This is a genomic window from Nonomuraea sp. NPDC051298, assembly GCF_055586305.1.
Genome location: NZ_JBVJIM010000028.1, coordinates 56,162 through 111,157, shown reverse-complemented (window position 1 = coordinate 111,157; position 54,996 = coordinate 56,162). Strand labels below are relative to the sequence as shown.

At 72.6% G+C, this 54,996-nt stretch carries 48 protein-coding genes; 26 read left to right on the top strand and 22 right to left on the bottom strand.

The window, feature by feature from the left end; genetic code table 11:
* Positions 1–43: 43 nt before the first annotated feature.
* From ACZ6S0_RS45135 to ACZ6S0_RS45125, 3 genes are all read left to right on the top strand, one after another.
* Entirely contained in the window at positions 44–571 is a 528-nt protein-coding gene (locus tag ACZ6S0_RS45135; RefSeq protein ID WP_465925795.1) for a type III PLP-dependent enzyme domain-containing protein, read from the top strand.
* Positions 572–635: 64 nt separating this feature from the next.
* Positions 636–1,085 (top strand): hypothetical protein, encoded by a 450-nt coding sequence (locus ACZ6S0_RS45130; RefSeq protein ID WP_465925793.1) that lies wholly within the window; start codon positions 636–638, stop codon positions 1,083–1,085.
* A gap of 93 nt (positions 1,086–1,178) precedes the next feature.
* Positions 1,179–1,640, top strand: a complete 462-nt coding sequence (locus ACZ6S0_RS45125) for a hypothetical protein (protein WP_465925791.1) — start codon at positions 1,179–1,181, stop codon at positions 1,638–1,640.
* Between the two features lie 12 nt (positions 1,641–1,652).
* Here ACZ6S0_RS45125 and ACZ6S0_RS45120 read toward each other — a convergent pair whose 3' ends face one another.
* The 7 genes from ACZ6S0_RS45120 to ACZ6S0_RS45090 all read right to left on the bottom strand — a co-directional run bounded on the left by ACZ6S0_RS45120 (position 1,653) and on the right by ACZ6S0_RS45090 (position 10,151).
* Positions 1,653–2,456 (bottom strand): carbohydrate ABC transporter permease, encoded by an 804-nt coding sequence (locus ACZ6S0_RS45120; RefSeq protein ID WP_465925789.1) that lies wholly within the window; start codon positions 2,454–2,456, stop codon positions 1,653–1,655.
* Entirely contained in the window at positions 2,453–3,418 is a 966-nt protein-coding gene (locus tag ACZ6S0_RS45115) for a carbohydrate ABC transporter permease (protein WP_465925787.1), read from the bottom strand. Before ACZ6S0_RS45115 ends, ACZ6S0_RS45120 begins: the two co-directional genes overlap by 4 nt.
* Positions 3,415–4,818, bottom strand: a complete 1,404-nt coding sequence (locus ACZ6S0_RS45110; RefSeq protein WP_465925785.1) for an ABC transporter substrate-binding protein — start codon at positions 4,816–4,818, stop codon at positions 3,415–3,417. The genes ACZ6S0_RS45115 and ACZ6S0_RS45110 overlap by 4 nt, the downstream gene beginning before the upstream one ends.
* Positions 4,819–4,839: 21 nt before the next feature.
* Positions 4,840–5,865: a glycoside hydrolase family 71/99 protein gene (locus ACZ6S0_RS45105; RefSeq protein ID WP_465925783.1), complete on the bottom strand. Its 1,026-nt coding sequence runs from the start codon at positions 5,863–5,865 to the stop codon at positions 4,840–4,842.
* Between the two features lie 252 nt (positions 5,866–6,117).
* A complete protein-coding gene (locus ACZ6S0_RS45100) occupies positions 6,118–7,896 on the bottom strand; it encodes a substrate-binding domain-containing protein (protein WP_465925781.1) in 1,779 nt (592 codons plus the stop codon).
* 48 nt (positions 7,897–7,944) lie between these two features.
* Entirely contained in the window at positions 7,945–9,303 is a 1,359-nt protein-coding gene (locus ACZ6S0_RS45095; RefSeq protein WP_465925779.1) for an enolase C-terminal domain-like protein, read from the bottom strand.
* Positions 9,300–10,151, bottom strand: a complete 852-nt coding sequence (locus tag ACZ6S0_RS45090; protein WP_465925777.1) for an NAD-dependent epimerase/dehydratase family protein — start codon at positions 10,149–10,151, stop codon at positions 9,300–9,302. The genes ACZ6S0_RS45095 and ACZ6S0_RS45090 overlap by 4 nt, the downstream gene beginning before the upstream one ends.
* A 532-nt stretch (positions 10,152–10,683) precedes the next feature.
* On the opposite strand from ACZ6S0_RS45090, the gene ACZ6S0_RS45085 reads away from it, so the two are divergent.
* Positions 10,684–13,464: a carbohydrate-binding protein gene (locus ACZ6S0_RS45085; RefSeq protein ID WP_465925775.1), complete on the top strand. Its 2,781-nt coding sequence runs from the start codon at positions 10,684–10,686 to the stop codon at positions 13,462–13,464.
* Positions 13,465–13,470: 6 nt separating this feature from the next.
* The gene (locus ACZ6S0_RS45080; RefSeq protein ID WP_465925772.1) at positions 13,471–16,068 is read left to right on the top strand and encodes a ThuA domain-containing protein; all 2,598 of its coding nucleotides are present in this window, start codon (positions 13,471–13,473) and stop codon (positions 16,066–16,068) included.
* Between the two features lie 127 nt (positions 16,069–16,195).
* On the opposite strand, the gene ACZ6S0_RS45075 is transcribed toward ACZ6S0_RS45080, so the two are convergent.
* Both ACZ6S0_RS45075 and ACZ6S0_RS45070 read right to left on the bottom strand, forming a co-directional pair.
* Entirely contained in the window at positions 16,196–17,635 is a 1,440-nt protein-coding gene (locus ACZ6S0_RS45075) for a M81 family metallopeptidase (RefSeq protein ID WP_465925770.1), read from the bottom strand.
* 40 nt (positions 17,636–17,675) lie between these two features.
* Positions 17,676–18,827 (bottom strand): ROK family protein, encoded by a 1,152-nt coding sequence (locus ACZ6S0_RS45070; protein WP_465925768.1) that lies wholly within the window; start codon positions 18,825–18,827, stop codon positions 17,676–17,678.
* A 229-nt stretch (positions 18,828–19,056) separates the two neighbouring features.
* Here ACZ6S0_RS45070 and ACZ6S0_RS45065 point away from each other — a divergent pair, with 229 nt between their 5' ends.
* The 4 genes from ACZ6S0_RS45065 to ACZ6S0_RS45050 are packed head-to-tail and all read left to right on the top strand — an operon-like array spanning position 19,057 to position 24,659.
* Positions 19,057–20,787 carry a peptide ABC transporter substrate-binding protein gene (locus ACZ6S0_RS45065; RefSeq protein WP_465925766.1) on the top strand — a complete coding sequence of 577 codons (1,731 nt, stop codon included), beginning with the start codon at positions 19,057–19,059 and terminating at the stop codon, positions 20,785–20,787.
* A 3-nt stretch (positions 20,788–20,790) separates the two neighbouring features.
* On the top strand, positions 20,791–21,750 hold the full coding sequence (locus ACZ6S0_RS45060) for an ABC transporter permease (protein ID WP_465925764.1): 960 nt from the start codon (positions 20,791–20,793) through the stop codon (positions 21,748–21,750).
* Positions 21,747–22,631 carry an ABC transporter permease gene (locus ACZ6S0_RS45055; RefSeq protein ID WP_465925762.1) on the top strand — a complete coding sequence of 295 codons (885 nt, stop codon included), beginning with the start codon at positions 21,747–21,749 and terminating at the stop codon, positions 22,629–22,631. Before ACZ6S0_RS45060 ends, ACZ6S0_RS45055 begins: the two co-directional genes overlap by 4 nt.
* 15 nt (positions 22,632–22,646) lie before the next feature.
* Entirely contained in the window at positions 22,647–24,659 is a 2,013-nt protein-coding gene (locus ACZ6S0_RS45050; RefSeq protein ID WP_465925760.1) for an ABC transporter ATP-binding protein, read from the top strand.
* Positions 24,660–24,701: 42 nt separating this feature from the next.
* On the opposite strand, the gene ACZ6S0_RS45045 is transcribed toward ACZ6S0_RS45050, so the two are convergent.
* Positions 24,702–26,465: a serine/threonine-protein kinase gene (locus ACZ6S0_RS45045; protein ID WP_465925758.1), complete on the bottom strand. Its 1,764-nt coding sequence runs from the start codon at positions 26,463–26,465 to the stop codon at positions 24,702–24,704.
* 149 nt (positions 26,466–26,614) lie between these two features.
* Here ACZ6S0_RS45045 and ACZ6S0_RS45040 point away from each other — a divergent pair, with 149 nt between their 5' ends.
* The 5 genes from ACZ6S0_RS45040 to ACZ6S0_RS45020 all read left to right on the top strand — a co-directional run bounded on the left by ACZ6S0_RS45040 (position 26,615) and on the right by ACZ6S0_RS45020 (position 30,146).
* Positions 26,615–27,433, top strand: a complete 819-nt coding sequence (locus ACZ6S0_RS45040; protein WP_465925756.1) for a Gfo/Idh/MocA family protein — start codon at positions 26,615–26,617, stop codon at positions 27,431–27,433.
* Positions 27,370–27,570: a hypothetical protein gene (locus ACZ6S0_RS45035; protein ID WP_465925754.1), complete on the top strand. Its 201-nt coding sequence runs from the start codon at positions 27,370–27,372 to the stop codon at positions 27,568–27,570. Before ACZ6S0_RS45040 ends, ACZ6S0_RS45035 begins: the two co-directional genes overlap by 64 nt.
* A gap of 267 nt (positions 27,571–27,837) precedes the next feature.
* Complete coding sequence (locus ACZ6S0_RS45030; protein WP_465925752.1) at positions 27,838–28,593, top strand: SDR family oxidoreductase; 756 nt, start codon at positions 27,838–27,840, stop codon at positions 28,591–28,593.
* A gap of 37 nt (positions 28,594–28,630) precedes the next feature.
* Positions 28,631–29,053 carry a cupin domain-containing protein gene (locus ACZ6S0_RS45025; protein ID WP_465925750.1) on the top strand — a complete coding sequence of 141 codons (423 nt, stop codon included), beginning with the start codon at positions 28,631–28,633 and terminating at the stop codon, positions 29,051–29,053.
* 52 nt (positions 29,054–29,105) lie between these two features.
* Complete coding sequence (locus tag ACZ6S0_RS45020; protein ID WP_465925748.1) at positions 29,106–30,146, top strand: hypothetical protein; 1,041 nt, start codon at positions 29,106–29,108, stop codon at positions 30,144–30,146.
* 9 nt (positions 30,147–30,155) lie between these two features.
* Here ACZ6S0_RS45020 and ACZ6S0_RS45015 read toward each other — a convergent pair whose 3' ends face one another.
* The gene (locus ACZ6S0_RS45015) at positions 30,156–31,646 is read right to left on the bottom strand and encodes an MFS transporter (RefSeq protein ID WP_465925746.1); all 1,491 of its coding nucleotides are present in this window, start codon (positions 31,644–31,646) and stop codon (positions 30,156–30,158) included.
* 59 nt (positions 31,647–31,705) lie between these two features.
* Here ACZ6S0_RS45015 and ACZ6S0_RS45010 point away from each other — a divergent pair, with 59 nt between their 5' ends.
* A complete protein-coding gene (locus ACZ6S0_RS45010) occupies positions 31,706–33,919 on the top strand; it encodes a BTAD domain-containing putative transcriptional regulator (RefSeq protein WP_465925744.1) in 2,214 nt (737 codons plus the stop codon).
* Here ACZ6S0_RS45010 and ACZ6S0_RS45005 read toward each other — a convergent pair.
* Positions 33,877–35,844 carry a CehA/McbA family metallohydrolase gene (locus ACZ6S0_RS45005; protein ID WP_465925742.1) on the bottom strand — a complete coding sequence of 656 codons (1,968 nt, stop codon included), beginning with the start codon at positions 35,842–35,844 and terminating at the stop codon, positions 33,877–33,879. The genes ACZ6S0_RS45010 and ACZ6S0_RS45005 overlap by 43 nt on opposite strands.
* Before the next feature lie 120 nt (positions 35,845–35,964).
* Here ACZ6S0_RS45005 and ACZ6S0_RS45000 point away from each other — a divergent pair, with 120 nt between their 5' ends.
* Positions 35,965–36,351, top strand: a complete 387-nt coding sequence (locus ACZ6S0_RS45000) for a hypothetical protein (RefSeq protein WP_465925740.1) — start codon at positions 35,965–35,967, stop codon at positions 36,349–36,351.
* A gap of 238 nt (positions 36,352–36,589) precedes the next feature.
* On the opposite strand, the gene ACZ6S0_RS44995 is transcribed toward ACZ6S0_RS45000, so the two are convergent.
* Positions 36,590–36,946, bottom strand: coding sequence for a YciI family protein (locus ACZ6S0_RS44995; protein ID WP_465925738.1), 357 nt, complete (start codon positions 36,944–36,946; stop codon positions 36,590–36,592).
* 271 nt (positions 36,947–37,217) lie between these two features.
* On the opposite strand from ACZ6S0_RS44995, the gene ACZ6S0_RS44990 reads away from it, so the two are divergent.
* Positions 37,218–37,733: an XdhC family protein gene (locus ACZ6S0_RS44990; protein ID WP_465925736.1), complete on the top strand. Its 516-nt coding sequence runs from the start codon at positions 37,218–37,220 to the stop codon at positions 37,731–37,733.
* A 32-nt stretch (positions 37,734–37,765) separates the two neighbouring features.
* Here the strand turns inward: ACZ6S0_RS44990 and ACZ6S0_RS44985 are convergent, their stop codons facing one another.
* Complete coding sequence (locus ACZ6S0_RS44985; protein ID WP_465925805.1) at positions 37,766–38,215, bottom strand: nitroreductase family deazaflavin-dependent oxidoreductase; 450 nt, start codon at positions 38,213–38,215, stop codon at positions 37,766–37,768.
* A gap of 356 nt (positions 38,216–38,571) precedes the next feature.
* Between ACZ6S0_RS44985 and ACZ6S0_RS44980 the strand changes: the two genes are divergently transcribed.
* On the top strand, positions 38,572–39,072 hold the full coding sequence (locus ACZ6S0_RS44980; protein WP_465925734.1) for a hypothetical protein: 501 nt from the start codon (positions 38,572–38,574) through the stop codon (positions 39,070–39,072).
* A gap of 266 nt (positions 39,073–39,338) precedes the next feature.
* Here ACZ6S0_RS44980 and ACZ6S0_RS44975 read toward each other — a convergent pair whose 3' ends face one another.
* The 7 genes from ACZ6S0_RS44975 to ACZ6S0_RS44945 all read right to left on the bottom strand — a co-directional run bounded on the left by ACZ6S0_RS44975 (position 39,339) and on the right by ACZ6S0_RS44945 (position 46,474).
* Positions 39,339–40,238, bottom strand: coding sequence for an aminoglycoside phosphotransferase family protein (locus ACZ6S0_RS44975; protein WP_465925803.1), 900 nt, complete (start codon positions 40,236–40,238; stop codon positions 39,339–39,341).
* Between the two features lie 99 nt (positions 40,239–40,337).
* Positions 40,338–41,912 (bottom strand): choice-of-anchor I family protein, encoded by a 1,575-nt coding sequence (locus ACZ6S0_RS44970; protein WP_465925732.1) that lies wholly within the window; start codon positions 41,910–41,912, stop codon positions 40,338–40,340.
* A 138-nt stretch (positions 41,913–42,050) separates the two neighbouring features.
* Positions 42,051–42,683: a hypothetical protein gene (locus ACZ6S0_RS44965; protein WP_465925730.1), complete on the bottom strand. Its 633-nt coding sequence runs from the start codon at positions 42,681–42,683 to the stop codon at positions 42,051–42,053.
* Between the two features lie 119 nt (positions 42,684–42,802).
* A complete protein-coding gene (locus ACZ6S0_RS44960; protein WP_465925728.1) occupies positions 42,803–44,236 on the bottom strand; it encodes a hypothetical protein in 1,434 nt (477 codons plus the stop codon).
* On the bottom strand, positions 44,233–45,081 hold the full coding sequence (locus ACZ6S0_RS44955) for an ABC transporter ATP-binding protein (RefSeq protein ID WP_465925727.1): 849 nt from the start codon (positions 45,079–45,081) through the stop codon (positions 44,233–44,235). Before ACZ6S0_RS44955 ends, ACZ6S0_RS44960 begins: the two co-directional genes overlap by 4 nt.
* Complete coding sequence (locus ACZ6S0_RS44950; protein WP_465925726.1) at positions 45,078–45,881, bottom strand: anti-sigma factor; 804 nt, start codon at positions 45,879–45,881, stop codon at positions 45,078–45,080. Before ACZ6S0_RS44950 ends, ACZ6S0_RS44955 begins: the two co-directional genes overlap by 4 nt.
* Entirely contained in the window at positions 45,878–46,474 is a 597-nt protein-coding gene (locus tag ACZ6S0_RS44945; RefSeq protein ID WP_465925801.1) for an RNA polymerase sigma factor, read from the bottom strand. The genes ACZ6S0_RS44950 and ACZ6S0_RS44945 overlap by 4 nt, the downstream gene beginning before the upstream one ends.
* Positions 46,475–46,725: 251 nt before the next feature.
* Here ACZ6S0_RS44945 and ACZ6S0_RS44940 point away from each other — a divergent pair, with 251 nt between their 5' ends.
* Positions 46,726–48,162, top strand: a complete 1,437-nt coding sequence (locus tag ACZ6S0_RS44940; RefSeq protein ID WP_465925725.1) for an alpha/beta hydrolase family protein — start codon at positions 46,726–46,728, stop codon at positions 48,160–48,162.
* A gap of 208 nt (positions 48,163–48,370) precedes the next feature.
* The gene (locus ACZ6S0_RS44935; protein WP_465925724.1) at positions 48,371–48,721 is read left to right on the top strand and encodes an STAS domain-containing protein; all 351 of its coding nucleotides are present in this window, start codon (positions 48,371–48,373) and stop codon (positions 48,719–48,721) included.
* On the opposite strand, the gene ACZ6S0_RS44930 is transcribed toward ACZ6S0_RS44935, so the two are convergent.
* Positions 48,676–49,752 (bottom strand): helix-turn-helix transcriptional regulator, encoded by a 1,077-nt coding sequence (locus tag ACZ6S0_RS44930; protein WP_465925723.1) that lies wholly within the window; start codon positions 49,750–49,752, stop codon positions 48,676–48,678. The genes ACZ6S0_RS44935 and ACZ6S0_RS44930 overlap by 46 nt on opposite strands.
* 101 nt (positions 49,753–49,853) lie before the next feature.
* On the opposite strand from ACZ6S0_RS44930, the gene ACZ6S0_RS44925 reads away from it, so the two are divergent.
* The 6 genes from ACZ6S0_RS44925 (at position 49,854) to ACZ6S0_RS44900 (ending at position 54,995) form a co-directional block, all read left to right on the top strand.
* Complete coding sequence (locus tag ACZ6S0_RS44925) at positions 49,854–50,306, top strand: VOC family protein (protein WP_465925722.1); 453 nt, start codon at positions 49,854–49,856, stop codon at positions 50,304–50,306.
* 278 nt (positions 50,307–50,584) lie between these two features.
* Positions 50,585–51,688, top strand: coding sequence for a winged helix DNA-binding domain-containing protein (locus tag ACZ6S0_RS44920; protein ID WP_465925721.1), 1,104 nt, complete (start codon positions 50,585–50,587; stop codon positions 51,686–51,688).
* Positions 51,689–51,872: 184 nt separating this feature from the next.
* The gene (gene lexA, locus ACZ6S0_RS44915) at positions 51,873–52,538 is read left to right on the top strand and encodes a transcriptional repressor LexA (RefSeq protein ID WP_465925720.1); all 666 of its coding nucleotides are present in this window, start codon (positions 51,873–51,875) and stop codon (positions 52,536–52,538) included.
* A gap of 63 nt (positions 52,539–52,601) precedes the next feature.
* Positions 52,602–53,117 carry a DinB family protein gene (locus ACZ6S0_RS44910; RefSeq protein WP_465925719.1) on the top strand — a complete coding sequence of 172 codons (516 nt, stop codon included), beginning with the start codon at positions 52,602–52,604 and terminating at the stop codon, positions 53,115–53,117.
* Between the two features lie 630 nt (positions 53,118–53,747).
* A complete protein-coding gene (locus tag ACZ6S0_RS44905; protein ID WP_465925718.1) occupies positions 53,748–54,173 on the top strand; it encodes a nuclear transport factor 2 family protein in 426 nt (141 codons plus the stop codon).
* 186 nt (positions 54,174–54,359) lie between these two features.
* A complete protein-coding gene (locus tag ACZ6S0_RS44900; RefSeq protein ID WP_465925717.1) occupies positions 54,360–54,995 on the top strand; it encodes a hypothetical protein in 636 nt (211 codons plus the stop codon).
* The last annotated feature ends 1 nt before the right edge of the window (position 54,996 follow it).

Genomic DNA, 54,996 nt, shown 5'->3' with positions numbered 1-54,996 from the left:
GTGCAGTTGCGAGGGTGTCTAACTCTTTCGTCACACATCGAGCATGGGCACCCTCGCCCTATCTCCGCAGCTATGCCTTGGCATCAATCATCTAGGTGTCACCGAGATCAATCTCGGTGGTGGCATGGCCGTTTCCTACGCCAACCCCGATCAGCGGTTCGACTGGAAGACCTACGGTGAAGGCTTGCGCGAACTCCGACTCCCGGGCGAGACCTTGCGCGTTGAACCCGGCAGATCGATCACCGTCTACTGCGGTGAATACGTCGCGCAGGTCATCGACGTCAAGCGGGTACACGGCGAACTGTTCGCCATCGTCACCGGCGGTACCCACCACATCCGCACACCTGCGACCAAGGGACACGATCAGCCCGTCGTCATTACCGAGCCCGGCGAGCCGATCACCATCGTCGGGCAGCTCTGTACGCCCAAAGACACGCTCGCGCGCGGCGTGCCGGTCCGGCTCGCGCGCGGTGACGTCGTACGGTTCGCCATGGCGGGGGCCTACGCCTGGAACATCTCCCACCACGACTTTCTGATGCATCCGCCGCCGGAGTTCCACTACGTCGGCTGAACCGGACAGGAGCCGGTTGGTCGGGCTTGGGAACCAACCTGCGAAGCCGATCATCACACCACGTATGAGGCCATTTCAGCGGGCAAGCGCGTGGCTGGCCGTGTTCGTCGCCGGACTGCCTGCGCTGGGCTTGGTCGCGGTGATCGTCGCGTTGCGGGGGCGGTCGTGGGGGCATTTCGCGGTGCCGTACCTGGTGCTGTTCGTGCTCGCCTTTCTCGTGGGCCTGGTCCTGCTCGCCCTGCTGCGCTTCCGGCCGGACTGGCTGCGCGCGCTGGTGGCGGCCGTGGCCGTGTACGCGATCGCGTTCGTCACGCCGGGGATAGGCACGATGACGCGTTATCCGTACCACGTGGTCAGGTGCGGCGCTCTGCCCGTCGTCGCCACCGGTCTGGCCGCCGCCATGAGCTACGACGTCCCCGGGGACGAGGGCTACGCGGTGACGCCGTTGCACGGGCCGTTCTTCTGCACGGAGAAGGAGGCCAGGGCCGCCGACTTCCACCATTTCGACTTCTGACCCGGATCCCGGCCCGCCGGGCGTCACACCTGAGGGCCGGATCTCGTCATAGAGGACATACGGGACACGTTCTCGAACCGGCGAGGTGAAAGCATGGCGATCTCCTTCTACACCGACCCCCGCTCGTGGCGGATCGCGCTGGACGCCACCGAGGTGACCCTGTCCGTGGACACCCGCGGGGGCACGCGCGTCCTGTACGCGCCGCGACTCAGCAGCGGCGGCTTCTTCCTGCGCCCGAACGGCTCGCTGGCGGGATTCTCGCTGTTGCTGCCGCTGTCTTCGCGCGGTGCCGGGACGCCGGTGCCCATGTTGCGGTGGGAGTCGGCGAACCTGGAGACCGGCGCGACCGCGTCGCTGCGACTCGGGCGGCAGGAGGTGCAGACCGCCGTGTCCGTCCTGTGCGCCGAGATCCCCGGCGATCCCGCGTACGTGAAGGTCGTCCTCGAGGGGACGTTCTGCTCCTGGGGCCTGCGCCTGCCCGCGCTGGCCTGGCGCCGGCCGCGCAGGGTGACGCTCCGGCTGTTCACCGAGATCCGCGCGGCGCACGCCGCCTGAGACCGGCCGTGCTCAGCCCTTGATCGCCCCCACCAGCCCGTTGACGAAGTACCGCTGCAGGAGCAGGAAGAGCGCGATCACCGGGAGCACGATGATCAGCGAGGCGGCCATCACCTCGTTGTAGTGTGGCACCTCGCTGGCGATGAGCGACTCCAGGCCCAGCGGCAACGTGAACCGCGACCGGTCGGAGAGCGACACCCGCGTCAGCACGTACTCGTTCCACGTCGGCACCGCCGTCAGCACGGCGACGGTGACGTGCGCCGGTTTGGTGAGCGGCAGGTACACCGACCAGAAGATCCGCGCCTCGCCCGCGCCGTCCGACCTGGCGGCCTCCCGCAGCTCGCGCGGGATGGCGGCGTAGCTGCTGGTCAGCAGCAGCACCGTCAGCGGCGCGGTGCCGTTGACGAACGGCAGCACCAGGCCGAGATGGGTGCCCAGCAGCCCGAGGTTCTTCTCCAGGATCACCACCGGCAGCAGCATCGTGATGCCCGGCACGAACAGCAGCGCGACGAAGAACCAGTACAGGAACCTGCGGCCGGGGAAGTCCAGCATGGCGAAGGCGTAGGAGGCCAGGCTGTAGACCACCAGCACCCCGGCCACGGTCAGCGCCGTGACCTGGAGGCTGTTGAGGAAGTAGTCGAGGAAGTGCAGCCGGTTCCAGGTCGCGACGAGCGTGTCGAGGGTGGGCTCGCGCGGCAGCAGGTTGCCTTCGAGGATCTCGGCGGGGGTCTTGAACGCCCCCGACACCATCCAGAGGAACGGGTACACGCTGATCAGCGCATAGGCGATCAGCCCCGCGTACGCGAAACGCCTCACTGGACCCTCCGGAGCAGGCGGGCGTTGGCCAGGGTCAGCAGGACGGCTCCGGCGAACAGCAGCCAGCCCAGCGCGCTCGCGTGCCCGAGCGACGGCGCCAGCCCCTTCATGAACGCCAGCCGGTACGCCATCAGCCCGAACACGTCGGTGTGCCCCCCGGGACCCCCGTTGGTGGCCACGAGGAAGATCTGGAACCCGTGCAGCGTGTCGCGGATCCCCAGCAGCACGATGGCCACTGTGATCGGCCGCAGCAGCGGCCAGATGATGTGCCGCAGCACGTGCCACGACCCGGCCCCGTCGATCCGCGCGGCCTCGATGAGACTGCCGTTGATGGCCTGGAGCCCGCTGAGGTAGAGCAGCGTGGCGACCGGCACGCTCGACCACACCAGGACGACGATCAACGTCGGCAGCGCGGTGTCCGGATTGCCGAGGAACCCCTGGGGCTGCCGCAGGCTGCCCAGCCCCAGCGAGCCCAGCATCAGGTTGATCGCCCCGTCGGGCTCCAGCACGTAACGCCAGGCGTAGTAGACGGCGATGCCGGTGGTCACGTACGGCAGGAAGTACACCGAGCGCAGGACGGCGCGCAGCCGCGTGACGGAGTTCAGCATCATCGCCAGCGGCAGCGACACCACCACGGTCAGCACCGGTACGGCGACCATGACCTGCACCGTGTTCCCCGCGGCCCGGCGCAGGTCGGCGGCGAGCGACGGGTCCGCGTAGAGCAGGTCGGCGTAGTTCCCGAGGCCGACCCAGCGCCAGTCGGGGGTGAAGCCGTTCCACCTGGCGAAGCTCAGCAGAAACCCGCTGGCGATCGTGTACCCGCCCATCAGCAGGAACAGCGCGACCGCGGGCGCGACGAACGCCCATCCGATCCCCCAGCGCCGCCAGCGCTCCCCCCGCGCCCCCGCGGGCGGCCGGTTCCGCAGCCGCTCCGCGGGGCGTTCGACGGAGGTGGTGCTCACTGGGTGGCCTTCCACATCGAGGCCACCACCTTGTCCAGTTCCGTGCCCGCCTGCTGCGGGCTCAGCTCGGCCAGCGGCGTCAGGCGTACGCTCACGTCACCGGGCTTGACCTGGTCCCAGTCGGAGGGGAGGAAGGTGTCGTCGGCCGCCACGTACGCGCTCTCCTGCGGCCCGGTGAAGTACTTCTGCAGCGCGGCCAGGTCCTTGCCGAGCAGCGACTCGGCCTGCGCGCCGAGGTCGGTGGAGGGCAGGTCGAGCGACTCCTTGGCCACCAGGCCCGCGCCCTCGGCCGAGGTCACCCAGTCGATCCACTTGAGCGCGGCCTCGCGGTTCTTCGTCGTGGCCGTCACGCCGAGCCCGGTCAGCGCGAGCGGCGCCAGCGAGATCTGCTTGTGCGTGCCCTGCGCCGACGGCGGGACGGGGAAGGCGAGCACCTTGTCGGGGCTCAGCCCGTTCTGGGCGAGGAAGGCCAGCGTGAACGTGCCGCCCACGGCGAAGGCCGACTTGCCCTGCGCGAAGGCGATGTCGGCCTCGTCGATGCCGAGCGTCGTGGCGCCGGGCATCCAGTACGGCGTCAGCCCCGCGTACGCCTCCAGCGTCCTGACCCCGTCCGGCGACGCGAACCCCTGCGCGGTGCCCTTGCCGAACAGCGCGTGGTAGCGCTCCGCGCCGAGATGGGCGAAGGCGAGCGGCAGGTAGACCCAGTTGAAGCCGGTCTGGGAGACCTTCAGCCCCAGCGACAGCCCGCCCTGGTTCTTGGCGGTCGTGGTCTCCAGCGCCTTCAGGAACTCCTCCCACGACGCGGGCGGGGTGTCGGGATCGAGCCCGGCGGCCCGGAGCTTGTCCTTGTTGGCGTAGACGATGCCGAAGGCGCCCGCCGTGAACGGCACGCTGTAGCGCTGCCCGGCCTTGCCGTTCTTGATCGGCGAGTCGATCGCCACCGAGTCGATCTTCCGCTGGGTCAGGACGCCGCTCTCCCGCGTGGTGGGCAGCAGGCGTTGCTTCCAGGGGTCGGTGACGTCCGCGGCGAGGTCCTGCAGCAGGCCGGACGTGCCCATCTCGAAGTCCTCGCCGGACGAGTGCACCTCCAGCACGTCCGGCAGCCCGCCGGTCTGCGCCGCGCTCTGCACCTTGCTGACGAACACGTCGTCGGGGGTGATCGCCTCGACCGTGACGGCGATGCCCGTCTTGGCGGTGAACTGCGCCGCCGCCTTGTTCAGCGCGTCGGCGTGCGACTTCTTGAACGTCCACATGCGTAACGACTGCCCGGACTGCTCCTGGCCGCCTCCGCTACCCCCGCCGCCACCTCCGCCGCCACCGCCGCCCGCGCCCGAGCAGGCGGCCAGTCCCAGCACCAGCGCCGCGGCCAGGCCGAGCGCGCGCTTGCGCGTCGTTGTCATCGGACCTTCCCTTCCGTACGCCTAGCGCACGCTCTCGAACTTCTGGACCCAGTGCCGCGTCCGGTCCAGGTAGGCCGTCTCGGCGGCCTTGCCCCGCTTGCCGTAGGCGCCCTGGAAGGTCTGGTAGCCGTGGCCCGCGGGCGGGGTGCCGTCGGCGGGCTCGATGACCGAGCCCTCGTGCCACTCGTTGAACGAGGTCACGGAGACCCAGGTCGGCGAGCCGCCGATGGCCGGGTCGAGGGCGTTGTTCCACTGCCGGTCGTAGGCGGCGCCGTCGTCGCGGGTGACCGTCGGGGTGGTGTTCCCCGGTACGGCGCGGTCGTCGATGTAGCCGGGGGCGACCGACGGCGCCCAGATCAGGCCGTTCGCCTTGGCGTACTCGCCGGCCTGCCGCCAGCCGGGAGCGGTGGCCCCGGCGATGCCGTCGTAGGTGTACATGCCGCCGAAGTGGGCGATCTTCGTGGTGTCGGTGGTCTGGGCGAGGATGACGTTGTCCTGGTTGACCGCGTCGAGCGCGGACCAGTCGGCGATCTGCAGGCTCCAGAACACGTAGAAGATGTTGGCGAAGGCCGGGTGGGAGCCGTACTCGCGGTGCAGGTAGCGGATGTCGTCGACGGTGGAGGCGGCGGTGCGGCCCGCGTACGGCTCCAGGTGCCAGGCCACCTTGACGCCCTTCGCGGCGGCGGCGTCCATGACCCGCCTGGCCAGGCCGTCCTCGAAACCGCCCTGGCCCCACCAGCTATAGACGATCACTCCCGCGCCGGTGCGCGCGACCCACTTCATGTGCTGGGCCAGGACCCGGGCGTCGCCGGAGTCGTACGCGCCGAGGGCGGGGTGGAGGTCGGCGCCGAGGTCGTCGGGCGGGGTGTGGCCGCCCTGCTGCCAATGGCGCCACTCGCCGGTGCCGGCGGGCGTGCCGTACCAGGGGTAGTAGAACAGGTGCACGTTGCCGGACAGCTTCGCGGCGGCGGCCGGGGTCGCCTGCGGCAGCCAGGCCAGGGCCACCAGGACGAGGACGAGGGCGAGGTTCCGACGTTTTGCGATCATGGCGTCCTTCCGGGGCTCCATGGGGGGACGGCCCCACGCCCTCCGCGGCTGGTCGGGGCCGATGCGCAAATCGTTAAGATGATTCCGAAATCTACACGCAACGTAAGCCGTGTCAAGGGTCCCGCCTCAGGCGGGCTCGCGCCGCAGGAAGCGCCTCAGACGGGTGTGCGGCGGACGGAGCGCCTCAGACGGCGACCGGCGGATGAGCCGTCCCAGGCGGGCGTGCGGCGTATTGCGGTGTATCGCGGCGTCTCAGGCGGACTCGCGGCGTACCAGGCGCGCGGGGACGATCAGCTCGGTCGACGGCTCGTCGATGGCGCCGCGCAGCCGTTCGAGCAGCCGCATGGCCGTGGCCTGGCCGATCTCGCGGGCCGGGTTGGCCATCGTGGTCAGGCCGGGGGAGACCAGACCGGCCGCGTCGATGTCGTCGAAGCCCATCACGGCCAGGTCCTCCGGGACGCGCAGGCCCAGCCGCGCCGCCACGTCGAGGGCGCCGATCGCCATGACGTCGTTGGCGCACAGCACCGCGTCGGGCGGCCGCGCGAGCTCCATCAGCCGGGCCACGCCCTCCGCGCCGCCCGTGCGGCTGAAGCCGGTGTGCGCCACGAGCGCCTCGCTGCCGGGCACGCCCGCGTCCGCGAGGGCCGCGCGGTAACCGGTGACGCGCTCGGCCGCGGGACCCTCGGCCGCCGGGCCGCACACGAACGCGATCCTGCGGTAGCCGCAGCCGAGCAGATAGCGGGTGGCCTCGGCCGCGCCGCCCTCGTCGTCGCTGTGGACCAGGTCGACGCCCTGCTGGACCAGCCTGCCGCCGAGCCGCACCACCGGGATGCCGGCCTCGATGACCGGCCGCAGGTCCTCGGCGTGGGTGTGGAACACGGCGAAGGCCAGCCCGTCGACCTGTCGGGCGATCATCTGCTCGATCGCGGTCTGCTCGATGCCGCGCACGCCGTCGGTGTTGCTGATGATCTGGTCGTAGCCGGCGGGGGCGAGCACGTCCTGCAGGCCGCGGGCGAGCGCCGGGTAGAACGGGTTGGTGATGTCGGGGATGATCAGCCCGACGGTCTGGCTGCGGCTGGTGCGCAGGCCGCGGGCGAGCACGTTGGGACGGTAGCCCAGCTCCTCGATGGCTCGCAGCACCCGCCGCCGCGTCTGCTCGGCCACGGGGCGGCGGCCGTTGAGCGTGTGGGAGACGGTCGTCGCGCTCACCCCGGCCAGGTCGGCGACCCGCCTGATGCTCGGCCGCTCGCCCCTGGCCGCGCGCGGCGGCTCGTCGAAGATCGGCACCCCGCCGGGCCCGGCCGGGGCCCGGCGCCCCTGGAGGAAGCCCTCGAACGCGCCGCTCAGCACGGCGTACGCCTCCTCCAGCGTGCGCACCCCCCGCGCGACGGCCTCGGCGGGCGGCACCCGCTCGGCCGACTCCAGCAGGATCGACTCCCACACCTGCCGCAGCGGCCCGAGCGCCGCCGCGGCCAGGATGCGCGGACGCAGGCCGTCGGCCTCCTCCGCCTCCTCCGCCAGCGTCTCGGCCAGCGCGCGCTCGCGCGCCGCGAACAGCTCGCGGCCGTGGGCGCGCAGGGTCTGGCTGCCGCGGTAGACCCGGCCGAAGAGCGCCAGGTCCCCGGCGGGCTCGGCGCGCAGCAGGCGGCCCAGGGCGAGCGCCACCTGCCCGCCCGGCCTGCCCCGCACCGCCTCGGCGGGGTCGCCCGCCAGCAGCGGCTCGTGCTCGTAGAAGAGCTGCTCCTTGGCGGGGAAGTGGTTGAACACGGTCTTGGCCGACACGTCGGCCGCCTCGGCGACCTCGTTCACCGTCACCGCGTCGAAGCCGCGCAGCGCGAACAGGCGCAGCGCGGCGTCCGCGATGGCCCGCCGGGTCTCGGCCTTCTTCCGCTCGCGCCTGGCCGGTGGTTGCTCCTGCTGGGCCGACTGCTGGCCCGACTGCTGGGCGGGCTGCTGGGCGGGCTGCTGGGCGGGCTGGCGGGCCGACGGCCGGCTTGGCGGCTGGGCGGCCGGTGGCTGCGGGGTCGGCATGCCGAGATATTACATCGGCATAATCCTTTCAGTCGCTGAACTTTGATCTCAGGGCGCCTCCAGCCCTCCGTCCGGCCTGCGGACCCGGGCGGCCCACCGTTCGTGCAGGTGGGTGGCCGGTGGGTGCTTGGCCGCCGCCCTCTCGTCCAGGTCGACGCCCCAGCCGGGCGCGTCGTGGGGGTAGAGGTAGCCCTGCCTGGGATTGATCGTCCCGGGGAACGTCTCCAGCACCGCGTCCGGGTAGACGTGCCCCTCCTGGATCTGGAACGCCGGCGTCGTTACGTCGAGCGCGAGGTTGGCCGCCGCGCCGACGGGGGAGACGTCCGCGGGCGCGTGCCAGGCCGTGCCGACCCCCGTCAGCTCGCACAACGCCACCAGTTTGCGCGCCGGGGTGAGGCCGCCGATCGAGGAGACGTGCAGCCGCAGCAGGTCGACCCCGCCCCGCAGCACCACGCGGGCCGCCTCGGCGACGGAGCCGATCTGCTCACCGGCCGCGATCGGCATCGGCGCGGCCTGCCGCACCTCGGGGAGCCGGTCGTAGAACTCGGGCGCGATCGGGTCCTCCAGGAAGAACAGCCGGTACGGCTCCAGCGCCCGCGCCAGCCCGATCGCCTGCTTGACCGTGAGCCTGGAGTGCACGTCGTGCAGGAGACCGGGCTCGTCCCCCAGCTCCTCGCGGGCCCGCTCGAACAGCCGGGGGGTCTCGCGCAGGTAGCGCTGGACGTCCCAGCCGTCGGGATAGGGGTGGCCGGGGTAGCCGTTCGGGGTGCCGGGGGCGCCGTAGTGCCCGAGGCCGGGCGCCCCGGTCTGCAGCCTGACGTGGCGGTGACCCGCGGCCAGGATCGCGCGGGCCTGCTCGATGGTGTCCTCCACCGTGGCGCCGCCCGCGTGCAGGTAGGTGTCGGCCGCGGCGCGTACCCGGCCGCCGAGCAGCTCGTAAACCGGCATGTTCGCGCGTTTGCCCGCGAGGTCCCAGAGGGCCATGTCCACGCCGGACAGCGCGTTGTTCAGCACCGGCCCGTCACGCCAGTACGACGACAGGTGGATCATCCGGATGATGTCCTCGATGTCGGCGGGGTGGCGGCCGACCAGCATGGGCGCCACGTGCCGCTCGACGGCGGCGGCCACGGCGTGGAAGCGCTGCGTGAACGTGGCGCAGCCCAGGCCGTACAGGCCCGGCTCGCTGGTCTCGATCTTCACCACGACCAGGGGCGGGCCCTCGGGCGCGGTGACGATGGGCCGGACGCGGGTGATGCGCAGGCCGTCGCGGGCGGGCCAGGGCGCCTGCGTCTCCGCCATCGGGCCGGTCGGGGGAGTGGCCGCCCGCCGGCCGGTCAGGGGGCCGTCCGTCTTGGGGTCGTCCGTCTTGGGATCGGTCGCGGGGGCGTCGGTGTCGTGGCTCGTCATGGCAGCACGTATTCGGCGGTGAAGCCCAGCACCCGCTCGGCGGCGCGCAGGTCGACGGGCACGGCGCGGTCGGGCAGTGGGGCTCGCCGCTCGCTGTCGGGATGGAACACGGCCAGCAACTCCTCGGTCGGTTCGGACACCAGTGTGTTGGGGGCGGTGACGGTCACCACGTGGTGACCCTCGATCGGGCGCGTGACGGCCAGCCACGCCGCCCGCGCGGCGTCGCGTACGTCGAGGTAGCACCACAGCTCCCTGGCCCCCGTGCCCGGGTCGACGGCCCACGCCTCCGCCGTCTGCTGGAGCTTGTCCTCCGTGCCGCCCAGCCGGGGGTAGCGCAGCGCGACGGTCGTCATGCCGTGCCTGCGGCTCATCATCGCCGCGGTCAGCTCGTCGGCCTGCTTGGACAGCGCGTACGGGTCCTCGACCTGCAGCGGGATCTCCTCGTCGATGGGCACGTAGGCGGGGTGCAGCACCCTGTCCGCCCAGGCCAGCCCGAGGGCCGACATGCTGCTGGCGAGGGCGGCGCGCCGCACGCCCGCCCGCGCGGCCTCCTCCAGCACCACGAACGTGGCCCGCGTGTTGCCGCAGAACACCTCCTCGGGCGTCCCCAGCGAGGGGGCGGGGATCGCGGCGAGGTGGATCACGGCCGTCACGCCCTCCATCGCCCGGCGCACGGCCTCCGGATCGCCCGCGCTGCCCACCACCATGCGGTCGAGCGGCAGGCCGCCGGGGTCGCGCAGGTCGAGCCCGGTCGCCGCCACCTGATGGCGCGCGAGGAGGTCGAGGGTGGCCCGGCCGAGGCCGCCGGCCGCCCCCGTCACCAGCACCCGCCGCGGATAGTCGGTCATGTACTCCCCAACGATGACGCAAATCGATTTGTAACGGCAGCATGCCGGGTGAGAGGCGAAGGTGTCAAGCTGAGTACAGCGACTGTAAGTTCGGCGCGAAAGGCCACGTGCGGTGGGGAGGCGCGGTGGGGTTCCGCCCGCCTGGCCGATGGGACGGCACCCACTGCGGCGGCTCCGTTGTCGGCGGCAGAGACCGCCGCGTCTCTCCGTCGGTGCCAGGCGGGCGTGAGTCTGGATTAAATGCCGGGAGCCCCGCCCGCGCAAGGGCTTGGAGCGATCCAACCAGAGAATTACATAGAACGATCGAGATTTTGCGGATCTTCGTCGTTTCCTGACTCTTCACCCGCTGAAGACACGTGTCTTGACAGCCACATTACAGCGCGGTAAGCATCTCCTTGAGCGCGGTTACATCTCCGAAACTTCCTCCCAAATCGTCAAGCGCAACCTGGAGCAAGCACCCTCCAGCCCTCCACAGCAAAGCGCGGTCGGCGCGCGCCTTGCCTGACGTCCCCCCGGTCAGGAAAGGAAGCCCATGTCTGTGTGGTCGAGGCTGCTCGTCGCGGCGTCGCTGGTGTTCACCGGTGCCGCGGCGATGGACATCCCACCCGGTGACTATCAGCAGGTCCAGCTCGCCCTCGGGCCGTCCGAGCTGGGCGAGCCCATGTCGCTCGCGGTCCTGCCGGACAGGTCGGTGCTGCACACCGCCCGCGACGGCACCGTCCGCCACACCGACGCCTCCGGCGCGACAAAGGTGGCGGGCAAGCTCGACGTCTACACCCACGACGAGGAGGGGCTGCAGGGCATCGCCGCGGATCCCGGCTTCGCCGCCAACCGCTTCGTCTACCTGTACTACTCGCCCAAGCTGAGCACCCCGGCCGGAGACGCCCCCGCGACCGGCACCGAGGCCGACTTCGCGCCCTGGAAGGGTCACCTCAACCTGTCGCGCTTCACGCTCAAGGCCGACAACACCCTAGACCTGGCCAGCGAGAAGGTCGTGCTGGAGGTGCCCAACGACCGGGGCCAGTGCTGCCACGTGGGCGGTGACATCGACTTCGACGCCGCCGGCAACCTGTACCTGACCACCGGCGACGACACCAACCCGTTCGAGTCCAGCGGCTTCACCCCGATCGACGAGCGCACCAACCGCAACCCGCAGTTCGACGCCCAGCGCTCCTCGGGCAACACCAACGACCTGCGCGGCAAGCTGCTGCGCATCAAGCCGCAGGCCGACGGGACCTACACCGTCCCGGCGGGCAACCTCTTCCCGCCCGGCACGGCCGGGACCCGGCCCGAGATCTACGCCATGGGCTTCCGCAACCCCTTCCGCCTGGCGGTCGACAAGCCGACGGGCACGGTCTACCTGGGCGACTACGGCCCCGACGCGGGCGGCGCCGACGCCGGCCGGGGCCCCGGCGGCCAGGTGGAGTTCGACCGCATCACCGCCCCTGGCAACTACGGCTGGCCGTACTGCACCGGCACGAACACCGTCGCCGAGACGTACGTCGAGTACACCTTCCCCAGCGGCCCCTCCGGCGCGAAGTACGACTGCGCGGGCGGCCCGACGAACAACTCCTTCCGCAACACGGGCCTCGCCAAGCTGCCCGCCGCCAAGCCGAGCTGGATCAAGTACGGCGACGCCGGCTCGCCCCCGGAGTTCGGCGGCGGCTCGGAGTCGCCCATGGGCGGCGACGTCTACCGCTACGACGCGAACTCGTCCTCGACGGTCAAGTTCCCGCAGTCGCTCGACGGCCGCTACTTCGCCATGGAGTTCGGCCGCCGGTGGATCAAAGCGATCGAGGTCAAGAGCGACGGCACGCCCGGCGTGATCGAGAGCTTCCCGTGGACCGGCACGCAGGTCATCGACGGGGAGTTCGGCCCCGACGGCGCCCTGTACGTGCTGGACTACGGCACGGGCGGCGGCAACCAGGCGCTGTACCGGATCGAGTACCTCGGCGGCGCCAACCGCAACCCCGTCGCCAAGGCCACCGCCGACAAGACCTCCGGGCAGGCGCCGCTGACCGTGGCCTTCTCCGCCGCGGGCAGCTCCGACCCCGAGGGCGGCGCGCTCACCTACGCGTGGAACTTCGGCGACGGCGGCACCTCCACGCAGGCCAACCCAACCCACACCTACACCGCGAACGGCACCTTCCGGCCGACCCTGACCGTACGCGACCCGCAGGGCCTGACCGGCACCGCCAGCCTGGTCGTCACCGTCGGCAACACCGCGCCCACCGTGACGCTCACCGCGCCGACCGACGGCCGGCTCTTCTCCTACGGGCAGGCCGTGCCCTTCACCGTCACGGTCACCGACCCCGAGGACGGGACCGTCGACTGCGCCCGCGTCAAGGTGACGTACCTGGTGGGCCACGACAGCCACACCCACGCGATCACCTCGCAGAACGGCTGCTCGGGCTCGATCACCATCCCGACCGACGGCGAGCACGACGCGGCGGCCAACCTCTACGGCGTGTACGACGCCGAGTACACCGACAACGGCGGGCTGACCGGCCACAGCCTCCGCGTCCTGCAGCCGGCGCACCGCCAGGCCGAGCACTTCGGCGCGCAGCAGGGCATCCAGGTCGCCAACCACGGCGGGGCGGAGGGCGGCGCGACCGTCGGCTTCACCGACAACGGCGACTGGATCTCCTTCGAGCCCTACGCGCTGGCCGGAGCCACCCGGCTGACCGCGCGGGTCTCGTCCGGCGGCCCCGGCGGGACGATCGAGGCGCGGGCCGGGTCGGCGACCGGGACGCTGCTGGGCACGCTCACGGTGGCCAACACCGGAGGCTGGGACACCTTCACCGACGTCTCCGCCGCCCTGAGCAACGTCCCCGCCGGGACGACCAAGCTGTTCCTGGTCTTCAAGGGCGTGTCGGGACAGGGCAACCTGCTCGACGTGGACGCCTTCACCTTCACCACCGGGACCCCGCAGGGCACGACCACCGAGGGCGAGTCGTACACCTCGAACTCCGGGGTGCAGATCGCCACGCACGCGCCCGCCAGCGGGGGCCGGACGCTCGGCTACGTCGACAACGGCGACTGGGCGGGCTACGCGCACGTCGACACGGCGGGCGCGAAGACGTTCGCCGCCCGCATCTCCTCGGGCGGGGCGGGCGGCACGATCCAGGTGCGTTCCGGGTCGGCCACCGGCACCCTGCTCGGCTCGGTCACCGTGCCGGTCACGGGCGGCTGGGAGAACTTCCAGGACGTCTCCACCGCACTGACCGGCTCCGGCACCGGACCGCTCTTCCTCGTCTTCACCGGCGGCGCGGGCACCCTCTTCGACATCGACACCTTCACGATCACCAGGTAGGCGGCGATGCTACACAAACTCCTGAGCCTCGTGCTCGTGGCGGCCGGACTGACCGCCCCATCCGTGAACCTGGCCTACGAGGTCCTGGTGTTCTCCAAGACCGCCGGGTTCCGCCACGACTCGATCCCGGCGGGCCTCCAGGCCATCCGCGATCTGGGCGCGGCCAACGCCTTCACCGTGACCGCGACCGAGGACGCCGGCGCCTTCACCGCCGCGAACCTGTCCGGCTACGAGGCCGTCGTCTTCCTCAACACCACCGGCGACGTGCTCAACGACGCCCAGCAGACGGCCTTCCAGGCGTACGTGGACGGGGGCGGCGGGTACGTGGGCGTGCACGCCGCCGCCGACACCGAGTACGGCTGGCCGTACTACGAGAAACTGGCCGGGGCGTACTTCAAGAGCCACCCGGCCATCCAGCAGGCCACCGTGCGCACCGAGGACCGCGCCCACCCGGCGACCGCCCACCTCGGGTCGTCGTGGACGCGTACCGACGAGTGGTACAACTACCGCACCAACCCCCGCCCGTCGGTGCGCGTGCTGCAGAGTCTCGACGAGGGCAGCTACAGCGGCGGCGACATGGGCGACCACCCCATCACCTGGTGCCACCCCCAGGTCCAGGGGCGGGCCTTCTACACCGGGCTCGGCCACACCGCCGAGTCGTACGCCGACCCCGCCTTCCGCAACCTGCTGCTCGGCGGCATCAGGTACGCCGCGGGCACGGCCAAGGCCGACTGCCGGCCGGAGACCGGCTACACCGCGCTGTTCAACGGCTCCACCAGCGGGTGGTCACAGGCCGGGCCGGGCAGCTTCGCCAACGCCGACGCCACGCTGACCTCGCAGGGCGGGATGGGCCTGCTGTGGTACTCCGCGCGGGAGCTGGGGGCGTACTCGCTGAAGCTGGACTTCAGGGTGACCGGTGACAGCAACTCCGGCGTCTTCGTCGGCTTCCCCGCCTCCTCCGACCCGCAGTCGGCCGTGGACAACGGCTACGAGGTGCAGATCGACGCCACCGACGCCCCCGACCGGACGACCGGCTCGATCTACGGCTTCAAGGCCGCCGACCAGGCCGCCCGCGACGCCGCGCTCAACCCGCCCGGCGCCTGGAACACCTACGAGCTGCTGGTCGAGGGCGAACGGCTGCAGGTCCTGCTGAACGGCGTGAAGGTCAACGACTTCACCAACACCGACCCGAGGCGCTCGCTGCGCCAGGGCCACGTCGGCATCCAGAACCACGGGGCCTCCGACCAGGTCGCCTTCCGCAACATCCGGCTCAAGCAGTTGGGCGCGGGCAGCGTCACCGTCGAGGGCGAGTCGTACACCTCGAACTCCGGGGTGCAGATCGCCACGCACGCGCCCGCCAGCGGGGGCCGGACGCTCGGCTACGTCGACAACGGCGACTGGGCGGGCTACTCCCAGGTCAGCACGGCGGGCGCGACGCGCTTCGGCGCCCGCGTCTCGTCCGGGGGAGCGGGCGGCACGATCCAGGTGCGTTCCGGGTCGGCCACCGGCACCCTGCTCGGCTCGGTCACCGTGCCGGTCACGGGCGGCTGGGAGAACTTCCAGGACGTCTCCACCACGCTGACCGGCTCCGCCACCGGACCGCTCTTCCTCGTCTTCACCGGCGGCGCCGGCAACCTCTTCGACGTCGACACCATCACCCTGGAGAGCGGGACGACCGGCGGCCCGCCGCTGTCGGACAAGGTGCACGTCTTCTACTACCCCTGGTACGGCGCGCCGCAGGTCAACGGGGCCTGGCGGCACTGGCAGCAGGGCGGGCGCACCCCTCCCGACGACATCGGCGCCGACCTCTACCCGGTGCTCGGCGCGTACGACTCCGGCGACTTCGCCGGCGCCGTGACCCAGCACATGAAGTGGATCAGGCAGTCGGGCGCCGGGGTGCTGGTGCTGAGCTGGTGGGGCCGCGGCAGCTACGAGGACGGCCTGGCCCGCGGCGTGCTGGACGCGGCGGCGAAGGAGGGGCTCAAGGTCGCCTGGCACCTGGAGCCCTACTCCGGCCGCAGCGCCGCCTCCACCGTGGAGGACGTCCGCTACATCAACCAGACGTACGGGACGCACGCCGCCTTCAGCGACGCCTTCTACGTCTTCGAGAGCCTGCGCATCACCGACTGGTCGGCGCTGAGCCAGGTGAACCAGGACAACGTCATCCTGGCCCAGACCACCGACACCACGAAGATCGCGAACTTCAACGGCATGTACACCTACGACGCGATCGCCGGTGCCACCGCGCCGGGCTGGCAGCAGGCCGCGGACTACGCGCGCCAGCACGGGCTGGTGTGGGCCCCGTCCGTGGGGCCCGGCTACATCGACGACCGGGCGGTGCCCGGCAACACCACGCCCACCCTCGCCAGGGACAACGGCGCCACCTACGACAGGGAGTGGTCCAACGCCCTGCAGACGCGGCCGACGTGGGTGTCGATCACGTCGTTCAACGAGTGGCACGAGGGCAGCGTGATCGAGCCGGCGGTCGCGCGGACGGGCTACCAGAGTTACGAAGGCGCGTACGGGCGTACCGGCGCCTCGGCCCAGACCGCGTATCTGGACCGGACGGCGTACTGGGTGGGCCAGTTCGCGGCGGCCGGCTGACGCCGAGCGAGGCGGCCATCGGCCGGCCGGGCCGATCCCGGCGTCGGATCACGACGCCGGGATCGGCGCTTCCCGCGGGTCAGCGGGTCTGTGGGGAGGCGGGTGGCGGGGACTGCGGGGGAGCGGGTCAGGAGGAGCCGAGTTCGAGCGCGGCGTCGGGGTCCAGCGGGAAGATGGGCCGCTTCAGGTTCCGGTAGGGCAGCCGGTGCAGGTCCTGGTCGACGCCTCCGGGCGTGAGCGCCAGCATCCAGCCCGCGGCGGCCTCGAACAGCTCGGGCTCCAGGTAACCGATCTTGACCGTGACCACGTCGGCCCCGGCCGCGTTCACCCCCAGCCGCCGGTACGACTCCAGCAGCCGGTACTGCATCCGGCGCGAGGTCAGGAAGACACTCAGCCCGCCGACGCGCACACTGGCCACGCGCCCGCCGTCGGGGTCGTCCGCCAGGGCCTCCAAGGTGCCCTCCAGCAGCAGCGGCCCGGGTGCGCGGGAGTCGACGCGGCCACCGGCGCGCACGCTGACCGGCGAGCCGATCGGCAGGTGCCCGATGCGCGCCACCGCCTCGGGGTCGAACAGGGAGGCGTAGACGGCGCGGACCGAGCCGTCGCGGATCCCTGGCCTGGCCAGCAGCCGCTCCAGCGCGTAGGTGACGTCGTCGGCGCCGCCCGCGCCCGGGTTGTCGCCGGAGTCGCTGATGAAGTACGGCCGGGCCGAGCCCGGCTCCAGCGCCGCGTCCAGGCACTCGTCCATGGAGCCCGTGGGCGCGACGAAGGCGAACTCGTCGCGCGCGTCCCAGAACGCCTGCCCCAGCTCGCGCGCCGCCTCCTCGGTGGCCGCGGCGTCGGTGCCGACGGCGACGACCGCGCCGGTGCAGCGCGGCTCGTCGGCCCAGGCGAAGCCGATCCAGATCGCCGCGTCGATCACGCCCGGCCTGGCCTCGACGGCGGGGATGCGGGCGTAGAGGCTCTTGGCGGGTTCGAGGCGGGTGCTGGTCATCTCGCCGGGCAGCAGGATCGGCACGTGGACCAGCGCCTTGTGCGGCCGGCCGCCGCGGCGCAGCGCCTCGACCAGGTTGCGGGCGGCGCGCTCGCGGGTCTCCCAGACGTCCACGTGGGGCGCGGTGCGGTAGCAGGTCAGCAGGTCGCAGCCGTCGAACAGGGTGGGGGAGACGTTGCCGTGCAGGTCCATCGCGGTCGACACCAGCGGCTCGGGGCCGATCACGGAGCGGATGGCGGTGATGAGGTCGCCTTCGGCGTCCTGACGGCCGACGACGCTCATCGCGCCGTGGATGTCCAGCAGCACGCCGTCGAACCGGCCGTCGCCCAGGCCCCGGACGATCTCCTCCCGCCAGGCGTCGTACGCGGCGGGCTCGACCGCTCCGCCCGGCAGCGCGCGGGCGTGCACGAGCGGCACCCATTCCACCTCGGCCGCCCACGGGTCGCCGAGCCAGTCGTACCTGTCGAGCAGGGCCTGGCCGCGGGTGACCGCGAAGTCGGCGGTGCCGCTCAGGTGCGGTGAGAACGTGCTGGACTCGATGTGGATGCCGCAGACGGCGATGCGCAGGGACACGACGGTGCTTTCCAGGAGGGCTTACAGGAAGGAGGCGTTTCTAGGTGGGACGGATGTCGGCCGTCTCACGGAGGAGATGGCCGAGGCCGATGAGCGCCGCGTCGGGGCCGGCGATGCTCGGCTCGATGGACAGCGACTGGGTCAGGGGCGGCAGGCAGCGCTCGTAGAGCATGCCTTTGACGGCGGCCACGTAGACGTCCAGGCTCGACAGCGCGCCGCCGATGACGACGCTGTCGGGGTTGAGGAAGTTGACCAGGCCCGACAGGGCGATGCCGAGCTGCCGGCCGGCCTGGCGCACCAGGGTCACCACGGCCGGGTCGGCGTTGATGACGGCGGCGACGACGTCGCGCGTGTCGGTCACGGGCAGGCCGCGCCCGGCCAGTTCGCGGGCGAGCGCCGCGCCGCTGGCGACGGTCTCCAGGCAGCCGCGGCTGCCGCAGGAGCATTCGCGCTCGCCGCTGTCGGCCACGCGTACGTGGGTGACGTCACCGCTCAGGCCGCGCCCGCCGCGGTAGACCTGGGCGCCCGAGATCTGGGCCCCGGTGACCAGGCAGCCGCCGATGCCGGTGCCCGCCTTGACGTAGATCATGTCGCCGGCCTCGGGGCGGGTGAGGTGTTCGCCGACCGCGGCGGCCTTGGCGTCGTTGTCGGCGAGCGCGGTCACCCCGAACCGGTCGCGCAGGTCGCTCTGGACGTCGTAGCCGCTCCAGCCCGGCATGCGGGCCGGGCCGATGACCCGTCCGTGCGGGAACTCCACCGGCCCCGGCAGCGCCACGCCGACGGCCAGCAGCGGCCGGCCGGGCGCGTGGGCCGTCCTCACTCCGGTGAAGGCCGCGGTCAGCTCGTCGAAGATCGCCTTGGGGCCGGCTCCTATGTCGACGGCGAACTCCTGGGCCGCCAGCAGGGCTCCCGACGGTGCGCACAGGCCGACGCGGGCGTGCTGCCCGCCCAGCTCCGCCACGGCGAAGACGCCGCCCGCCTCACGCAGCCGCAGGATCCTGGGACGCCGCCCTCCGGTGGAGGCGCCGACGCCCTCCTCGAGGATCTCGCCCTCCTCCAGCAGCCTGCGCACCACGCTGGAGACCGTCGAGGGCGCCACCTGCAGCGTCTCCACCAGATCCGCGCGGGAGGTGGCCTTGCCGCTGGCCAGCAGGTTCAGTGCCTGCTCACGCAGATTGGCGGGCTCCGACATGCCTCTCCTCCCTGGACGGACACTCCTTGACGCACACGGCGGACGCCCGGCTCCGCGAACGGGGGCGAGCACGGGGTCGATCACCGAAAGGCGCGTCGCCGGGACTCTATACCGAAATAAGTGTGGTGAACAAAGTAGATTTTTCGCATTGACTTCCTACTTGTACCGCAATACATTCTCCGGACTGAACGGCCCCTGGAGGGCAGCCCACGTCCTGACGAGGAGAATCATGGGGACGAGAACCCGCATCGTGTGCGGCGTGGTGGCCATCGGGCTCGGCCTGACCGCCTGCAGCGCGGGCGCCGGCAGCAGCCCGCAGCAGGGTGGCGCCCAGGGCAAGGACACCGCGACCGTGGCCTTGCGCACGCCCAACTGGATCCTGCCGATCTCCGCCCCCGGCTTCACCCAGGGCGAGAACGACATCTTCTCCACCGCCCTGTACCGCAAGCTCTACAGCTACCAGCTCGACGGCTCCACCCCCGACAACATCAACCCGCAGCGCTCGCTGGCCGAACCGCCCGTCGTCAGCGACGAGGGCAAGACGCTGACCATCACGCTCAAGGACAACACCTGGTCCGACGGCAAGCCGATCACCACCAAGGACGTCCAGTTCTGGTGGGACCTCGTCACCACCAACAAGGACAAGTGGGCTTCGTACAAGCCCGGTGGCTTCCCGGACAACATCTCCGCCTTCACGGTCAAGGACGACAAGACCTTCTCCGTGACCACCACGAAGGCGTACAACGCGGCCTGGTTCGTCGGCAACCAGCTCAACCGGATCGTCCCGCTGCCCCAGCACGCCTGGGACAAGAGCGGCGACCCCAAGCAGACCTTCGAGGAGCTGACCGCCGCCTCCAAGGACCCCAAGTCGTACGCGACCAACCCCCTGTGGAAGACCAACAGCGGCCCGTGGAAGCTGGAGAGCTACGTGCCCAGCGGCGAGGTCGTCCTGGCCAAGCAGGACACCTACTCGGGCCCCGACAAGCCGAAGCTGAACAAGGTCGTGCTGCGGCCGTTCACCGGCGACGACGCCGAGTTCAACGTGCTGCGCGCCGGGCAGATCGACTACGGCTACATCCCGCCGGCCAACCTGTCGCAGAAGTCGTACCTGGAGTCGAAGGGCTACACGATCTCCCCCTGGTACGGGTGGTCGATCACCTACCTGCAGCTCAACTTCAACAACCCCAAGACCGGGACGCTGTTCAAGCAGCCGTACCTGCGCCAGGCGCTGCAGATGCTCATCGACCAGCCGACCATCAGCAAGGTCATCTGGTCCGACATGGCCGCGCCCACCTGCGGCCCGGTGCCCGCCAAGCCGGGCACGCCCGGCGGCCAGGGCTGCGCCTACCCGTTCGACCCGGCCAAGGCCCAGCAACTCCTGGAGAGCCACGGCTGGAAGGTGACGCCCGACGGGCAGACCACCTGCGCCGACCCCGCCCTGTGCGGCGAGGGCATCGCCAAGGACACCCCGCTGAGCTTCACCGTCACCAGCCAGTCCGGCTTCTCGGCCACCACCAAGATGTTCGCCGAGATCAAGTCGGCCATGGCCAAGGTCGGCGTGCAGCTCACCATCAAGGAGGTGCCCGACTCCGTCGCGGTCACCCCGGCCTGCAAGCCGGAGGACGCGAAGTGCGACTGGGACATGTCCTTCTTCGGCTCGCAGGGTAGCTGGTACTACCCGGCCTTCGCCTCCGGCGAGCGCCTGTTCCAGACCGACGCCCCCGTCAACCTCGGCAGCTACAGCAACCCCGAGGCCGACCAGCTCATCGAGAAGGCGCAGTTCTCCGACGACGCCGGCGCACTGCAGGAGTACAACGACTTCCTGGCCAAGGACCTGCCGGTGCTCTGGATGCCCAACCCCGTCTACCAGGTCTCGGCGTACAAGTCGGGGCTGCAGGGCGTCGACCCGCAGGACCCGATGAACCTGATGTACTTCCAAGACTGGTCCTGGAAGAGCTGACCGTTGACCCGGTACCTCCTCACGCGCCTGGGACAGGCCCTGGTCATCGTGATCCTGGTGACGCTGATCACGTTCGTGATCCTGCATCTGCTGCCGGGAGGAGCGGCGCGGGCCATCCTGGGCAAGGAGGCGACGCTGGAGCAGATCGCTTCCTTCAACCACGAAATGGGGTACGACCGGCCGCTGTGGGAACAGTACGCGCTGTACCTGCAGCGGCTCGTCCGCGGCGACCTCGGCTACTCCTTCCAGCTCAACCAGTCGGTGGCCGAGGCCATCGGCCAGCGGCTGCCCAAGACCGCGCTGCTGTCGCTGGCCTCGACGGTCATCGCGGTCGTGGTGGCCGTCCCGCTGGGCGTGGTGCAGGCCGTACGGCGTAACCGCTGGCCCGACTACACGATCAACGGGCTGTCGCTGCTGGCGTACGCCACGCCGATCTTCTTCATGGGTCTCATGATGATCATTCTGTTCTCCCAGGTGTGGCCGGTCCTGCCGCCCGAGGCTCCGCAGGGCTTCACCATGGCGGAGGTGCTGGCCGAGCCCGCCGGGCTGGTGCTGCCCACGCTCACGCTGGCGATCCTCACCGTCGCGGTCTACTCCCGCTACATCCGCTCGTCCATGGTCGACAACCTGAACGAGAACTACGTCCGCACGGCCCGCAGCAAGGGCCTGTCGGAGCGCCGCGTGATCGTCGGGCACACGCTGCGCAACGGCCTGTTCCCCGTCATCACCCTGCTCGGCATGTACCTGCCCGCGCTGTTCAGCGGTGCCCTCGTGGTCGAGCGGCTGTTCAACTACCCGGGCATGGGCCTGCTGTTCTGGCAGGCGGCGCTCAAGCGGGACTACCCGATCCTGCTCGGCGTCACGCTGCTCATCTCGGTGGCCACCGTGCTCGGCGCGCTGGTCGCCGACGTGCTCTACGCCGCGGTCGACCCGCGCGTGCGACTGAAGGCAGGCCGGTCATGACCGCCGTCCCGCACGAGGAGGAGGCGCCCGTCCGCGGGATGTGGCGCCAGGGCGTCGAGGTCTTCTGCGAGAACCGGCTCGCCCTGCTCGGGGTGGCCCTCTTCGCCCTGCTGACGCTCTTCTCCTTCCTCGGGCCGCTCTTCTACCAGACCGACCAGGTGCACACCGACCTGACCAAGGTCTACCTGGCCCCCGGCACGGAGGGGCACCCGCTCGGCACCGACGGCGTCGGCTACGACCAGCTCGGCCGCCTGATGCTCGGCGGGCAGACCTCCATCGTGGTCGGCCTGGCCGCCGGCCTGCTGGCCACGGTCGTCGGCACCGTGTGGGGCGCCGTGGCCGGGTTCGCCGGCAGTTGGGTCGACGCGGTCATGATGCGGGTGGTGGACGCGATGATGTCGATCCCCGCGCTCTTCCTGTTCATGCTCATGGCCTCGATCGTCACGCCCACCGTGCCGATGCTCATCCTCATCATCGGCGCCTTCGCCTGGCTCGGCCCCGCCCGGCTGGTACGCGGCGAGGCGCTCTCCCTGCGCACCCGCGAGTACGTCCTGGCGATGCGCGGCATGGGCGGCGGCGGCGGGCGCGCGGTGCGCCGGCACATCATCCCCAACGCCATCGGCACCGTGATCGTCAACGCCACCTTCCAGGTCGCCGACGCGATCCTGTACGTGGCCTACCTCTCCTTCCTCGGCCTGGGCGTGCCGCCGCCCGCGGCCAACTGGGGCGGCATGCTGTCCGACGGCCTGTCGGACACCTTCAGCGGTCACTGGTGGCTGCTCTACCCCCCGGGAATCGCCATCATCCTCATCGTCCTCGCCTTCAACTTCATCGGCGACGGGCTGAGGGACGTCTTCGAGGTCCGCCTCCGGCGGCGGTAGCAGGAGGTTACGTACATGGAGGCACTCGACCGGCCGCTGCTGCGGCTGCGCGACCTCAGCACCGACATCCCGTTGCGGCGTGGCGTCGTGCACGCGCTCGACCACGTCAACCTCGAGGTCAGGCAGGGCGAGACGCTCGGCATCGTGGGCGAGTCGGGCAGCGGCAAGACCATGACCGTCCTGTCGATCATGGGGCTGCTGCCCTCGGGCGGCCAGGTCGTCGGCGGGGAGATCCTCTTCGACGACCGCGACCTGCGCGGGCTGGAGGCCCAGGAGCTGCGCCGGGTGCGCGGCGTCGAGATGGGCATGGTCTTCCAGGACCCGCTCACCTCGCTCAACCCCACCATGCGCATCGGCGCCCAGGTCGCCGAGCCCCTGCGCGTCCACCTGGGCGTCGGCAAGGCCGAGGCGCGCGAACGGGCCATCGAGATCCTGCGCCGGGTCGGCATGCCGCGCCCCGACAAGATCGTCGACGACTATCCGCACCAGCTCTCGGGCGGCATGCGCCAGCGCGTGGTCATCGCCATGGCGCTCGTCCGCTCCCCGCGCCTGCTCATCGCCGACGAGCCCACCACGGCACTCGACGTCACCACCCAGCGCCAGATCCTTGAACTCATCGACGACCTGCGCGAGGAGTTCAGGATGGCGGTCATCCTGGTCACCCACGACCTCGGGGTGATCGCCGGCCGCGCCGACAGGGTCGCCGTCATGTACGCCGGGCGGGTGGTGGAGACCGGCACGACCGCCGACCTGTTCCGCTCACCGCGGCACCGCTACACCGAGGCGCTCATGCGCGCCCTGCCCGAGTCGGCCGCCGACGGCCGCCTCTACAGCATCCCCGGCCTGCCGCCCGACCTGTCGCTGCCGCTGACCGGCTGCCGGTTCGCGCCGCGCTGCCGGTTCGCCACCGACGAGTGCCGCGCCGGCGACGTCCTCCTCACCCCGGACGTCGCCGGCAACGGGCACGAGTTCGCCTGCCTGCACCCGGTCACCGAGCCCGTCACGATCGCGGCGTCGTCCGCCCCGGTCGACACCGTGTCCGGCGACTCCGCGCCGCTCCTGACCGTGCGCGACCTGGTCAAGGAGTACGACGCGGGCGGCGCGGGGATGCGCAGGGTCTCCGGGCGGGTCAGCGCCGTGGCCGGGGTGTCGTTCGACGTCAAGCCCGGCGAGACGCTCGGCATCGTGGGCGAGTCGGGGTGCGGCAAGTCCACCGTCGGCCGTCTCGTCGCCGGGCTCGAAGCGCCCACCGGCGGCCGGATCGCCGTCGACGGCACCGACCTCGCCACCCTCGACCGGCGCGCCCGCCACCGCATGCACCGGCAGGTGCAACTGATGTTCCAGGACAGCTACGCGGCCATGAACCCGCGCATGCGCGTCGACTCCATCCTCACGGAGCCGCTGGAGATCCAGCAGGTCGGCGACGCCGCCTCCCGGCGCGCCCGGGTGAGCGAGCTGCTCGACCAGGTCGGACTGCCGCGGCGGGCGCTGGAGCGCTACCCGCACGAGTTCTCCGGCGGGCAACTGCAGCGCATCGGGCTGGCCAGGTCGCTGGCGCTGAGCCCACGGCTGATCGTGGCCGACGAGCCGGTCAGCGCGCTGGACGTGTCGGTCCAGGCGCAGGTGCTCAACCTCATGCGCGACCTGCAGGGGCAGCTCGGACTGTCGTACGTGTTCATCAGCCACGACCTGTCCGTGGTCGACTACATGGCCGACCGGATCGGCGTGATGTACCTGGGCAAGCTGGTGGAGGTGGGCCCCGCTCACCAGGTGGTGCGCAGCCCGCGGCACCCGTACACGCAGGCGCTGCTCGACGCCGTACCCTCGCCCCACCCCGGCCACGCGCCCAGCCCGGACACGACCATCAGGGGCGAGCTGCCGAGCGCGCTCAACCCGCCGACGGGCTGCCGCTTCCGCACCCGCTGCCCCCTGGCGACGGACGCCTGCGCCGTCGAGCCGGTCCTGCAGGGCGGTACGCACCAGGTCGCCTGCCACTTCCCGATCCGCCAGGAGGCGACGGCGGCCTGACGGCGGCGCGGGCGGCGGGAGCGGGGGCTGGTGTCCGGACGGCTACCAGCGGACCCAGGGGCTTTCCGCCCCGCCGCCGAAGGCCGTGGCGCCCGCCTTCCGCCAGCGCTGGCGTACGTTGATCTTGGCGCCGGTGCGCGGGATCGACATCTTGAACGGGCCGCAGGTCGCGACCGCCCCCGCCGTCGCCGAGGGGGTGACGCCGGTGCAGACGAAGGGCTGGGAGACGTTCCGGTCGGCGTCGGTGTCGTACAACTGGACGTGGATGTCGGAGCTGACCGAGCCGCGGAGCTGCCCCCGCAGGTAGAAGACGTCGCCCACCATGGCCATGCAGGGGGCCATCTGCGTGCCGCTGGCCGCGTCGGTGACGATCCACGCGCGGCAGCGCCAGGACGGTGTCTGGTCCGGGACGTCGAGTTGGTCCGTGGGCTTGTCGGTGGGCCGGCCTGTGGGGGCGTCCTCCGCCGGAACGCTCTCCTTGGGCGTCGATCGCCTGGGCTTGGGGGTCTGGGCGGTGGGCGTGCGCGGTTCGGCCGACTTCGGCGGGGTCGGCGGGGCGGAGACGCGGTCGTCCTGCGCCTTGGGGGAGCTGAGCGCGCGCCCGGCGTCCTTCGGCGGGGTGGAGAACGAGGTCACGGACGTCTCCACCGGTTTGTGCGTCCCGGGCGCGGTGGCGGCGGCGTTGACGGGGGTCACGCCCGTGTCCCGGTCCCGCCACGGAGCCACCACGCCCACCGCCACGGCGGTGACGACCAGCGCCATCGCGGCGGTGGCGCCGATGACCAGCCGCTGCCGGGAACGTCCGCGCCTGGACGACGCCATGGTCCACTCGGACGCCGGGACTCCCGCGTCGGCGCCGCCTGGAGAGACGCCGCCGGTCCCGGCGGGCGGGGCGTCCTGGCCCGCCGGGACGGGACGCGCCAGCGGCTCGGAGGTCGCGGCCGCAGCCTCGCCCCTGGGCACCGGCGGCAGGGCGGGCCACCCGGCCAGCGACGCCGCCGCCTCGTCCAGCGCCACCGCCACGGCACGGGCGCCGGGCCGGGCGGCCGGATCCTTGCCCACACAGGCCCACACGACCGACCACAGCGCGTCGGGCATCCCGGGAAGGCGGCGGGGCACGGCCGTCGCGTGCTGCCTGAGCAGGGCCATCGGGTGCTCGCCCGCGAAGGGCGGGCGCCCGGCGAGCAGCTCGTACGCGATCAGGCCCAGGGCGTACACGTCGACCGCCGCGGTGGGGGTGTCGCCGTCGGCCACCTCGGGCGCCAGGTAGGCGGGGGTGCCGAGCACGGAGCTGGTCTGGGTGAGCCCCGGGCCGTGGACGATGCGGGCGACGCCGAAGTCGGTGAGCCGTACCTGTCCCGTGGCCCCCTCGATCAGCACGTTGCCGGGCTTGACGTCGCGGTGCACGATGCCCACGGCGTGCGCGGCGGCCAGCGCGTCGGCGATCCTGGCGGTCAGCCCGGCCGCCTCGGCGGGCGGCAGCGTGCCGCGCTGCCGGAGCAGGGTCCGCAGGTCCGCCCCCTCGATGAGGTCCATCACCAGGGCGAGCCGGTCCCCCTCGATGACGAAGTCGCGCACCGTGACGATGTTGGGATGGCGCAGGGCGCGCATCACATTGCGTTCCTGGACGAACCGCAGGACGAGGTCGGGGTCGCCGGCCAGGCCGTCGCGCAGCAGCTTCACCGCCACGGTCTCCCCGGTGTCGCGCTGCCGTGCCCGCCAGACCGTGCCCATCGCGCCGGCGCCGATCTCGTCCAGCAGCACGTACCGGCTCCCCAGAGACGCCTCGGAACCGCCCTGAGCCATGAGCTGTGTCTCCCCCTTCGACGGAGATCAACAATAGTCAGGTTGGCCACGAAAAGGGGAAGAACACCTCTTGTCCGAGCAGAAACGGCAGCGGCGCCGCGGGCACCGTGGGCGTCCGTCAACGGTCTCAGCGGGGGAGCCGTCAAGTGATGTCCGACAGCACCGACACCCACGCCAACCTGCTCGGGCACCTCGGCGTGCCGTTGCACCGGCCGCTCACCCTCGCCGTCGTCGGCGCGGGCGCCCGCGGAGCCGCCTACGCCGAACTGGCCGCGCGCAGGCCCGGCCGGGCCCGGATCGCGGACGCGGTGATCGTCGCCACCCTCGACGCCGACCACCTGGCGCCCACCACCGCGTTCGCCGAGCAGGGCTACGACCTCCTGCTGGCGAAGCCCATCGCGCCCACCGAGGCCGAGTCGCCGGCCGTCGGCGAGGTCGCGGCGCGTACCGGCGCGACCGTCGCGATCTGCCACGTCATGCGCTACACCCCCTACACCCGGCGGGTGAAGGAGTCGCTGCCCGAGCTGGGGGAGATCGTCAGCGTCGAGCACCTGGAGCCGATCGGGTCCTACCACTTCGCCCACTCCTACGTCCGCGGCAACTGGCGGCGCGGCGACGAGGCGGCGTTCGCGCTCCTGGCCAAGTCGTGCCACGACATCGACTGGCTGGCCCACATCGTGGGCAGGCCCGTCCTGCGCACGTCGTCCTTCGGCGGGCTCCACCACTTCCGCCCGGCCAACCGGCCCGCCGAGGCGGCAGACCGCTGCCTCGACTGCCCGCTCCAGGACACCTGCGCCTACTCGGCGACCACGCTCTACCGGGACGGGCTGCGCGACGGCGGCGCCAAGCGGCACTTCACCCGCGTGATGGCCGACGGGGTGCTCACCGAGGAGGCGGTCACCCGGTGGACGCCTCGCCCGGCGGCTCCTGCGCCGCCGAGGGGCACGCGGGCGGTGACGAGGGCCTGATCAGGTCGTTCGTGGACGCCCTGCACCAGGGCCGCCCCGAGCTGATCCGCTCCGGCATCCAGGAGAGCGTGGCCGGCCACCGCGTCGTCTTCGCCGCCGAACGAGCCCGCCTGTCCGGCACGGTCGTCACCCTCTGACGCGCACACCCCGGCTCCGCCGCGACGCATGATGGGGGTGCGGCGGCGGTCTCGGCTCATGCGCGAGGTGTCGACGGCAGGCAAGCTCGTGGAGTGACCGGCCGCTGCGAGCGATCTTCTCCGGGTCCGCATCATCGCAGGTCAGTGGGTAGATCTGGACGTGGCGCCGGAAAAGTTTCCGGGCGCCTGTCACAGGCCAGGGGGCTGCCCTGTCTTAGCTGGCGACCGGAGGCCGTACGAGGCCCCGGAAGACGGAGAGGACTTGCCATGAAGATCGTCGTGGTCGGTGGGACCGGTCTGATCGGTTCGAAGGTGGTGGCCGAGCTGGCCGGGCAGGGCCACGAGGCGGTGGCGGCGGCGCCGAGCACCGGGGTCGACACGCTGACCGGTGAAGGGCTGGCGGAGGCGCTGGCGGGCGCGCGGGTGGTGGTGGACGTGTCGAACTCGCCGTCGTTCGAGCGGGCGGCGGTGCTGGAGTTCTTCGAGACCTCCACGGGCAACCTGCTGGCCGCGGAGGCGGCGGCGGGTGTCGGGCACCACGTCGCGCTGTCGGTGGTGGGCACGGAGCGGATGGCGGACAACGGCTATTTCGCGGCGAAGATCGCTCAGGAGCGGCTGATCGAGAAATCGGGGATCCCGTTCTCGCTGGTGCACGCGACGCAGTTCTTCGAGTTCGTCCGTGGCATCGCCGACGACGCCACCGACGGCGACACCGTACGGATCGCGCCGGTGCTCTTCCAGCCCATCGCGGGCGAGGAGGTCGCGCAGGCCGTCGCCCGGGTCGCGGCCGGGCGGCCGCTGAACGGCCGGACCGAGGTGGCCGGGCCGGAGCGGACGCGGATGGACGCGTTCTTCCGCGACGCCCTGGCCGCCTGGGGCGACCCCCGTACGGTGGTCGCCGACCCGCAGGCGACCTACTTCGGCACCGTGCCCGGCGAGCGGACGCTGGTGCCCGGCGAGGACGCGGCCCTCGGCCGGATCCGCTACCTCGACTGGCTCGACCAGAGCGACACGGGCCGGTAAGACCGCCCATGACCCTGACGTACGGGAGGTCATTCCGATGTCCGAGCACAACCCCGCGACGAGATCGACCGCGTGGCAGACGGCGCTGACCGTGCTGCAGGAGGCCCGGCCGCCGTTCGTCCCGCAGGGCGCGCACGCGATGACCGTGGTGATCGAGTACCCGCCCGGCGACCCCGGCACGCCGCCGCACCGCCACTCCGGGCCCGCGTTCGGGGTCGTGCTGGAAGGGGAGATGCTGCTGGAGGTGGAGGGCGAGCCGGAGCGCGTCGTACGCGCGGGGGAGGCGTTCTGGGAGCCGGGCGGCGACGTCATCCACTACCAGGACGGCAACCACCGCGACGACGTCCCGCTGCGGTTCACGGTCACGATGCTGTGCGCGCCGGGCACGCCCATGCTCACCCTCGTCGACGAGGAGGAGCTGGCCCGGCGCCGGGACCGGCGCGCCCCGCGCCCGTCCTGATCGCCCGCCCCGGGAGGGAACGCCGGACGCGCCCGGTCGCGTCGGAACTCACATGGAATCCGTCCCGCGAAGGATCAGGACCGCGATCGTCCTGATCCTTTCCCCCGCCGCGACCGGAACCGCGGCCATATTGATCACGCTGTTCGCCTACGCGCAGAGCGAACTCGTCCTGCCGTCCTACGAGGACGCCCGGGAGATCTCGGCGGAGATGTGGCGTTCCGCGGCGAGCCAGGCCGGCGAGGAGTTCCGTGGCCACCTCCGCTGGCTGGGCGCGTTCTTCGCGGCGGCCACCGTCGCGTTCGGCGTGACCGCGTGGAAGACGCGGTTCGGCACCCGCAGGCCCGCGCTCCTGCTCACGGTGGCCACCGGGCTGACCGCCGTCTTCGTGGCCATGCTCTGGCCGCTGTTCCACGGTGGGCCGAGCACCATCCTGATCGTGCCGGCAGGCGCGGCGGATACGCACATCATCGTTCTGGACCGGCCCGGTTGGTACGCCCCCGCCCTCGGCGTCCTGCTCGTGGCCGGGGCCGCCGCTCTCGTGCGCGGCCTCGTCCTGCTGACCGGCGGCGACGGGGTGTCATGGCTGGCCCGTGACCGGCATCCACCCTTCGAGCCGGACTCCCCGCCCCTGTGGGTGAGCCCGTCCCGGCAGGCGGGTGTGCTGATGTCGCTGACCCCGGCCCTGCTCCTGCTCTACGCCGCCGTGAACTACGCCGGCAGCCTGGCCGGTGATCTCAGCGAGCGCCGCGAACCGGTGCTCCTTTCCCCGTCCCTCCTTTCCGACATGCAGGTCCACCTCCAGTATCTCGCGATCCCGGCCGTTCCGGTCGTCGTGGGCGGCCTGATCCTGCTGCTCGGCAAGGGACGCGGACGGCGGATGGCCGGCGCATTGGCCGGGATCCTCGGATTGCCGTACGCGGCGGCCCTGCTTCAGTCAGCCCTGCACTTCAGCGACACCAGTCTGTTCCACAACTACGTGGCCACCGAGGGCACGACAGCCTGGTGGACCGCCCCCGCCGTGGCGGCCACCGGCCTCGTCATCTTCCTCCTGCACGCGGCCGCCCTGGCCCTGCTCTTCCGCCGCGACCCATGACCGATCGGGCTAGCGGCTCTCCTCGCCGATCGGGCGCAGGTGCCGCAGCAGCGTCAGGGCGACCACGGCCAGGCCGAGTACGAGCACCGTGCCGGTGGCCATGACCGCCAGCAGCCCCTGGGTGAACGCGGCCCGCGCCTCCGCCACGAGCGCCTCGGCCGGGCCGGGCGGCAGCGCGGCGGCGGCGTCGAGCGCCTCCCCCAGTGAGCCGCCCGCCTGGGGTGAGCCGACCGCGCCGCCGTACACGGCGGCGCCGAGGCTGCCGAGCAGCGCGATGCCGAGCGCGATCCCCAACTCGCCGCCGCTCTCGGCCAGCGCGGACGCCGACCCGGCCCGCTCGGGCGGCGCCGCCCCGACGATGAGGCCGAGGCCCAGCGCGCCCACCGGCGCCATGCCGAGGAACGCCACCGTCACCCCCGCCATGAGCATGCCCAGCCCGTCGCCGACCAGCACCATGGCGAACCCGGCCGCCGACACCACCAGCCCCAGCCCGACGACCAGCCCGGGACGCAGCGCCCCGGCGAGCACCGGCGACGCGAGCGACCCCGCCACCAGTCCCACCGCGGGGACCGCCATCCACAGCCCGGCGACCAGCGGCGTGAGCCCTTCGACGAGTTGCAGGTGCTGGCTCACGAACAGGTACATGCCGCCCTGCACGAGCATGGCGACCGCCAGGATCAGCAGCGCCACCGGGAACGAGCGTCCCCGGAACAGCCCCAGGTCGAGGAACGGCTCGGCCAGCCGCCTCTGCCGCCGTACGAACGCCGCGCAGAACGCCAGGCCGACGGCGAGCGCCACGTACGCGGCGGCCTGCCCGGGGTCGTCGGCCAGCTCCTTCAGCCCGTACACGATCGGCAGCACGGCCGCCAGCGACATCGCCACGCTGGCCGGGTCGAGCCGTCCCGAACCCGTGCCCGTCTCGGTCTCGGGCAGCAGGAACAGGCCGCCGGCCACGACCAGGGCCATGATCGGCACCCCCATCAGGAACACCGACCCCCACCAGAAGCTCTCCAGCAGCATCCCGCCGATCACCGGCCCGGCCGCCGCCCCGCCCATGAAGCAGGCCGTGAACACGCCGATGGCCATCGCGCGCCGCCGCGCGTCCGGGAACAGCCCGGCCACCAGCGCGAGCGCGGACGGCCCCAGCGCCGCCCCGGAGACGCCCAGCAGGGCGCGCGCCGCGATCAGCATCGTGGTCGTGGTCGAGTACGCGGCCACCACCGAGGCCGCGGCGAAGGCCACCGCGCCGATCAGCAGCAGCCTGCGCCGGCCGATCCGGTCGCCGAGCGAGCCCATGGTGATCATGAATCCGGCGATCATGAAGCCGTACACGTCGGTGATCCACAGCAGTTCGGTGCCGCTGGGGTGCAGGGCGGCGGACAGGTGCGGGAGCGCCAGCATCAGCACCGTGTTGTCCACCGAGAGCAGGAGCGTGGCCAGGCACAGCACGGACAGCCCCAGCCAGCCGCGCACCCCGGCCCCGGTTGCGAAAGTCGTCATGTGATCAGGCTGCGGGCCGGGCGTTCGGGTCTGGTTCGGAACTGCTTAGGGTGAGGTTCATGCGCTTCGCCGTACTGGGCCCGCTGGAGGTGACCACGGACGACGGCCGGGCCGTACGCGTGCCCGAGCTGAAGGTCCGTGCGCTCCTGGCCTGCCTGCTCGCCCATCCCGGCCAGGTCGTGGCGGACGAACGCCTGATCAGGGCCCTGTGGGGGCCGCACCCGCCGGGCAACCCGCTGGGCGCGCTGCGGGCCAGGGTGTCGCAACTGCGCCGGGCGCTCGACGAGGCGGAGCCGGGGGCCAGGGAGCTGGTCGTCACCCGGCCGCCCGGCTACCTCGTCGCCGCCGGCACCGACGCGCACCGCTTCCAGGAGGCGCTCGAACGTTCGCGGGCCGCGGCCGAGCCGGGCGAGCGGGCCGCGCTGCTGGCCGAGGCCCTGTCGTGGTGGCGCGGGCCGGCGTTCGCCGACTTCGCCGACCTCGCGGCCGGGACGCTGACGCGGGGCGTGGCGCTCCGGCTGGAGGAGCAGCGGCTGACCGCCCTGGAGGACTACGCCGACGTACGGCTCGACCTCGGCCAGGACGCCTCCCAGCTCGGCGAGCTGGCCGAACTGGCAGCGCGGCACCCCGCGAGGGAACGCTTCCACGCGCTGCTCATGCGCGCGCTCTACCGGTCAGGACGCCAGGCGGAGGCGCTGGAGGTCTACCACGCCCTGCGCGAACGCCTGCGTGACGAGCTGGGCCTCGACCCCGGCCCCGAGATCGTCGCGCTGCACCGGGAGATCCTGGAGCAGAGCCCCCGCCTGCGCCGCCCGCCGGGCGTCGCGCCGCCGCCGCCCGCCCGGCTGCCTGAGCCGCTCACCCAGCTCGTCGGCCGGGACGACCTACTGGCCGAGCTGGTCGCCCTGCCCGGCACGGCCCGGCTCGTGACGCTCACCGGCACCGGCGGCGTGGGCAAGAGCCGGCTCGCGCTGGAGGCCGCCCGGCTGCTGGCCGGTTCGTTCCCGGGCGGTGCGCACCTGGTGGAGCTGGCGGCCGTGCCCTCGGGGCCGCCGCCGGGCGGGCCCGGCGGTGTGACCGGCAGCGTGACCGGCAGTGCGACGGGCGGTGTGACGGGCGGTGTGGCCGATGCTGTCGCGGCGGCGCTCGGCCTGCGTGCCGACGGCGGGGCGGCCGACCCGGCGGAGCGGATCGCCGCGGCCCTCGGCGCCCGCCGCACGCTGCTGGTGCTCGACAACTGCGAGCACGTCGTCGAGCCGGTGGCCAAGCTCACCGAACTGCTGCTGCGCGCCGGTCCGCGGACCCGGGTCATCGCCACCAGCAGGGAACCGCTGGGCGTCACCGGCGAGGTCGTACGTCAGGTCCCGGCACTCGGCGCCGACGCCGCGATGCGGCTGTTCGCCGTGCGCGCCGCCGAGGCCGCGCCGGGCTTCACCCTGACCGGGGCGGACGCCGGGGCCGCCGAGACCATCTGCCGCCGCCTCGACGGCATCCCGCTCGCGCTGGAGCTGGCCGCGGCCCGGGTGCGGGCGCTGGGCGTACGCGTCGTGGCGGAGCGGCTCGACGACCGCTTCCGGCTGCTGTCGGCGGGCCGCCGGGCCGGTCCCGCGCACCAGCGGACGCTGCGGGCGGCGATCGACTGGAGCTGGGACCTGCTGACCGAGCCGGAACGCATCGTGCTGCGCCGCCTGGCCGTACAGGCGGGCGGCTGCACGCTGGAGGCCGCCGAGCGGGTCTGCGCCGTGCCCATGCCGATCCCGGGCGGCCCGCCGGGCGACGCCGAACTCGCCGCGGAGGCGCTGGCCGCCGGGCCGCCCGACCTCGACCCGGCCGACGTGGTGGACCTGCTCGGCCGCCTGGTGGACCGGTCGCTGGTCGTGCGGGCCGGGGAGCGGTACCGGCTGCTGGAGTCGGTGGCGGCGTACGCGCTGGAGCGGCTGCGCGAGGCCGGTGAGCACGAGCGCGTCCTGCGCCGGTACGCGACCTACTACACCCAGCTCGCCGAGTGCGCCGAGGCGTACAAGAGCGGGCCCGCCCGGCACCACTGGGTCCGGCGGCTGGACGCCGACGCCGCCAACCTGCGCGAGGCCCTGGAGGCGGCCCTGAGCCTGGGCGACCCGCGGCTGGCCGGGCGGCTCACCGGCTCACTCGGCTGGTACCACGTCCAGTCCGGCCGCCAGGAAGCGCCGGACGGCCGTCTGGAAGCGCCGGACGGCCGTCCGGACGGCGGTCAGCCCTCGCCCGTCGCGCGCAGCCTGGCCAAGTACACCTGACGGGCCCGCTCGTGCAGCTCCCGGTGGGCGGCGCGCTGCTCGGGCGAGGCCCACTTGCCGTCGGTGTCCAGCACCCGATCCAGCAGGTCCAGCCAGCGCAGGCACCACTCGACGTCGGCCCGCCTGACCACGTGCTCCCCGAGGTAGACGGGGCTGGTGTGCGCGTGGACGCCCGCGGGGTGCATCGACCGGGGGTGCGGCCCGCCGCCCACCACGGCCACCACGTACGTCGGCGCGCCCACGGTCAGCTCGGCGGCGAGCACCCCTGGCCCGCCCTCCGCGAGGACGCCGTCGGCGGTTCTGAGCTGGAGCCACTCCACCTCGGGGCCGACCGTCCTGGCAGTGATCGTGACGGTGTCGCCGGGGGACGCCCGGATCGTGTCGCCCGGCCCGTGGCCGTCGACGTCGAGTTCGAGCCAGGGGCCCGTGGTGGCGAACGTCCGTCCGCGCCGTACGGCCTCGGCGAAGGAGGCGACGCTCAGCGGCCCGTCGACCCGGGCGTAGACGCGTTCCCAGCCGGGCGGGCTCGACGCGGTGCCGCGCCGCGAGATGGACAGCACCGCGTCGGTCCCGGCGGTCACCGCGAGCCGGTTGCCGGCCCCGATGAGCCGTCGGTAGACCACGGCGGTCGCCTGGACGGAGGAGTGGTTGAGCACGTCCAGGCTGTCGACCAGGCCGAGCGCCGCGTCGACCACGATCTCCCTGGCCGAGCAGTTGCGCCCGGCGGCGACGGCGAGGTCGGGCGGGTCGGTGTCGTTCAGGTCGGCGTGGAACGGGTGGCCGTACCCGGTGACCGCGCCGAGTGCGCGCGCCTCGGCCAGCGGATCGCTGTTGGGATGCCGGTCGTGGTCGTCGCCGAAACCGCTGTGGAAGCGCGTGGGCACGCCGGTGAGGCCGAAGGCGCTGAAGTGCCCGAGCAGGTCGTTGCGGTACTCGACGCCGAACCGGGCGACGTGGCCCTCGTCCGACCACGGCAGGTCGCGCCCGGCCCACTCCTCCAGCAGCTCCCGGTCGTAGACGCGCTCGCCCGCCACGTTGCCGGCGACCAGGTTGAGCACGTGCAGGTCCTCGCCCAACTGCGCGGCGGCGGCCCGGTCGGGGGCCGCCGGGACGTCGCCCATCCAGTTGAGGTGGACGTGCAGGTCGCCGCCGTACCAGCCGTGGGCGGCCGCGTCGTACAGGCGGCCTGGGGTCAGGTCGACGGTCAGCTCCTCGCCCGGCGCGGGGGACACCTCGACCGTGGCCGAGTCGTACTCCATGCCGCGCGTCACCGACACCGTGAGCCGCTCCGCCGGCACGTCGGCCACCAGGTCGTCGCCGTGGAAGTACGGCCGCAGACGCGCGTCCAGCGCGGGGACCGCGCCCGGCGGGTACCAGCCCTGCCCGTCCGCGCCGGTGACCGTCCACCGGCACGGGAACCCGGCGCGCAGCCGTAACCGGGCCGCGGGCGCCCGCCTGGTGAGCGGCCCGAGGTCGATCCGCCCGCCGGCGATCACCGTGGCGGCGCTGGTGATCGCCACCAGCCTCGCGCCGCCCGCCGGTACGACGTGCGCGACGCCGTCGACCGTCGCGGTGGTCTCCTCCGCCAGCGCGGAGTCCAGCAGCAGCGTGGTCATGAGCGGCGTGTCGTCCAGGACGGCCAGCGTGCGGGCTTCCAGCCGGTTCCCTTCCGGGGTGAGACGCAGGGTCGGCAGGTTGTCCAGGACGGCGCCCCCCAGCGCGTCCCGCACCACCCGGTCGAGGTCCAGCTCGCCCATCCGCGCGTCCAGGTCGCGCCGCGCCCCGCCGAGCTGGCGGAAGCACGCGCTCCAGTAGTCGTGGCCGTTCATGAGGTAGGCGCTGGTGCGTACCTCCCCGACGTACGGGATCAGCTCCTCTCCCCACGTCACTCCATGGCGGTCGAGCAGCCGGAGGTACTCGTGCACGGATCCCTCCTCGTCGTGGAGATCGTCCAGTCTAGGAAATCGCCGCCCGCCAGGGAATGGCCGGTCATTGTCCTGCCGGTGACCTGGGCAGACCTGGATGCGGAAGCCGAGACTCGGGGCATGAGATCACCACTGAAAGCTCTTGTCGCGGGAGCGGCCACCGCCTGCGTGATGGTGGTGGGCGCCGCCGGCCCGGCGCAGGCCGCGGCCGGGCGGCTCACCCTGTTCAGCGGGAGCGTCGCGCAGACCGTCCTGTACGACTCCTGCCGGCCCGCCCAGCAGCACGCGCTGCCGGGGCAGGCGCTCGACACCTTCGTCAACCAGCCGGTCCCCGGCTGTCAGGCGCTGCTGGTCGATGCGGGCCGCAGCGTCGTACTGTGCGTCGGCAGCGGGACCGTGCCGATCGCCTTCCAGAACGCCCGATTCGTCAGGTTCCAGCCTGGCACCGCCCCGGACTGCGGGCTCGGCGGCGCGCAGGCTCAGGAGAACGACGCCGTCGCGGCGTGACCGTCGCCGGGGAGAGCCGTCCTTGAGGAGAGCTGTTTCCGAGGGAAGCTGCTTCTGAGGGAAGCTGCTTCTGAGGGAAGCTGCTTCTGAGGGAAGCTGCTTCTGGGGAGAACAGGCCGCCGGAGCGAACCGGCGGCCGACGGGCTGCTGCCCCCGGCCGCCGGTCACGCCGGTCACGCCGGGCAGGAGTCCGCCGGGCGGGAGTCCGGCGGGACCGTCCCCCGGCTCAGCCGTCGCCCTACCCGGCGAAGCCCACCGGCCGCACCTCGATGCCGAGGCCCTCGACACCGGCGTCCGGGATGAGCGCGGCCAGCTCCAGGGCCCGCTCCCTGCTGTCGCATTCGACCAGGTAGTAGCCGCCCAGGTACTCCTTGGCCTCAAGGTAGGGCCCGTCCGTCACCGCCGGCAGGCCGCCCCGCACCCGGACCACGGCGCTCTGCGACGGGTCGGCCAGGGCGACGGTGCCGACCATCTCCCCGGACTCGGTGATGGTCTCCATGAACGCGCCGTGGCCGCTCATCACCGCTTCGCGCCGCTCCTCGGGCAGCGCGTCCCAGACCTGCGGGTTGTTGTGCATGATCAACAGAAACTTCACGTCGTCTCCTTCGAGAGTCGGGCGGCGCGTCCCGACGCGCCGTTCACCAGGGAGTCGGAGCCGATCCCGACTTCTTGCGCCGCCGGGCGCATGATTCTTCCCGCGACTTCCGTTCCGCCCTGGAGGGCGTCTCACCTGGGGCTTCCCCGGCCCGAGGGCGGTCACGCGGAATACGGGCAGACCTTACCGTCCTGTGGTGCCCGGATGCCGCGCTGGCGAGCCGGAACCCCAGGTCGTCGGCTCGCCGGCCCTCTCATGTCAGACTGCCGACATGACCCACATCCACGACGAAGGCCCGGCGTGCGCGGCCGCCCACGGCGCGGCCCCCGCCGGTGAGACCGGGCGTACGCTGATCGCCGTCTTCGCCTCGCCGGTGGCCGACTGCCTGCTGCGGTTCGGCGCGGAGCTGGACTTCCGTACGATCCTCTTCGAGCCCGACCCCGAGCGCCGGCTCGAGGGGTTCACGGCGGTGACCCGGCTGGAGGACTGCGTCGACGCCACGTCGGACGTCGTGCTCACCGACCACCACCGCGAGGAGATCGGCCCCGTGCTCCGCGACCTGCTCAAGTCGCCCGCCCGCTGGATCGGCATCATGGGCAGCGCCCGTCACCCGGGCCCGCACGTGCGGGCGCTGACCGAGCTGGGCGTGACGCCGGAGGAGATCGCCCGGGTGCACCGGCCGATCGGGCTCGACATCGGCTCCCGCACCCCTCCCGAGATCGCCGTCGCCACCCTGGCCGGCCTGCTCGCCGACCGCAACGCGCGCCCGGGCGGTTTCGCGTTCTAGACGGGCTCATGCGTTCCGGTCTTTGCAGACGGTCAACTCCCGGCCGTCGCCTCCAGTACGAAGACGGGGATCACCCGATCGGTCTTCTCCTGGTATTCGGCGTACGGCGGATATGCGGCGACCGCGCGCTCCCACCACTCGGCCTTCTCGTCCCCGGTGATCTCACGGGCCGTCATGTCCTGGCGTACGGGCCCGTCCTGGAGTTCCACGTGCGGGTCGGCCTTGATGTTGAAGTACCAGACCGGGTGACTCGGGAAACCGCCCTTCGAGGCCACGGCCGCGTACCGTCCCTCGTGCTCCACACGCATCAGCGGAATCTTGCGGATCTTGCCGCTCTTCGCGCCGCGCGTCGTGAGAATGACGACGGGCAATCCCGTGTCCCAGAGCGTCGTCCCCTGCGTGCCGTCCGAGCCTTCGTACAGCGCGACCTGTTCGCGCACCCACTGCGCCGGACTCGGCTCGTACTCGCCCTCAAGAGGCATCGCGTCCATCCCCTCGTCCCCTACGGAACCCTCCGCCGATCGTCCGAGCCGCACTCGTGCTGCCGCACCGCGACCACGACTGGACCATATCGCGTCACCTGAATTCAGGCGGGACGACTGTCGCAGTCACGCATGCTCCAATACGCTCACGAAAGCAGTCAGGAGTTTTCGGGCCGTGCAATGGCTGAATGCTTACAGGCATTATTTGGGCATGTGCCGGATATTTTGTTTGGCCTGATGAATATGGTTGTAAATCAACCGTATGCCTCTCATAACTGGACGCGTACTCGCCAGAACGGTGGGTGTCCAAACCCCGGTTCCGCAGGCGAAGGAGCCGGCGCGTAGAGAGGAAGCACATGCGGATCGGATCTATGGCAATCCGACCCTGGAGACTGCTGTTGCCCGGGTTGGTCACGGTGGCGGCTCTGACCGCCTCCGCCGTGTCTCCCGCCAGCGCAGGAGCGAGGCAGGCGGACGCGGGGCTTGCGAAGGTTGACGGGAGTGCCTTCGCAGCCGCTCGCACCAATCAAGCGGAGGCGCCCTGCCAGTGGGTCGGCAAGCCCTACGGCCAGAAGATCAAAGGGGCGTGGCACGTCGTCGGGCAGGGCGGCGCGAAATGCGGGCTGAGTCCCGCCAGCCGGTACATGACCGTCAAGCTCCAGCAGAAGCGCTGGTGGGGCTGGGACGATCGGCAGACCAAGACGCTGAGGTGGCCCGGGGCGGCCTACCCCACGGCGAAGTGCAAGACATTCGGCACCTTCACGTGGCGGACGTGGATACAGGGTTTCACGTACTCTCAGGGCAAGTGGCGCGCGGCGGGCGGTGTCGCCTCAAAGACCTTCCGGACAAAGTGCTGACGTCCGTGACAGGTCCCGAAGCCGCCGTCAGATGATGGCTTTGGGTGGCCCGCCTCGTGCGGGCCGCCCGGACCACTGGGGCGTGACCTTTCTCGACCGCCCTACGGATTATCTCTGTCGCCGCTCGGCGCCTTTCTGCGGCACATTTCTATTGACCGACTTCGGTACGGTGGACCATCGAGCGGAAAGTGGCTGGACGCAGGACGCCCGACATCTCGAAACCACGTCACGGGTCGGCGCGGACCAGGCGCGTGACGGCCTTGCGCTCAGGGGGACGGGTCGCTCGCGAGAATGCGGTCGAGGGTGCTGCGGCCCAGCCGGGCCATCGGCGGGTTGCTTTCGACGTAGTACCAGACCATGCCCAGCGCCTGGACGAAGGCCCACGCCCGGCCCCGCTCCCATTCGGCGTCGTCGCATCCCAGGCGCTCGCGCAGCAGCCGCCGTGGCCCGGCCGCGAGCAGGTGCCACCCGCTGACGAGGTCGAGGGCGGGGTCCGCCGGCCCGAAGCCGCCGACGTCGAGGATCCCGCCCAGCCGGTCGCCCGACACCAGTACGTTGCCCGGGATCAGGTCACCGTGGGACATCACGTCTTTCGCGGCGGTGCGCGGCAGGGTGCGCAGGACGGCCCAGATCCGGCGCAGCCGGGGAACGTCGAGGAGGCCCTCGCTGCGTTCGAAGCAGGTCTCCACCCACTCCTCGTGGGCGCGCAGCTCGCCGCCCCTGCCCCCGCCGGTGAACGTACGGCCGCGCGTGCCGACGGCCCGCAGATCGGTGACGAGGTCGGCCAGGTCGTGCGCGAACGCGTCCGAGCCGCCCGGGTGCTCCTCGGTGGCGACCTCGCCGGGCAGCCACGTCTGCACCGACCACGGCAGCGGATAGCCCGCCCCCGGCTCACCGATCGCGATCGGTCGCGGCGTGCGGAACCGGGTGCGGCCCGCCAGCTCGCGAGCCGCCCGCGCCTCCGACTCGATCAGGCGCCGCGTCGCGCCGGAGTCGGCGCCCCCGAGGGGGAAGCGGGCCGCGAACTCGTCGCCGATGCGGAAGATGGCGTTGACCGTGCCCTGGGCGTCGACGCCCCTGACGGGCAGCTCGCGCCACTCGGGAAACTGGTCGTCCACCAGCGCGCGCACGGTCTCGACCGGCACCGTGAGCTGATCGGCGTGCATCTTCACACCGGGAGCCTCCTACGTACCGGGCGGCCACGGCAACGCGTTTTCCCGGCCGGCCGTGATCCTCCTCGGGCGGCCGGGACACCGCGCGTGCGCTCAGGACTTGATCTCGTACACGCTGGTGGTGCCGCTCACCTCGTTGCCGACCACCAGCAGCGGGGTGCGCGTCGGGCTGTCGTGCGCGTCGATGAACAGCACGCCCTCGGGGCCGACGTCCCCGGCCGTGCCGGCCTCGACGTCGCCGGTGAAGTCGCGGGTGTTGACGTATGCGGCCTGGCGCGGCTTGCGGGGGTCGGAGACGTCGTAGGCGACGATGCCGCCGACCCGCTCCAGGCCGACGAACGCGTACGTGCGGCCGCGTACGTCGCCGACCGTCACGCCCTCGGGCTCGGGCCCCTTGTTGTCGCTGCGGGAGTCGAAGGAGTCGTTCTCCTCGTTGTCGGAGTTGAACTGGGCGGGCAGCTCACGCGCGATCAGTTGCTCCAGCTCGCTGCCGGAGTCCCAGACCAGCGAGCCGTCGGCGGCGCGGATCGTGATGGACCGGCCGCCGAACACGCGCAGTTCGGTGTACCTGCCGTCGGCGTCCTTCGGCGAGTCGGCCAGGACGGTCAGCCGGCCCAGCTCGGCGTCCTTCTTCAGCTCGGCCGCGTTCGGGAACGCGGTCGGCGACAGGTCGGTGTCCTTGACCCGCACCTCGTCGCTGTGGCACTCCCAGTCGCGGCTGTCGCCCTCGTTGGCGGTCACCAGGTAGGTCCGGCCGCCGTCGCGGAAGTGGCTGATTGCGTCGGGCATGTACACGCCCTTGACCGGGTGGGTACGGATGTCGATCTTGCCGTCGCGGTCGGAGGCGTCCAGCGCGTTGGCCGGTCGCGAGTGGTCCTTCAGCCCGAGCGGCACGATGTCGCGCACGGTGGCCCGGTCGAGGTCCACGATGGCCAGGGCGTTGTTCTCCTGGAGGGTGACCCAGGCGGTGCCCTTCTCGGTGGTGATGTACTCCGGCTCCAGGTCCTGGGCCGCGCTCGCCCCCGGCCCGCTGACGCGTACGCCCTTGGCGCGCAGCGCGTCCTCCTTGCCGTTCCACGCCCGGAAGCCGGCGGTGCGTACCGTGCCCCGGCGCACGTCGATGACGCTGACCGATCCCTCGGGGTCGTCGACGGCCCCGGCGCAGTACGAGGTGGGCTCGCCCTCGTTCGCCACCACGACCTGCCGCCCGTCCTCGGTGAACGTCAGCATGTCCGGCAGTGCCCCCACGGTGACCTGGCGCTGCTTCTTGCCCGTCCGGGCGTCGAAGAACGCCACCGTGCCCGCGGCCGTCTTGTTCGTCGCCTGCTGCGCGACCGCCACCAGCCCGTCGTGCACGGCCACGCTGTTGGCGCCGGGGGTGGTGAGCGTGGTCACCTTGCGCGGGGAGCGCGGGTCGCGCAGGTCGAGCACGTCCACCGTGCCCTGCTGCGCGTTGACGACGAAGACGCGGCGGGTCTTCGCGTCGTACGCGGTGATCTCCGCCGCTCCGACCCCTACGGCACCGGCGGAGTAGCGGCCGAGCAGGGACAGCTCAAGGCCGGACGGCCTGGCTGTGGCGGCGGCTGTGGCGGCGGCTGTGGCGGGAGTCACCAGGGCGAGCACCGACAGGCTCGCCGCCGCCAGACAAATCGGGGTTTTGTTACGCATGTGGCGGAGTGTCACGAAATCCCGTGAACACTTTCCGCCGCCCGCATGACGGCCGTCTGAACCACGGCTTTCAACTGCCCGCCCAGGCCGCCCCGCCGGAATGCGGCGGCGTCACCGCCCCGCCGCCTCCCCGCGTTGTCAGCGGCGCAGGTCTCGGCAGGCCAGGGCCAGCCACACGTACGGCACGGGCAGTATGCCCAGCCAGAACGCGTGCGCCTGATCCCAGAAGCCGAACCCGCAGGTGGGCGGCCACAGCCTGAGCTGATCCGGCAGCAGGATGGTCGCCAGGACCAGGGCGAGCTGCACCACCACGGCGGCCATGGCGGCCTGCCGCCCGGTCGCGTACCGGACGGCCGTCGCGGCGGACGCCAGCCCGATGCCCAGGCAGACGCCCATCTCGACCAGCAGGTCACCGACCGGGAAGAGCGCACCCTCGGGCAGCCGGGACAGCGCGTAGGCGAACGCGGCGAACCAGACGGCGACCGCCGCGCCACCGGCCAGCAGGCACCGCAGCGCCTGCCGGACCCAGCGCGGGGCCGCCGCCGGCCCCAGGTCGGCCGACATGGCGTCGACCAGCGCGAACGCGGCGGCGGAGCCGAGCAGGGTGCCGGTGATCCGCATCAGCAGCAGCGCGTCCGCCCCGCCGAGCGGATCCCCGGCGTTCACCAGCGTCAGCAGGGCCGCCGCGAACGCCGTGACGACCGCGAGCGGGGCCCAGTCGACCGCCCTGGTCAGCGGGCGGACCAGCAGGACGGCCGTACGCCACCTCACGACGAACCCACCTCCCCGCGGGACGGCGAGACGCGCGGCCCCGATCCCTGGGCCGATCCCTGGGCCGCTCTTTGGGCCGCTCTCCGGGGTGTGACCCGGGGAGCGGACGGTGGTCGGTGTCAGGCGCATGGCGTGGCTCCCGTCGGCGCGTCGAACGTCCGGTCCAGGCCGAGCAGCGGCAGGGCCTGGTCGATGGTCGTGGTGGGCTTCATGAGCGTGTCCCAGTGGGCGAGCACCTTCTCGCGGGCGCCCGGGGCGGACAGCAGCAACTTGGCGTAACCGACCTCGGCCGGGCCCCACGAGGCGAGCACGGTCCTGTGATGGCCGGCGTCGACGCGGAGTTCGCGCGGCAGTTCGGGCGGCGAGACCTGACCGGCGATCCAGAGCGCGACGACCGTGCGGGCCTGCCCGTGAGCGTCGCAGCCCGAGGCGCCGTCCACGTCGCCGCCGTCCGCGTCGCGCACGCCGGTCGCCCAGATCGCCACGTCCATGGCCAGCGCGGTGCGCTGGTCCGGATGGCCCCACGTCATCGTCGGCCTGATCACGGTGGCGCCGTCCTCTCCGAGGTACCAGCGCAGGCTCGTCTGCTCGACCCGCGGCACCCGGGCCCGCAGCGCGGCGGGCAGCACGTCCACGGCCGCGCGCACGGTCTCCTCCCACAGCGGGATCCACGGCTCGTAGCCCGGGTACGCGCAGTACGTGATCCCCTGCCGCGCCGCGCACCGATGCGTGCCCGCCCCGTGATAGCGCTCGCGGACCCGCGGATCCACGTCCTCGATGGTGAACTCGCCCGTCGTGGGCCACGTGACCGGCGGCTCGGCGGCCGCGAGGGCCCCCGTCGGCACCGCGACCCCCAACCCGGCCACCAGGGCCAGCGCGGGCGCGAGCCGTACCCGGTGCCGCAGCAGCGCCAGCCCGGCGAACAGCGCCGCGAGCGCCACCACGTAAACCAGGTGCACCCCGGACGGCCGGTCGGGCCAGTCCGCGCGGTACTCCTGCATGACCGGCAGCCACCACCCCGCCGCGCCGTTCGTCGTGTTCATGATGATGAAGACGCCGAGCGCGGCCACCGCCATCGGCCCGGCGATCAGCCACCGCGCCCACCGCCCGACGGCCACTCCGAGCGCCGCGGCGAGCATCGCCGCCGCCACCGCCGTCAACGGCTCCCACGGGTCGAGCCGTCCCGCGACCGGCCCGTTCAGCAGCCGGATCCCGAGATAGGCGAACACGGTCACCGCCGCGGCCACCCCCGCGACCAGCGGCGCGGCCAGCAGGACGGCCCGCGTCCGGTGCTCGGCCCGCCCCGGCAGCCCGGCCAGGGTCTCCGGCATCCCGTGCCGCCCGTCACGCGAGGCGGCCAGGCTCGCCACCATCAGCACCGCCCCGGCCAGGCACGCCGACAACCCCGTCGCGTGGACCGGATCGACCCCCAGATCCGGCTGCTGATCCCGGCTCAGGTACGTCTGCACGGCCAGCACCAGCGCGGCCGCGCCCCACACCAGCGGATGCCGCAGCAGCCGCCGCGCCTCGAACAGCGCCAGCTCCCACGTCACGCCGCCGCCTCCTCGTCCCGGCCGAGCAGGGTGAGGTAGCCGTCCTCGACCCCGGGCACGGCCGCCTCGGCCGACGGCGGACGTTCGCCGAGCGTCCGGTAACGCCCGTCGGCCGTCCGCCAGAACATCCGGGACGCGACCGGCGCCTCCTCCGACAGCCACACCCGCCCGGCCGCGACCGAGGCCAGCTCCCGGGGCGTCCCGTCGAAGACGGCCCGCCCGGCCAGCATGACGACGACGCGTTCGCACAGCGCGGCGACGTCCTCCGTCTGGTGCGTGGACAGGACGACCGTCCGGCGCTCACCCAGCCGCGACACCAGCGCGCGGAACAACATCCGCTGCTCCGGGTCCAGCCCCACGGTCGGCTCGTCGAGGATCAGCAGGTCGGGCTCGCCCAGCAGGGCCTGCGCCAGCGCGAGCCGCTGCCGCATGCCGCCCGACAGGCGGCGCACCCTGATCCTGGCCTGGTCGGTCAGGTCCACCTCGCCCAGCACCCGCCGCACCTCCGCGTGCCGTCGGCCGCGGTCGGTCATCTCCTTGAGGATCGCGACGTAGTCGACCAGGTCGAAGGCGGTGAAGTGCGGGTAGAAGCCGGGGTCCTGCGGCTGGTAGCCGAGCCTGCGCCGCAGCGCGGTCCGCTGGAGGGGGTTCGCCGGGTCGAGTCCGTACGCCTCGATCGACCCGGACGACGGGGCCAGCGTGGTGGCCAGGCAGCGCAGGAGCGTGGTCTTACCGGCGCCGTTCGGGCCGAGCAGGCCGGTCACGCCGGTGCCGAGGGTCAGGTCGAGGCCGTCGAGGGCCCGCCTGCGGCCGTACGCCTTGGTCAGGTTCCTGATCTGGATCATGTGGTGCCCATTCGGGTGGTCGTTCGGTGGATGCGGACGGACAGCAGCAGGGCGGCCAGGCCGTACCCGAGCTGCGCGAACGGCCCGAAGACGGCCAGCCAGCTCCCGGCGAACAGGCCGCCCGTGCCGACGATGGCCAGCCACGACCCGCCGACGGCGAGCGCGGCGATCGGCACGGGCAGCCGGTTCGACAGGGCCAGGCACCCGGCGCAGGCCGCCAGCGAAGGCAGCAGCCAGGCGGCGCTCAGGCCCGGCGGGGCGGGCAGCAGCGGCGCGGCGAGCGCGGCGAGCGCCGTCGCCACCGCCAGCACCGCCGTCGCCCTGGTCAGCAGCAGCCGCGGGCCCGCCAGGGGGGTGGCCGCCAGCAGCTCGTACGCCGGATCGACGCGCGGCCCGTAGGCCAGCGCGATCCCGGCCAGCGGCAGCACTGGCGCCCCGATGAGGAACGCCGGGAGGAACGCGGCATCCTGCCGCGCCGCCAGCACCCCGAATGCCAGGGCGGCCACCACCGCCACCACCCAGCCCCAGCCCAGCGCCGGGGTCGCCGACAGCAGCCTGGCCAGGTGGTCGGGCACGCCGCCGTAGCGCAACAGGCGCTCGCGCAGGCTCGGCCGCGGCCCGATGAGCCGGGTCTCCAGGCGCTGCCAGGACGCCTCCAGCCAGTCCCGCTCGTACGGCACCGTCGCCCGGCACTCGGCGCACCGGCCGAGGTGGGCGTCGACGGACATCGCGAGTGCGGCGTCGAGCCTTCCGCCGAGGTAGCGTTCGCGCAGGTCGTCGGAGATGTGCCAGGGGGTCATGACAGCTCCTCTCGCAGCCGGGCCCTGGCCCGCATGGCGCGGGTCTTGACCGTGCCTTCGGGGATGCCGAGCAGGCGGGCCGCCTCCTTGGTGGTGAGGCCGTCCAGCACGGTCGCCTCGATGACGGCGCGCAGTTCGGGGGAGAGCCGGGTGAGGGCCGAGCCGAGGTCGCCGTGCTCGACCCCGAGCAGCACGACGTCCTCGGCCGAGGGGGTCACGGGCTCCGCGCTCACGGCTGTGTTCATGGTTGTGTTCACGGCTGCGTTCACGGCTCTGTCCCCGCCGATCCAGCGGGAGCCGCGCCCGCGCAGCGCCGAGACGAGACGGCGGATGGCGATCGTCCACAGCCAGCCCGCCGGATCGTCCCCTTCGAACCGCGCCGCCGACCGCCACACCGCCAGGAACGTCTCCTGCAGCGCGTCATCGACGACGTCGGGGTCGGCACATCGCCGCGCCAGCCGGGCCCGCAGCCACGGGGCGTGGCGACGGTGAAGGACACGCAGGGCGGCGGCACTGCCCGCGGCGACGGCGACGACCAGCTCAGCATCGGAGGCGCTGTCGTCGGGGACGCGGTCACCGGCGCCGTCGGGCACCTCTCGCCGCCGAAAGGGAAACCGTCTCACACACCGTCTATCGCACAACGAACCCACTCCGGTTCTCGGCGACCCCCACGACCGCCCCGAACCAGGGCCGCGATTGCGGACAACGTACGGTCGTGCTCCTCCAGGTGACGGGAGGCTGCGCCTGCGGGGGTGGTTCGGTGGGGGCTGTGCGACCGGGGTATGACCTGGCAAGCGATCCTGAGAAGGAGGTCTCAGGGCCGGGCGCGGTGCAGAGTTGCCTGGTGAGCTTCGTGGAGATTCTCGTCGTCGGCGCCGCGGTCGTCCTCGTGGCGGCCCGGTGGGCGCCGGTTCGGGTCCGCCGAGGGGTCACGGTCGGCGCGGTCGCGCTCGCCGGCCTGTCCGTGCTCCTCGTGGTGGGGTTCGGCGTGCGCTGGCAGATGGTGCCCGTGCTCGCGGGGGCCGGGCTCGCCGGGGTCGGGCTCGCGTTGCCGTTCGCCGTCGGCTCGCTGTCGCGGCGGGGCGCGCGGCGGGCGGCGTGGCGGGCGCGGTGGTGGCTGGCGGTGCCAGGAACGGCGGTGTGCCTCCTGCTCGTCGCCGTGGGGCCGGTGGCGGCGTGGGCGTTTCCGGTGCCGGAGTTTCCCGCGCCGTCCGGCCCGTACGCGACCGGTACCGTCGTGCTGCAGTGGACCGACCAGGACCGCCCCGAGCCCGCCACCGCCGCCCCGGACGACCACCGCATCGTGGTGGCGCAGCTCTGGTACCCCGCGCGTCCGAGCCCCGCCGGAGCCGCGCGGGCGCCGTACTTCGGACGTACCGAGCGCGAGGCGCGGACCGTCGCCCAGGCGCTGGCCGGGCAGCTCGGCCTGCCGGGCTTCGTCCTGGACGCACTCCCGCGCGCCCGCACCCGGTCGGTGGCCGGTGCGCCCGTGGCCGCCGGGCGCTTCCCAGTGGTGCTGTTCTCGCCGGGCGTCGGCAGCGTCCGAGGCCAGAACACCGCCTGGGCCGAGGAACTGGCCGGACGCGGCTACGTCGTCGCCGCCCTCGACCACCCCTACGACTCCGCCGCCGTCGTCCTGGACGACGGCCGGGTCATCCACACCCGCGCCAGGGCCACCGGCGACCCGGCCGCGGACGAGAGACTCGCCGCCGATCTCACCGCGACCCGGGCCCGTGACCTGAGCTTCGCCCTCACCCGGCTCGACCGGCTCGACCGGGGCGAGCCCGGCGGCCCGTTCGCCGGACGCCTGGACGTCGGACGGGCCGCCGCCACCGGCCACTCCCTCGGCGGCGGTGCCGCTCTGCTAGCGGCCCGGCAGGACACCCGGTTCGCCGCCGTCATCGACGTCGACGGCTACCCCCACGACCCGGCCCCCGCGCCCTTCCCCCAGCCGGCGCTCGCGCTCACCAGCGCCGTCGGACTCGACGAGAACCCGCGCTACCTTCCGCGGCTCACCCGTGTGCTGACGCTCGGCACCGCCACCACCTACCGGCTGACGATCCCGGGCATGGCCCATTTCGGCTTCACCGACGCGCCCTTCTACCTCCCGCCCGTCCCCTTCCTCGTCGGAGACCTGGGCGATCGCAACGCGCTGCGCAACACCACCGAGACCACCGCGGCCTTCCTCGACGTCGCCCTGCGGGGAGGGCCGGGCGATCTGCCGTCCGTGCTGGCGAGGTTCGGCGACGTCGCGGTCCACCGTCCGGAACGGGTTCCCTGAGCCCGCCGCGCGTCCGTTCTGCCCGGATCCGTACGGACTCAAGCCGTGGCCAGGGCGTTACATCCTGCTCACCTGACGTCCATCCCTGCCGTTCATCGAGGAGGCAGGACCGCGCCGTGGGGTAGAGCGAGACCGATGTCCGACATCGCCGCCGGACAGCCGCGGCACGCGGGGAAGGGCGGCGCCGAGAGGATGGGCGAGCGGCGTCATGACAGTGCTCTCCATCGACGTCCGGCGGCTGCCGGGCTGTCACGTGGTGCGCCTCGCAGGAGAACTCGATCGCCTGACCAGGCTGACCCTGGCCGAGAAGCTCACCGAACTGCTGGCGGCCGACCGGCCCAGGATCGTGGTGGACGTGACGGACCTGGTGTTCTGCGACTCGTGCGGCTTGTGGACGCTCATCAGCACCCAGCGCAGGGCCGAGGAACGCGGCGGCGCGTTCCGCCTCGTCGGCGTGCACGGGCCGCTCGCCCGGTTGCTCACCATCACCGACCTGGTCAGCCTGTTCCCCCGCTACGACAGCCTGGCGGAGGCCACGACCTGGCCAGGCCCGCCCTGACGACCGCGCCCGCGCGACGCCGAGGGCACCGAGCGGTCGGCCGGTCCGTCCGCGGACCGGTCGCCCCCGGCCTTGGCGTAGCGCCGGGCCAGGTGAGCGAAGGCGTCCCTCAGCTCGGCCGGGCCGACGACCTCGATGTCGGTGTCGAACCTGCCGATGGCGCAGGCCACGCCGTGCCACGACCACGAGCCCAGGACGACGCGGCAGCGGTCCTGGCCGAGTTCCTCGACGACTCCGTCACGGAGGAAAGGGGACACCTCGGCGGCGGGCAGGCCGAGGATCGCCTCGCCGCGGCAGGGCCAGCCGCCGGAGCCGCCGTCGCCGTCCACGCCGCGGAAGCGGGCGATCACGAAGGCGGCCACGTCCCCTCCCGGCAGCGCGCGCCGGGTGAAGCGGGGCCCGGTCGGGACGCGCGGGGTGATCCGGTCGGCCCTGAACGTACGCCAGTCCTCGCGGTCGAGGTCCCAGGCGACGAGGTACCAGCGCCCGCTCCAGGTGACGAGGTGATGCGGCTGCACCCGCCGCGGCGGGGCGCCGTCGTTCGCCTGCGGGGAGGCGTAGTCGAAGCGGAGCACCTCGCGGTCGTGGACGGCGGCGCTCAGCGCCATGAGGACGCTGTTGCCGACCTGGGGCTCCCTCCTGGCCGGAGCGACGGCGGTGACCTCGACCGTGTCGATCCGGCGGCGCAGCCGTGCGGGCATGACCTGCCGTACGGTGTTCAGGGCGCGGGCCGCGGCCTCCTCGATGCCGGCGCCGCTGGTGGTGGCGATCTGGAGCGCGATGGCCAGGGCGACGGCCTGCTCGTCGTCGAACAGCAACGGCGGCAGCTCCGTCCCCGCGTCCAGCCGGTATCCGCCGTCGGGTCCCTTGAACGCCAGGATGGGATAGCCCAGCTCGCGCAGGCGGTCGACGTCACGGCGCACGGTACGCGGGCTGACGCGCAACCGCTCGGCCAGCAGCGCTCCCGGCCAGTCGCGGCGCGTCTGGAGCAGCGAGAGCAACGCCAGCAGTCGCGCTGAGGTTTTCTGCATGCCGTTCATTCTGCCCGGCGAAGCGGCCACACCCTGTCCTCTTCACCTGCGAACGTGGGTCCGCCCCCGACACGATGAACCGACCGGCGAAGGAGCCGAACATGCCCGTCAAGGCCGTGACCCACCTGAACTTCCGCGGTGACGCGCGCGCGGCGCTCACGTTCTACCAGTCCGTCTTCGGCGGGGACGTGGCCGTGGTCACGTACCGGGACGCGGGAAACGTCCAGGACCCGTCCGACGCGGACCACGTGATGTGGGGCCAGGTGGCCGCCGCGAGCGGGTTCGCCGTGATGGCCTACGACGTGCCCGCACGCCAGCCGTGGAACCCGGGTGAGAACGCGTTCTTCGTCTCGCTCCGCGGCGACGCGGCCGACGCAGCGGACGCGGCCGACGCGGCCGACGAGGTCGCCGCGTACTGGGAGAGACTGTCCGACGGCGCGGCCGTCCTGCGTCCGCTGGGCCCCGCGCCGTGGGCGCCCCTCTACGGGATGCTGAAGGACAGGTACGGCGTCGTCTGGGTCGTCGACGTCGCCACCGAACCTGCCGAACGCTGACCGCCGGTGAACCGGGGGCGGGCCCGGCGGGCGTCCAGCAGTCGCATGAGCCCGGAGGCCCGCCGCCCCGGGCTACGATGTCCGGCCAGGCCGGGAGCCCGGCCACGCGATCCGTACCAGATCCGTCACCACGGACCGACCTCGAGGAGAACACTCCCCGCCATGACCCACCAGGTGTCACACGCCCCGCCCGTCCGGACCGGCTCGGCGTCCGATCCCTCGCCCGCCGTCACCCGCGCCGCGCTCCGGCGGCGACCGGCCGACGGGCGCACCGCGGCATGACCGTTCTGGACAGCCGGGCGCTCAACCGCGCGACGCTCGCCCGGCAGCTTCTGCTCGACCGCGCCGACCTGCCGGTCATCGACGCCGTCGCGCACCTGTGCGGGCTGCAGGCCCAGGAGCCGCAGGAACCGTTCGTCGGGCTCTGGTCGCGGGTGCGCGCGTTCGACCCGGCCGTGCTCTCCGACCTGCTGGTGGGGCGGCGCGTGGTGCGTACGCACCTCATGCGCCGCACCGTCCACCTCATGACCGCCGACGACGCCCTGGCCTGGCGCGCCCGCCACGACCTCATGCTGCGCGCGCGGACCTTCGGCACCTACCGCCGCGAGCTGGCCGAGGTGGACCTCGACGAGCTGGCGGCGGCGGGCCGGGCGGTGATGTCCGACGGCGAGCCCCGTTCGATGAGCGAGCTGGCGCGGGCGCTCGCCGACCGCTGGCCGGAGCCGGGACCGCGGGCGCTGGGCGAGATACTGGTCGCCGCCCTCATCCCGATGGTGCAACTGCCGCCGCGCGGGCTGTGGCGCACGCGCGCCGGTGTGCGGAACCTCCCGCTCTCCTCCTGGCTGGGACGCGAGATCGACCCCCTCGACCCCGCGTCCCCGGACGGCGCCGATCCGGTCGGGCAGGTGCTGCTGCGGCGCTACCTGGCCGCGTACGGCCCGGCCGCCTCGGCCGACCTGCGCGCCTGGTGCGGCCTCGCCGGACTGCCCGCGGCGATCGCCGCGCTCCGCGGGGAACTGGTCTCCTTCAGGGACGAGCGCGGCCGGGAGCTGCTTGACCTCCCCGACGCGCCGCGGCCCGACCCGGACACACCCGCCCCGGTACGGTTCCTGCCCGCCTTCGACAACGCGCTGCTCGGCTACGACGACCGCGGCCGGATCGTCGATGACGCCCATCGCGGGCTGTCGGTGGCGGGCGTACGGGTCGTCCTGGTCGACGGCCGGGTCGCCGCGACCTGGACCGTCACGGACGGCACCGTGAACGTCACCCCGCTCCGCGGCCTCTCCCCGGCCGACCGTGAGGCCGTGGTCGAGCAGGGGCGGGCGCTGGCGGCGTTCCTGTCCGACGGCGACAGCCACCGCGCGGAACTCGTGCCTTCCTGAGCGCCGGGCCCGCCCGACCCCCCGAGCGGCACTCCGCCCGGGACACCGTCGAAGGCCCCCGTGCGGGACGCCACGAGCGTCCCGCACGGGACGGGGCGCCAGGAGCACCCAAGCGCGACGCGAGCGGAAACCTTGGGGATCGCCTGCCCCGTCGGTGGTTTCGCGATGGGCGGCGGCGTCTAACATGTCGCACGTGACCGCCTACGACGATCCCGACCTGTTCGAGCACGTGGACTTCTCGGCCCTGCCGCAGCGCCAGCAGCGGATTCTGGCCACGATCCGCGACTGGGTGGTCAGATACGGCTATCCGCCGAGCACCCGCGAGATCGGCCGCGCGGTCGGGCTGCGGTCGCCGTCGTCGGTGTCGAAACACCTGAAGAGCCTGGAAGAACAGGGCCTGCTCCGCCGGGGCGCGACGATGACCAGGCCGATCGACGTACGCCTGTTCCTGCGCGGCCCGGCGCCGGAGCCGGCCGACCTGGTGTCCGTTCCCGTGGTCGGGGACATCGCGGCGGGCGTTCCCATCCCGGCCGTGGAACACGTGGACGACACGCTGACCCTGCCGCGCGACCTCACCGGCCGCGGCACGGTGTTCGGCCTGCGCGTGCGGGGCGACTCGATGATCGACGCCGCGATCTGCGACGGCGACGTCGTCGTGGTACGGCAGCAGCCCGACGCGTACTCGGGCCAGATCGTGGCCGCGATGATCGACGGTGAGGCCACCGTGAAGGTGTTCCACCGCCGCGACGGGCATGTCTATCTCGAACCGCGCAATCCCGCCTACGACGTCATCGACGGCGACGAGGCCGCGGTGCTGGGCATCGTGGTCTCGGTCCTGCGCAGCGTCTGACCTCCCGCGTCGCCCGGAAAACCCGGTGCGGCGCAGGGAGGGTGTGCAGTAGCGTCGGCGTCCATGAGCATCGCTCGCGAACGCCCTCCGTTCGTCGCCGACGAACGCACCCAGCTCGTCGGCTGGCTCGACACCCAGCGCGCGATCGCCCTGTGGAAGTGCGCGGGCCTGTCGGAGGAGGACGCCTACCGGCCGGTCCTGCCGGACTCGCCGCTCATGACGGTGGCGGGCCTGCTCTCCCACCTGCGCTGGACCGAGCACTGCTGGTTCGAGGTGCTGTTCCTGGGGCGCTCGTCCGAGGGCAACCCGCAGTTCGACGAGTCCGTCGAGGACGCCGACATGCGCGTCGAGGGCATTCCGCTCGCTCGTCTCCTCGACGAGTACGAACGCCAGTGCCGCGTCTCCAACGAGATCATCGCCGCCCACTCCCTGGACGACGTGGGCAGGCATCCCGACTTCCGCTCCGCCCAGGCGAGCCTGCGCTGGATGCTGATCCACATGGTCGAGGAGACCGCACGGCACGCCGGCCACCTCGACACGATCAGGGAACTGCTCGACGGCGCCAAGGGCTACTACTGAGCCCGACGCACGGCTCGGGCGGCACGCGGTCGCCTTGAAGCGTCCCGCGATGGCCGTCGCCGTCGTCCGGCGCCATGCCCGTGATCAGGTCGAACTCGTCCACCGTGCTTGTGGATGCGACGGCTCGGCAGGGGGTGGTGAGGTGCCGGAGCCTGCTCCGGCGGGTGGGGGGTGAAGGGGGTGCGGACGGGAGACCGTGCCCAGGCCCAGGTCGCGGTGGTTGGTTGCGGCCCGGCCCTGGCGGTCTCCGCGACGTCGCTCAGCGACGACGGCGGCGCCGGCGGCGAGCGCTTCGAGCACTGTCGGAGCCTCCGCCACCGCCCGGACCCGGCTGTTGCCGGTAGGACGTCTGAACGCCCATGAGGCCGAGGTAGTGCAACATCGCCATGATCTCTCACCTCGATTGATCATGTGCCGAAATCTGTTCTGACCGGCACTTTCTCGTTTAGGTGAACATTCATCTCAACCAGGCGGGCCTGCCGGGGCTTCCCGGAACAGTCGCAGAAGCCACCTCTCGACCAGGCTTTTGCCGTCCGGATACCCGGCCGTGACGGTCGAGCCGTCATGCTTTGCGCCACTCCTACCGTATGGTGTACGGTACAGCGTACGTAATCAAGGGGAGGAGTGCGCATGTACCAGCCGAGCGCCGAGGAGCTGAGGAGTGTCGAGGACTGGTTCGCCCAGTACGACGCGCTGGCCGAGGAGGGCGCGATCGAGCGACTGGCCGACCTGGCCGTCTTCCCGATGAACCTGGTCACCGACGTGCCCGGCGGCCACGCGGCCGTACGGCAGTGGACGCGGGCCGAGTACGTCGGGGCGATGAAGGAGGTCATGGGCGGCGGCACCGCCGGGCTCGGCCTGGAGTCGAAGCGGACCCCGCACTTCCTCGGCCCGAACCTCGTCATCGTGGAGACCGAGGCCACCATGACGGTCGAAGGCCACCGGCAGGAGATGCACTATGCCGACCTCCTGGTGCGTACGGAGGACGGGTGGGGCTTCCAGACCATGGTCCAGGGCGGATGGGGGCACGACTGGCCGGTCGCCCGACGCGGCTGACCCTCGCAGGTGAGATCGCCGGGCTCGACGGGGGCCCGGCGATCGCCGGGCCCGGCCTGAGTCGGTCGCCGGTTCGGGTGCGTGTCCGGTGAATGCTTTGTCGACCGGAACTCTCTTACTCCGCGTCAGAAGTTGGACACATACAGTAATCTCGTGGTCGCCGTAGATTACCGACGCGGGAGAACCATGAATCCCTGCACTCGCCGCCCTGTCCTGGCGGCCTGCGCCCTGGCCGTGGCCCTGCTAACGCCGTCCGGCACCGCCGCGGCCCGCTCGGCCCCAGCGCCAGACCCAGTCCCAGTCCCGGACCCGGCCTCGGCCCTGGCCGTGGCCCCGGCCGTCGCCCCGGCGAAAGCGTCGGCCACCACCCTGACCTGCACCGCGGGCACCGCGCCCGGCCGTCCCGTCACCTTCCAGCCGGCCATCGGCCTGCTGCCGCGCGCCGTCGAGGCCCGCGGCACCGTCTACCTCGGCACCTGTACGTCGCCGAACGGCCGCGCCACCCGCCTGCGTACGGGCCGCCTGATCTTCGACGGCACCGCCACCGCCTCCTGCGCCAGCGCCACCGGCGTCTCGGGGCAGGCCCGCATCGCCTGGTACAACGCCAGGGGCCGCTATGCGGGCACCTCCGTCCTGCGGGCCGACACCAGCAGCTTGACCAGCTCCAACCCGGCCGACGCGTTCATGACCGGCGCGATCACCTCGGGTCCCCTGGCCGGCCGCCACGCCGCCGCGCAGGCCGCTCCCAGCAGCAGCCTCACCAACTGCGCCCTCCGGGGCGTGGGCAGCCTCTCCGGCACGGGCCGCATGACCATCACGTGAC

Bases quoted from the DNA above. Each gene is read 5' to 3' on its own strand.
- ACZ6S0_RS44905 (WP_465925718.1), top strand. From the start codon at position 53,748: ATGTACCAGCCGAGCGCCGAGGAGCTGAGGAGTGTCGAGGACTGGTTC.
- ACZ6S0_RS44990 (WP_465925736.1), top strand. From the start codon at position 37,218: ATGACCCACATCCACGACGAAGGCCCGGCGTGCGCGGCCGCCCACGGC.
- ACZ6S0_RS44980 (WP_465925734.1), top strand. From the start codon at position 38,572: ATGCGGATCGGATCTATGGCAATCCGACCCTGGAGACTGCTGTTGCCC.
- ACZ6S0_RS45010 (WP_465925744.1), top strand. From the start codon at position 31,706: ATGCGCTTCGCCGTACTGGGCCCGCTGGAGGTGACCACGGACGACGGC.
- ACZ6S0_RS44925 (WP_465925722.1), top strand. From the start codon at position 49,854: ATGCCCGTCAAGGCCGTGACCCACCTGAACTTCCGCGGTGACGCGCGC.
- ACZ6S0_RS44970 (WP_465925732.1), bottom strand. From the start codon at position 41,912: ATGCGTAACAAAACCCCGATTTGTCTGGCGGCGGCGAGCCTGTCGGTG.
- ACZ6S0_RS44920 (WP_465925721.1), top strand. From the start codon at position 50,585: ATGACCGTTCTGGACAGCCGGGCGCTCAACCGCGCGACGCTCGCCCGG.
- ACZ6S0_RS45125 (WP_465925791.1), top strand. From the start codon at position 1,179: ATGGCGATCTCCTTCTACACCGACCCCCGCTCGTGGCGGATCGCGCTG.
- ACZ6S0_RS44900 (WP_465925717.1), top strand. From the start codon at position 54,360: ATGAATCCCTGCACTCGCCGCCCTGTCCTGGCGGCCTGCGCCCTGGCC.
- ACZ6S0_RS45135 (WP_465925795.1), top strand. From the start codon at position 44: ATGGGCACCCTCGCCCTATCTCCGCAGCTATGCCTTGGCATCAATCAT.
- ACZ6S0_RS44955 (WP_465925727.1), bottom strand. From the start codon at position 45,081: ATGATCCAGATCAGGAACCTGACCAAGGCGTACGGCCGCAGGCGGGCC.
- ACZ6S0_RS45095 (WP_465925779.1), bottom strand. From the start codon at position 9,303: ATGACGAGCCACGACACCGACGCCCCCGCGACCGATCCCAAGACGGAC.
- ACZ6S0_RS45100 (WP_465925781.1), bottom strand. From the start codon at position 7,896: ATGCCGACCCCGCAGCCACCGGCCGCCCAGCCGCCAAGCCGGCCGTCG.
- ACZ6S0_RS45055 (WP_465925762.1), top strand. From the start codon at position 21,747: ATGACCGCCGTCCCGCACGAGGAGGAGGCGCCCGTCCGCGGGATGTGG.
- ACZ6S0_RS45045 (WP_465925758.1), bottom strand. From the start codon at position 26,465: ATGGCTCAGGGCGGTTCCGAGGCGTCTCTGGGGAGCCGGTACGTGCTG.
- ACZ6S0_RS44985 (WP_465925805.1), bottom strand. From the start codon at position 38,215: ATGCCTCTTGAGGGCGAGTACGAGCCGAGTCCGGCGCAGTGGGTGCGC.
- ACZ6S0_RS45080 (WP_465925772.1), top strand. From the start codon at position 13,471: ATGCTACACAAACTCCTGAGCCTCGTGCTCGTGGCGGCCGGACTGACC.
- ACZ6S0_RS45085 (WP_465925775.1), top strand. From the start codon at position 10,684: ATGTCTGTGTGGTCGAGGCTGCTCGTCGCGGCGTCGCTGGTGTTCACC.
- ACZ6S0_RS45025 (WP_465925750.1), top strand. From the start codon at position 28,631: ATGTCCGAGCACAACCCCGCGACGAGATCGACCGCGTGGCAGACGGCG.
- ACZ6S0_RS44975 (WP_465925803.1), bottom strand. From the start codon at position 40,238: ATGCACGCCGATCAGCTCACGGTGCCGGTCGAGACCGTGCGCGCGCTG.
- ACZ6S0_RS45065 (WP_465925766.1), top strand. From the start codon at position 19,057: ATGGGGACGAGAACCCGCATCGTGTGCGGCGTGGTGGCCATCGGGCTC.
- ACZ6S0_RS45015 (WP_465925746.1), bottom strand. From the start codon at position 31,646: ATGACGACTTTCGCAACCGGGGCCGGGGTGCGCGGCTGGCTGGGGCTG.
- ACZ6S0_RS44935 (WP_465925724.1), top strand. From the start codon at position 48,371: ATGACAGTGCTCTCCATCGACGTCCGGCGGCTGCCGGGCTGTCACGTG.
- ACZ6S0_RS45090 (WP_465925777.1), bottom strand. From the start codon at position 10,151: ATGACCGACTATCCGCGGCGGGTGCTGGTGACGGGGGCGGCCGGCGGC.
- ACZ6S0_RS45105 (WP_465925783.1), bottom strand. From the start codon at position 5,865: ATGATCGCAAAACGTCGGAACCTCGCCCTCGTCCTCGTCCTGGTGGCC.
- ACZ6S0_RS45050 (WP_465925760.1), top strand. From the start codon at position 22,647: ATGGAGGCACTCGACCGGCCGCTGCTGCGGCTGCGCGACCTCAGCACC.
- ACZ6S0_RS44910 (WP_465925719.1), top strand. From the start codon at position 52,602: ATGAGCATCGCTCGCGAACGCCCTCCGTTCGTCGCCGACGAACGCACC.
- ACZ6S0_RS45130 (WP_465925793.1), top strand. From the start codon at position 636: ATGAGGCCATTTCAGCGGGCAAGCGCGTGGCTGGCCGTGTTCGTCGCC.
- ACZ6S0_RS45070 (WP_465925768.1), bottom strand. From the start codon at position 18,827: ATGTCGGAGCCCGCCAATCTGCGTGAGCAGGCACTGAACCTGCTGGCC.
- ACZ6S0_RS45110 (WP_465925785.1), bottom strand. From the start codon at position 4,818: ATGACAACGACGCGCAAGCGCGCGCTCGGCCTGGCCGCGGCGCTGGTG.
- ACZ6S0_RS45040 (WP_465925756.1), top strand. From the start codon at position 26,615: ATGTCCGACAGCACCGACACCCACGCCAACCTGCTCGGGCACCTCGGC.
- ACZ6S0_RS45000 (WP_465925740.1), top strand. From the start codon at position 35,965: ATGAGATCACCACTGAAAGCTCTTGTCGCGGGAGCGGCCACCGCCTGC.
- ACZ6S0_RS44930 (WP_465925723.1), bottom strand. From the start codon at position 49,752: ATGCAGAAAACCTCAGCGCGACTGCTGGCGTTGCTCTCGCTGCTCCAG.
- ACZ6S0_RS45020 (WP_465925748.1), top strand. From the start codon at position 29,106: ATGGAATCCGTCCCGCGAAGGATCAGGACCGCGATCGTCCTGATCCTT.
- ACZ6S0_RS45030 (WP_465925752.1), top strand. From the start codon at position 27,838: ATGAAGATCGTCGTGGTCGGTGGGACCGGTCTGATCGGTTCGAAGGTG.
- lexA (WP_465925720.1), top strand. From the start codon at position 51,873: ATGTCGCACGTGACCGCCTACGACGATCCCGACCTGTTCGAGCACGTG.
- ACZ6S0_RS44950 (WP_465925726.1), bottom strand. From the start codon at position 45,881: ATGACCCCCTGGCACATCTCCGACGACCTGCGCGAACGCTACCTCGGC.